The sequence below is a fragment of the Nocardioides lentus genome (assembly GCF_039529515.1).
GTDB classification, from domain to species: Bacteria; Actinomycetota; Actinomycetes; order Propionibacteriales; family Nocardioidaceae; genus Nocardioides; species Nocardioides lentus.
Map to the genome: position 1 here is coordinate 46,853 of NZ_BAAAMY010000006.1, position 57,108 is coordinate 103,960.

Consider the following 57,108-nt stretch of genomic DNA (forward strand, 5'->3'; position numbering starts at 1 on the left):
CCCGCCGGCGCCGCAAGGGCGGCGGTCAGGACGGCGACGACGCCGGGTCGGACTCCCGTGACGACACCCGTGACGACACCTCGGCGCGCGGCGCCGACGGGTCCGCCGACCCCGGCGCCCCCGGCGGCGAGGACGACACCGCGGACGAGCCCGCCGCCGGAGGCCGCCGGTCCGGCGGGCGGGGCCGCCGGTCGGGGGCGGCCTCGAGCGAGGCGCAGGCGTCCGCCGAGCCCGCCGACGGCACCGACGGCACCGACGACGCGGGCGACGAGGGGTCGTCCGGGTCCCGCGGCCAGGGCGACGACGCCGCCGACGGCGTCACCTCCAAGCGCCGCCGACGTCGGCGCCGTGCCGGCGACGGCGAGTCCGGCGGCGGGGAGGACGACGGCCAGACCGTCACCCGCGTCCGCCGGCCGCGCTCGGCCGAGGACGAGATCACCGCGGTGGCCGGTTCCACGCGCCTCGAGGCCAAGAAGCAGCGACGCCGCGAGGGCCGGGAGGCCGGCCGGCGACGGGCGCCGATCCTCAGCGAGGCCGAGTTCCTGGCCCGCCGCGAGGCGGTCGAGCGGTCGATGGTCGTCCGCCAGCGCGACGACCTGACCCAGATCGCCGTGCTCGAGGACGGCGTCCTGGTCGAGCACTACGTGGCGCGGGAGTCCCAGACCTCCCTCATCGGCAACGTCTACCTCGGCCGCGTCCAGAACGTGCTGCCCTCCATGGAGGCGGCGTTCGTCGACATCGGCAAGGGCCGCAACGCCGTGCTCTACGCCGGCGAGGTCAACTGGGCCTCGCTCGGCCACGTCGAGGGCCAGCCCCGCAAGATCGAGTCCGTGCTCTCGAGCGGCCAGTCGGTCCTCGTGCAGGTCACCAAGGACCCGATCGGCCACAAGGGCGCCCGCCTGACCAGCCAGATCAGCCTCGCCGGCCGGTTCGTCGTCTACGTCCCCGACGGCACGACCAGCGGCATCTCCCGCAAGCTGCCCGACACCGAGCGGGCGCGCCTGAAGTCCGAGCTCAAGGAGATCGTCCCGGACGGCGCCTCCGTCATCGTGCGGACCGCGGCCGAGGGCGCCACGGAGGAGCAGCTGACGCGCGACGTCGAGCGGCTCACGGCCCGGTGGGCCGCCATCGAGTCCCAGGCGAAGGGCAGCGCCCCGCAGCTGCTCTACGGCGAGCCGGACCTCACCCTGAAGGTCGTCCGCGACCTCTTCACCGAGGACTTCGCCGAGCTCCTCGTCGAGGGCGACGGCGCGTGGGACACCGTGCGCGACTACGTCGCCCACGTCGCCCCGGACCTCGAGGAGCGGCTGGTCCGCTTCACGCCGGGCGAGAACGGCAAGGACTGCTTCGCGATCAAGCGGATCGACGAGCAGATCGCCAAGGGCCTCGACCGCAAGGTGTGGCTGCCCTCGGGCGGATCGCTCATCTTCGACCGCACCGAGGCGATGACGGTCGTCGACGTCAACACCGGCAAGTTCACCGGCTCCGGGGGCAACCTCGAGGAGACCGTCACCAAGAACAACCTCGAGGCCGCCGAGGAGCTGGTCCGCCAGCTGCGGCTGCGGGACATCGGCGGCATCGTCGTCGTCGACTTCATCGACATGGTGCTGGAGTCCAACCGTGACCTGGTCCTGCGCCGCCTCGTCGAGTGCCTCGGCCGTGACCGCACCCGGCACCAGGTGGCCGAGGTGACCTCGCTGGGCCTGGTCCAGATGACGCGCAAGCGCATCGGCACGGGTCTGCTCGAGGCCTTCAGCGAGACCTGCACCCACTGCGGCGGCCGCGGACTGCACCTGTCGGACGTCCCGGTCGAGCCCTCCGGCTCCGGGTCGGGCGCGGGCGACGGCGACGGTCGTGGTGGCAAGGGCCGCCGACGTGGTGGCAAGGGCGGCAACGGCTCCGGTGACGGCCGCTCGGGCCCGGCCCGCGGCGACGACGCGTCCGACGGGCCCACCCCGCCGCGGCCGACCCCGTCCCCGAGCTACGTCGCCGCGGTGGCCAAGCCGGAGAACGCCGACCGGCCCCCGGTCGACGAGCCGGCCACCGAGCCCGAGCCCTCGCGACAGCCGGCTGCGGCGACCCGGCCCGAGGCCGGCACCGCGGCCCCCGCCGAGTCGCCCGCCGAGTCGCCCGCCGAGGACCGGGTCGCCGAGGCCGGGACCCCGGCCGCGACCCCGGCCGCCGAGGCCGTGGAGACCACCCCCACGGTGACGCGGTCGACCCGGAGGCGCGGGGGGTCCCGCTCGACGCGCACGCCCGCCGCCGAGCAGCCGACCGAGCAGCCGACCGAGCAGCCGACCGAGCAGCCGACCGTGACGCCGACCGGGCAGTCGGCCGGGCAGCCGGACGAGCAGCCTGCGCCGGAGCCTGCCGCGTCCGTCCCCGAGCCCGCGGTCGAGCCGGCGGCGACGCCGACCGTCACCCGGTCGACGCGCCGCCGCGGCGGGTCGCGGTCCGCGGCCCGGACCGAGCCGGTCGCCGCGCCGGCGGACGACGCCCCGGTCCCGGCGGCCGACCCCGCTCCGGAGCCGGCCCCCGAGTCCAGCCCCGAGCCTGGCCCCGAGCCCGGCCCCGAGCCCGGACCGGAGCCGACGGCGACGACGCCGACGGTCACGCGCACCACCCGCCGTCGCCGTGCGGCCCGCCCGGCCGGCAGCCCCGAGGGGTCGACCCCGGCCGTGGTGGTCGCCGAGCCGACGCCGGACCCGTCCGCGGGCGCGGCGCCGGCCGAGGTCGTCCAGGCCCCGCCGCCGCCCCGGGTGGTGACCCGCACGCGCGGCTCCCGTCGTACGACGGGCGCCGGCGGCGACCAGGACTGACCCGCGGGCCGGTCCGACGACCGGCCCACGAGGTGCCCCCGGTGTCCGCCGGGGGCACCGAGTTGGTCGTCGGGGCCGGACCTCGGTACGATCTACCTTCGGCGCGCGCGAGCGCGCCGTGCGTCTGCAGTGATCCGGGTGTCCCGTGTGGCCCCGTCCGAGGCGCCGCAGACCACACAGAAGACTCAGACGTTGGAGGAGACCGCGGTGTACGCGATCGTGCGCGCAGGCGCCAAGCAGCAGAAGGTCGCTGTCGGCGACGTCATCGAGATCGACACGGTGCCCACCGCCGTGGGGGAGACCCTGACGCTCCCGGTCGTGCTCGCCGTCGACGGTGACGACGTGACGTCCGGCGGCCTCGACAAGGCCGCGGTGACCGTCGAGGTCCTCGGCGCCACCAAGGGCCCGAAGATCGTCATCCAGAAGTACAAGAACAAGACCGGCTACAAGAAGCGCCAGGGTCACCGCCAGAAGTACACCCAGGTCAAGGTCACCGACATCAGCCTCTGAGTCCGCGGGCCCCGGCCCCGACGACTCACCCGCGACTCACCCTCTGCGAAGGACAACGAGATGGCACACAAGAAGGGCGCGGCGTCCACCAAGAACGGGCGCGACTCCAACTCCCAGCGCCTCGGCGTCAAGCGCTTCGGCGGCCAGGCCGTCAACGCCGGCGAGATCATCGTCCGCCAGCGCGGCACCCACTTCCACCCGGGGTCCGGCGTGGGTCGTGGCGGCGACGACACCCTGTTCGCGCTGCAGGCCGGTGCCGTCGAGTTCGGCACCCGGCGCGGCCGCAAGGTCGTCAACATCGTCCCGGGCGAGTGACCACCACCCTCGTCTAGGCACCAGCACCGACCAAGGGCGTCCCGGGACCGGGGCGCCCTTCGTCGTCCCCACGGCGACACCCCCACAGCGACACCCCCACGGCGACACCGCCACGGCGACACCGCCGACCGCACCACCCGCTCCACCTACGAGAAGAGGCTCCACCGATGGCCGTGCCCAGCTTCGTCGACCGGGTCAGGCTGCACGTGGCCGCCGGGCGCGGCGGCAACGGTGTCGCCTCCGTGCACCGTGAGAAGTTCAAGCCCCTCGGTGGCCCCGACGGCGGCAACGGCGGCCCCGGTGGCTCCGTCATCCTGCGCGTCGACCCCGACGTGACCACCCTGGTCGACTACCACCACAGCCCCCGTCGCACGGCGACCCACGGCGGCCACGGCGCGGGCGGGCACCGCAACGGCGCCCACGGGGCCGACCTCGTGCTCGGCGTCCCCGACGGCACGGTCGTCAAGGCCGAGTCCGGCGAGGTCCTCGGCGACCTCGTGGGCAGCGGCAGCGAGATGGTGGTCGCCGAGGGCGGCCGCGGCGGTCTCGGCAACGCCGCGCTCGCGTCCAAGAACCGCAAGGCCCCCGGGTTCGCCCTGCTCGGAGAGCCCGGCGACGAGCTGGTCCTCACCCTCGAGCTGAAGGTCGTCGCCGACGTCGGGCTGGTGGGCTTCCCGAGCGCGGGCAAGTCCAGCCTGATCGCCGCGATGTCGCGGGCCCGACCCAAGATCGCCGACTACCCGTTCACCACGCTGGTGCCCAACCTGGGCGTCGTGACGGCCGGCGAGACGACGTTCACCGTCGCCGACGTGCCCGGCCTGATCGAGGGCGCGAGCGAGGGCCGCGGCCTGGGTCACCAGTTCCTGCGTCACGTGGAGCGCTGCGCCGCGCTGGTCCACGTGGTCGACACCGCGACCATCGAGCCGGGCCGCAACCCGGTCGACGACCTCGACGTCATCGAGCGCGAGCTGGAGCGGTACGGCGGTCTCGAGGACCGGCCGCGCCTGGTCGCGCTCAACAAGACCGACGTCCCCGACGGTCACGAGATCGCGGAGATGACCGTCGAGGAGCTCCGCGACCGCGGCCTGAGGGTCTTCGAGGTCTCCGCGGCGTCCGGCGCCGGTCTGCGCGAGCTCGGCTTCGCGATGGCGGAGATCGTCACCGCCGCCCGAGCCGCCCGTCCCTCCGTCGGGGCCACCCGGATCGTGCTGCGCCCCCAGGGCCCCGCCGACGCCGGCGGCGCCGAGTTCAGCGTGGTCGAGACCGACCAGGGCTGGCGGGTCCGGGGCACGAAGCCCGAGCGCTGGGTGCGTCAGACCGACTTCTCCAACGAGGAGGCCGTCGGGTTCCTCGCCGACCGCTTCGAGCGGCTCGGTGTCGAGGCGCGGCTCCTCGAGCTCGGTGCCGAGGAGGGCGACGCCGTCCTCATCGGCCCCGAGAGCGACAGCGTCGTCTTCGACTTCCAGCCCGGCATCGCCGCCGGCGCGGAGATGCTCGGGCGACGCGGGGAGGACCAGCGCTTCGACACCGAGCGCCCGGCCGCCGCCCGTCGCAAGCGGATCCAGGAGGAGCTCGCCGAGCGCAGCGAGGAGGAGACCCGCGCCGACGTGGCCCGTCGCATCGACGCCGAGCGGGCCGAGCGCTCCGAGCGGCGCAAGGGCCGCGACCTCGGCGACTCCGCCCCCCATCGTGGCCCGACGTCCTACGAGATCGGCTCCGAGGAGGACCCCGACCGCGACCCGGACGCCCCGGGGCGCCCGTGAGGGAGCAGGTCACCGCCGCCCGGCGGGTGGTGGTGAAGGTCGGGTCGTCCTCGCTGACGACCGCCGCGGGTGGGCTCGACCCGGTCCGGCTGGACGCGCTGGTCGACGCCCTCGCCGCCGCGCGGGCCCGTGGCGCCGAGGTGGTGCTGGTGTCCTCGGGCGCCATCGCCGCCGGCCTGGCGCCCCTGGGCCTGCGCCGCCGCCCCCACCAGCTGGCCCTGCAGCAGGCGGCGGCCTCGGTCGGCCAGGGCCTGCTCGTGCGCCACTACACCGAGGCCCTGGCGCGTCACGGCGTCGTGGCGGGGCAGGTGCTGCTCACCGTGGACGACGTCGTCCGCCGCGCCCACTACCGCAACGCCCACCAGGCGCTCGACCAGCTGCTCTCGCTCGGCGTGCTCCCGGTCGTCAACGAGAACGACACGGTCGCGACCTCCGAGATCCGCTTCGGCGACAACGACCGTCTCGCGGCCCTCACCGCCCACCTGGTCCACGCCGACCTGCTCGTCCTGCTCTCCGACGTCGACGGCCTCTACGACGGCGACCCGGCGCGTGAGGGGACCCGCCTGGTGCCCCGCGTGGGCGGTCCGGCGGAGCTGGAGGCGCTCGACATCGGCACGACCGGCTCCGCCGGGGTCGGGACCGGCGGCATGACGACGAAGGTGGAGGCCGCCCGCATCGCGACCGGCGCGGGGATCCCCGTCGTCCTCACCTCCGCGGCCCGCGCCGCGGAGGCCCTGGCGGGGGAGGAGGTCGGCACGGTGTTCGACCCGACCGGCCGCCGCCGTCCCACCCGGCTGCTGTGGCTGCGCCACGCGACCGAGCCGCTCGGGGTGCTCCACCTCGACGCCGGCGCGGTGCGGGCCGTCGTGGAGCGCCGCGCCTCGCTGCTGCCCGCGGGCGTCACCGGCGCCTCGGGCAGCTTCGAGGCCGGCGACCCCGTCGACCTGGCGGGGCCCGACGGCGTCCCGGTCGCCCGCGGCCTGGTCGCCTACGACGCCGCCGACCTGCCGGACCTGCTCGGGCGCTCGACCGGTGACATCGCCGCCGAGCGCGGCGCGGGCTGGGAGCGCGAGCTCGTCCACCGCGACGACCTGGCGCTCCTGCGCGACCACTGAGCTCCTGCCCGCGTCGCCCGGGACGCATCGCCCACGCCCGACCTGGGCACCCGGCGGTCATGTCCGAGACCAGGATCACCGTCCAGCGCACGATCGACGCCGCGAGCCCGCAGGTGTTCGACGTCCTCTCCCTCCCGCAGCGCCACCCCGAGCTCGACACCTCCGGCACCGTCGTCTCCGTCGACCACGGTGACCGGATCACCGCCGTCGGCCAGACGTTCCGGATGAACATGCACGCCGAGATGATGGGTGGCGACTACCAGACCGACAACCACGTCACCGGCTACCAGGAGAACCACCTGCTGGCCTGGGAGACCGCGCCCGCCGGCACCGAGCCGCCCGGCTGGGAATGGGTGTGGCAGCTCGAGGCCCAGGGTCCCGACGCGACCCGGGTGACCCTGACCTACGACTGGGAGAAGGTCACCGACCCGGAGCTGCTGAAGAAGATCTCGTTCCCGCTGATCCCGGCGGCGGACCTCGAGGGCTCCCTCGAGGCCCTCGCGGCCGCGGTCAGCGGCTGAGCGGGCCCGCCCCACGACGCACGACGGGCCGGCCGGGGGAGCAGTCCCCCGGCCGGCCCGTCGTGCGTGGAGCGTGTCGTGCGTGGCGCCCGTCGGCTCAGCGGGTGCCGGGGGCCAGGCGGATCGCCAGGTCGGCGACGTCGGTCGGGAAGCGGCCGACGCGGGTGGCCTCACCGGTGGTGAGGTTGACCTGGTGCAGGATGCGGTTGCCGTTCTGCATGAGGATCGCGTAGCCGGCGTTGTCGGAGGTCACGCCCTCGCCGTCGACCGCGGAGTAGATGTCGAACGACGCGTCGGGGCCCACGCCCTTGCGCAGGCTGCCGACCGAGCTCAGCGTGCCGGCGTTGGCCGGGGCCTGCACGACGACGCCGTTGGTGGCGGTGTTGATGTCGAGCAGCGTGGTGCCGGTGACGGTCGAGTTGTCGTTGTTGGTGTACGCCGCGGCGGTCACGCCGCTGGTGGTGCCCGCGGTGGGCGGGCTCGTCAGCGGGGTGTCGACGTTGGTGGTGACGCCGGAGTCGGTGAACGCGAGGCGCAGGTTCTGCCCGGCGTCCGACACGATCCGCAGCGCGTCGGCGGCGGGGTTGAAGTCGACGCCGAACCGCTGGCCGTCCAGGGGCACCGAGATCTGGCCGACCTGGGTCAGCGCGCCGGTGCGCAGCGCCACGGTGTAGACGCCGCCGCCGTCGCCCACGACGTAGAGGCGGCCGTTGGAGGGACGCACGTCGGCGCCGATGGACTCCGTGTCGCCCTCGGCCCAGCCCGTGAGCGCGCCGTAGCTGTTGACGGACTGCGGGTTGGCGAGACGGAACGCGACGAGCTCGCCGTCGCTGGTGATGCCGAAGGCCCGCGCGGAGGCGGGGGCCTGCGAGGAGGCGCTGGTCTCGAAGTCCGCGCCGCGGGCCGCGCTCGCGCCCGGCGCGAACGAGACGGCGGTCAGGGCGGCGGCCGCGAGGCCGACGGTGAGGGTGGTCAGTCGCTGCATGATCTGCGGATCCCTTCGACGAGGTCGGTCACCCGGCTGGGTGCCCCATGTCGGGCCGGCCGCCGCACGTGCGTCGGCGACGTGACCCACGGGGGATACGGGCCACCGGGTGTTCGCGTTCACGGCGTCGCGTGATTTCTTCGCGGTCGTCGTCCGTCCGGGTGCCTTGGCTACCGTCGGCGCCATGGTGCGGCGTGGTGTGGTGGTGGCGGTCCTCCTCGTGCTGCTGGTGCCGGCCGCGGCCCTGACGGTGCTGCGCCTCGGCGACCCCGGGTGGGTGCTGGCCGTGCAGGCCGTCACCTTCGCGCCCGCCGCCCTCGTGCTCTACGCGCTGGCGCTGCTGGTCCTGGTCGTCGCGGCGCTGCGCTCGGCCGGCGGCGCCCGCCTGCTTGCGGGCGTCGTGGCGGTGCTGGTGGTGGTGCCGCTCGCGCTGCACGCGAGCTGGTTCGCGCCTCAGGTGGCGGGCGCGGAGCCCGCCGCCGCGCCCGACGCGGTGCCGCTGCGGGTCATGACGTCGAACCTGCTGCGCGGCGACGGCGACCCCGCCGACGTGGTGGCGGCCGCCCGCGAGGCGCGTGCCGACCTGGTGGTCCTCCCGGAGGCGACGGCGCGGACCACCCGGGCGCTGGGGCGCCTCGGCGCCGACGAGGCCTGGCCCCACCGCGCCGGTCGGGCCGGCGCCGACATCGAGGGCACCCTGGTGCTCTCGGCCGACCCGGTCCGCGACGTGCGGGTGCTGCCGACGCAGCTCGACTCGGTGGCCTTCACCGTCGAGCGCGGGGACCGCGACCTGCGGGTGCTGGCGGTCCACCCGATCGCGCCGTACGACGGGGCCGCGGGGTGGCGGCGCGACCACGCGGCGATCCTCGCCGCGGTCCGCCGCGAGCGGCCCGACGTGGTGCTGGGCGACTTCAACGCGACCATGGACCACCGGCCGATGCGGCGCCTGGCGGCCGAGGGCTACCGGACCGCGACCGAGGTGGCCAACGAGGGCTGGCGGCCGACCTGGCCGGTCAACGGCCTGTTCTCGCTCGGCCCGCTGCCGCTGCCGCGCTCGGCGGAGATCGACCACGTGCTCGTCCGCGACGGCACCGCCGTCCTCGGCACCGAGCGCCACCTCGTCGCCGGCACGGACCACCTCGCGCTGTCGGCGGACCTGCGGCTGCGCTGACCCGCCGCCCGGAGCGTACGCTGGGCGGTGCCATGAGTGTCCGTGCGTCCGTCCCCGTCGACCGCACCGTGGGGACCGCGGCCGAGCCGCGCACCGTCTACCTCGACCACGCCGCCACCACCCCGATGGTGCCGGCGGCGGTCGAGGCGATGACCGGTCTGCTGGGCTCCGTGGGCAACCCCTCGTCGCTCCACGCGTCGGGTCGGCGCGCCCGCCGGGTGGTCGAGGAGTCGCGCGAGCAGGTCGCCGCCGCGGTCGGCTGCCGACCCGGTGACGTCGTCTTCACCTCCGGTGGCACCGAGGCCGACAACCTCGCCGTCAAGGGCCTCTTCTGGGCCCGCCGCGGCGCCGACCCCGCGCGGCGACGGGTCCTCACCACCGCCGTCGAGCACCACGCGGTGCTCGACCCGGCCCACTGGCTCGCCGAGCACCACGGCGCCGAGGTCGAGCACCTCCCCGTCGACTCCCGGGGCCGGCTCGAGACCGCCGCGCTCGCCGCGGCCCTCGAGCGCGACCCCGGCTCGGTGGCGCTGGTCTCGGTGATGTGGGGCAACAACGAGGTCGGCACCCTCCAGCCCCTCGACGAGGTCGTCGCTCTCGCCTCGGCCCACGGCGTGCCGGTCCACACCGACGGCGTCCAGGCCGTCGGTGCCGTCGAGGTCGACGTCGCGGCGCTCGGCGTCGACGCGCTCACGGTCAGCGCCCACAAGCTCGGCGGCCCCTACGGCGTCGGCGCGCTCGTGTGTCGTCGGGAGGTCGGCCTGGTCCCCATGGTCCACGGCGGCGGCCAGGAGCAGGACCTGCGCAGCGGCACCGTCGACGCCCCCTCGATCGCCGGGTTCGCCACCGCGGTGACGGCCGCCGCCGAGCAGCAGGCCGAGCACGCCGCCCACCTCGCCGCGCTCCGCCGGCGCCTGGTCGCCGGCGTCCGGGGCGTCGTCGGCGACGTCGTCGAGAACGGCGACCCCACGCACCGTCTGCCGGGCATCGCCCACCTGACCTTCCCCGGCTGCGAGGGCGACTCGCTGCTGATGCTCCTCGACGCCCGCGGCATCGAGTGCTCGACCGGCTCGGCCTGCTCCTCGGGGGTCCCGCAGGCCTCGCACGTCCTGCTGGCCATGGGCTGCGACGACGCGGCGGCCCGCGGGTCGCTGCGGTTCTCGCTCGGACGGGGCTCCACGGAGGCCGACGTCGACGCCGTCGTCGCCGAGATCGGCCCGGTGGTCGAGCGCGCCCGCGCCGCCGGCCGGCGGTCCTGGTGACGCGCGGCCCGGAGCCGTCGCCGTGAGGGTCGTGGCGGCCATGTCCGGCGGGGTGGACTCCGCCGTCGCCGCGGCGCGCGCCGTGGACGCCGGCCACGAGGTCACCGGCGTGCACCTGGCGCTCTCGCGCAACCCCGCGTCCTACCGGTCGGGGGCGCGGGGCTGCTGCACGGTCGAGGACAGCAACGACGCCCGGCGTGCCGCCGACGTCATCGGGATCCCCTTCTACGTGTGGGACATGAGCGAGGAGTTCCACGACGACGTGGTGACGGACTTCCTCGACGAGTACGCCGCGGGCCGCACCCCCAACCCGTGCCTGCGCTGCAACGAGCGCATCAAGTTCGCGGCCGTGCTCGACCGTGCGGTGGCCCTGGGCTTCGACGCGGTCGCCACCGGTCACTACGCCACGTTGGTCGACGGCGCCGCCGGGCGGGAGATGCACCGCGCCGTCGACCCCGCCAAGGACCAGTCCTACGTGCTGGGCGTGCTGACGGCCGGGCAGCTGGAGCACGCCCTGTTCCCGCTCGGCGGCTCCCTCAAGACCGACGTGCGCGCCGAGGCGGGGCGCCGGGGGCTGCTCGTGGCCGACAAGCCCGACAGCCACGACATCTGCTTCGTCGCCGACGGCGACACCGCCGGCTGGCTCTCGGAGAAGCTCGGCGACGACGCACCGAACCGCGGGGGCGAGGTGGTCGACGACGTCACCGGCGAGGTGCTCGGCACCCACGGGGGCTCGTGGGCCTACACGATCGGCCAGCGTCGCGGGCTGCGCGTCGGACGCCCCGCCGCCGACGGGAGGCCCCGCTACGTGCTCGACATCGAGCCGGTCTCCGGCACGGTCCGGGTGGGGGGCCGCGAGCGGCTCGCCGTGACCCGGCTGCGCGCCGACCGGCCGCGCTGGTGCGGACCCGCGCCGGACGGGCCCCTGCGGGGGACCGTCCAGCTGCGAGCCCACGGTCGCGAGCACGCCGCGACCGTCCGCGTCGTCGACGACCACGTCGACGTCGAGCTGCACGAGGCCGCCGAGGGCGTCGCGCCGGGCCAGGCCGTCGTCGTCTACGACGGCAGTCGGGTCGTCGGGTCGGCCACCATCGTGGCCACCGACCGGGCCGAGCACGCCGCCCGTGCCGACGCCCGGCCCGCCGACGAGCGGGCCCGCGCGTGACCCGCGCCTCGGGCGTCGGGTCGTGGCCGGGCGACGACGCGACCGACTTCGCCGAGGCCCAGCGGGTCGTGCTGGGCGAGCTCGACCTGCCGCACCTCGTCGAGCTGCCCGGGCGCGGGGCCCCGGCCACGACGACCGGCCGCGGGCTCGCGCTGGTCGCGGAGCTCGGCGCCGACCTGCAGCCCGCCGGGTGGCGGCTGACCGGCGGGGGAGCGGGCGTCGACCACCGCCGCGCCCGCAGCCTGCTCGCGCAGGACCTCGACGCCCTCGAGGAGCAGGGCCAGGGCCTGACCGGCCCGGTCAAGGTGCAGGTCGCCGGGCCCTGGACGCTCGCGGCGACCGTCGAGCGCCCCCGCGGCGACAAGGTGCTGGCCGACCACGGCGCCCGCCGCGACCTGGCCCAGGCCCTCGCCGAGGGCGTCCGCGACCACGTCGCGGACCTGCGGCGCCGTCTGCCCGACGCCACGTCGTACGTGGTGCAGGTCGACGAGCCCGCCCTGCCCGGCGTGATGGCCGGGCGGGTGCCGACGGCCTCGGGCTTCGGGCGGCACCGCACCGTGCACCCGCCGGAGGCCTCGGCGCTGCTGGAGGAGGTGCTCGGGGCGGTCGTGGCGGCCGGCGCCGAGCCCTGGGCGCACTGCTGCGCGCCGTCCGAGGACGGGGCCGTCCTGCGGCTCCTGCGCGGCGCGGGGGCGCGGGGCCTGCTCGTCGACGCCGACCTGCTCACCGCCGCCGACCACGACCAGCTCGCCGAGTCGCTCGAGGCGGGCGGCACCGTCGGCCTGGGACTCGTCGCCCACGGCGCCCCCGTGCCCACCGACACGACCCTCGTCGAGCGCGTCGAGCGCTGGTGCGACCTCGTGGGGCTCGACCTCGAGGCCCACGCCGGGGGGATCGTCCTCACCCCCGCCTGCGGCCTCGCCGGCGCGGCGGCCGGGGCCGCCCGTCGTACGTGCACCACGCTGGCCTCCGCCGCCCGCGCCCTCACCCCCTGACCGCCGAGTCGGCGCCAGTTCCCGCCCCGGTGCCGCCGAGTCGGCGGCAGTTCCCGGCCCGGAGCCGCCGAGTCGGCGCCAGTTCCCGCCCCGGAGCCGCCGAGTCGGTCGTACGGCGGGATCTCGTGACGGCTGGGCGGTCGTACGGCGGGAGGTCGTGACGGCTGGGCGGTCGTACGGCGGGATCTCGTGACGAGTCGACACCGGCCCGCCGTCCTGGTGGACGACGGGCCGGCGGGTGCTGCGGGTGGGGCGGTGCCGCCGCCCCGGTGGGGAGTGGGTCAGCCCTCCTCGGCGAACCCGGCCTCGACCAGGTAGTCGGAGGCGATCTGCTCCGGGGACTGGCCCTCGGCCGAGATCCGGGTGTTGAGGTCCTGCATCACCTCGGTGGTCAGCGACTCGGCGAGCGGCGTCAGTGCCTCGAGGACCTCGGGGTTCTGCTCGTCGTAGTCGACGGAGGTCACCGGCACGCCGTTGTAGAGCGGGAAGAACGCCTCGTCGTCCTCGAGCACCACGAGGTTGTTGGCGGCGATGCGGCCGTCGGTGGTGAAGATCTCGCCGAAGTCGCAGTTGCCGTTGCCGGTCTGCGTGTAGACGACGCCGGTGCCGAGGCTCTGCTCGTCGCCGCCGGTGATCCCGTAGGCCTGCTTGAAGCCGGGGTAGCCGTCGGGGCGGTTGGCGAACTCGGACTCCACGCAGACGGTCGAGTCGGGGTTCTCGTCGATGTAGGCCGCCATGTCCGAGTGGGTGGCCACGTCGTTCTCGTTGGCGAAGTCCTCGGTCACCGCGAAGGCGTAGGTGTTGTTGAAGGGCGACAGCGGGCCCCACACGACACCGTTCTCGACGTCGGCCTCCTTGACGGCGTCGTACTGCTCCTGCGGGTCGAAGATCGGCTCCTCGTTGCCCAGGTAGTTGATCCACCCGGTGCCGGTGTACTCCCACATGATGTCGTTCTCGCCGCGGATGATCTTGTCGCGCGCCTGGGTCGACCCCTGGGTGTTGAGGTCGGTGCTGTTGTCGGCGCCCCACAGGCACAGGTACTGCGAGGTGAGCTCGCCGAGCACCAGCTGCTCGTCGAAGTCCTTCGAGCCGACGACCACGGGGACGTCGGTGAGGCCCTCGGGGTCGATGGCGTCGCCGGTGGCCACGAGGCCGCCGCACTCGCCGCCGCCGGCGACGTCGTTGCCGACCGAGGAGCTCTCGTCGAGGCCGCAGCCGGCGAGGGAGACGGCGAGGGCGGTGGCGCCGACGCCGGCGAGGACACGGCGCGTACGACGCGTGATGGGCTGGGTGGTCATGTGGGTCCCTTCGAGGATGGTCGAGCGTTGCGGTCGAGCGAGTCGGGGTCGGGTCACCGGACGCCGCGCGGGGTGGCCCAGCGCTGCAGGATCCCGGCGGCCCAGTCGAGGAACAGCGCGAGGACGGCGATGATCACGGCGATGCTGAGCGTCGCGATCGGACGGTTGGTCTTGATGCCGCCGATGAGGTTGGTCCCGAGACCGCCGGCGTTGAGGAACTGGCCCAGCGGCACGGTCGCGACCGCCAGGATCAGGGCCGTGCGGGCGCCCGCCCCGATGATCGGGACGGCCAGCGGCAGCTCCACCTTGAGCAGCACCGCGGCCGGGGACATGCCCATGCCCTTGGCGGCGTCGAGGACGCCGCGGTCGACCTGCTGCAGACCGGCGATGGTGTTGCGCAGCACGGAGAGGATCGCGTAGGCGGTCAGGATGATGACCACCGCCCAGAAGCCCGTGTAGTAGATCCCGACGAGGGCGAGCAGTCCCAGGCTCGGGGCCGCCTGCCCGAAGTTGGCCACCGCCAGCACGATCGGGGCCAGCTTCTTGGTGCGCTGGCGGGTGACGAGGATCCCGAGGGGCACCGCGATCAGGACCACGAGGACCGCGATGGTGAACGCGATCTGGACGTGCTGGATCGTGGCGTCGACGAGGGCCTGGGTGTCGAGGAGGTTGACCTCGATGTTGTCGAGCTCGCGGCCGTCCACGTAGAAGTAGAGCGCCACCAGCACCGCGGCGAGCACGATCGGCAGCACGGCGTCGCGCGGCGTGATGATCCGCGTGGCCGCGACGGGCGGGGGCCCGCCGCCGGCCCCGACGTGCGGGTCGGCGGGCTCCCCGGGGACGGGGGCGTCGACGCGCTCGGTGGTGCCCGCGCTCACGAGGGGCTCCCCGCGTGGCTCCCGCCGTGGGTGCGGCCGACACGGGCCAGGATCGACTGCACCGACACCGACCCCTTCGTGGTGCCGTTCTCGACGACGGGGATCGTGGTGCTGCCCTTGCCGACCATGAGGTCGAGCGCCTGGTGGAGGCTGTCGGTCGGGGTGACCGAGATGTCGCCCGCCGCGGTGCCCGTCGCCTGCTCCAGCGGGATGCTCGAGACGGGCTCGAAGTGCAGGCGCTTGAGCGCCGCGCCCTCGCCGATGAAGCCGGCCACGAAGTCGTCGGCCGGGGCGGCGAGGATGTTCTCGGGGGTGTCGTACTGGGCGATCTGCGAGCCCTCGCGCAGCACCGCGATGCGGTCGCCGAGCTTGAGGGCCTCGTCGAAGTCGTGGGTGACGAAGACGATCGTCTTCTTCATCGTCAGCTGGAGGCTGCGGAACTCCTCCTGGAGCCGACCGCGGGTGATGGGGTCGACGGCGCCGAAGGGCTCGTCCATCAGCATGATCGGCGGGTCGGCCGCGAGCGCCCGGGCCACGCCGACGCGCTGCTGCTGGCCACCGGAGAGCTGGCGGGGGTAGCGGTCGCGGTACTGGGCCGGGTCGAGACCGACGACGGTGAGCATCTCGTCGACGCGCGTCTTGATGCGCTTCTTGTCCCAGCCGAGCAGCTTGGGCACCAGGGCGACGTTGGAGGCGATCGTCAGGTGCGGGATCAGGCCGATCTGCTGGATCACGTAGCCGATCTGGCGGCGCAGCGTCGTGTCGTTGAGGGACGCGACGTCCTTGCCGTCGATCTCCACGACCCCGTCGCTGGGCGTGATCATCCGGTTGATCATCCGCATGGTGGTCGTCTTGCCGCAGCCCGACGGGCCGACGAAGACGACGATCTCACCGGCGGGGATCTCCATGTCGACGGCGTCGACGGCGGCGCGCTTGGTGCCGGGGTAGCGCTTGGTCAGCTTCTTCAGCGAGATCGGGACGCCGTACGTCGGCTCGGAGGTCGACGTGCCGACGGCGGGCTCGGCGATGGTCTGCTCAGACACGGGCACCTCTCGGGGTGGTGAGTCGGCGGATCACGACGAAGATGCCGTCGAACACGAGGGCGACGGCGGCCACGAAGATCACGCACGCGAGGGCCTGGTTGCCGGTGTTGACCGACCCCAGGTTGTTGAGGGCGTTGAAGCCGAAGATCCCCAGCCCGAAGTCGCCGATGAAGGCGCCGATGGCGAGGATGCCGACGGTGAGCTGGGTCGAGACGCGCAGGCCGGCGAGGATGACGGGCCACGCGATGGGGAAGCGGATCTGCCACAGCATGCGGAAGGACCCCACGCCCATGCCGCGGGCGGCGTCGATGACCCCGGGATCCGCGGACTGCAGGCCGACGATCGCGTTGCGGGTGATGGGCAGCAGCCCGTACATCGACACGACCGGGATGAAGGTCAGCAGCGCGTTGCCGGTGATCGAGTAGACGAAGCCGAACAGGGCCACCGACGGGATCGTGAAGGCGACGGCGATCACGGCGATCGAGGCGTTCGGCAGGGTGACCGAGCGGTAGGTCAGCAGCGCCAGCGTGAGGCCGACGGCGGCCGCCAGGGCCACGCAGTAGATGGACAGCAGGAAGTGCTGCTGGGTCCGGAAGATGACGTCGGCGAGGTTCTGCGACAACCACTCCGGGAAGGGGAGACCGGTCACGAGGTCCCCCCGCGGTGGTCGGGGATCGGTGTCGGGTGGGGCCTGGGGGTCAGGCGACGGGTGGGGCTCACGGTCCTCCAGGTGACTCGACAGCAGGGGCTGGACGGTCCGACCGTCTCCGAGTCGATCCCGGGGGCCGACCAGGGCGAAAGATACGTGAGGAACGGCCGTGCACCCGGGAAGCAAAGCGAGTCGTGACGCGTTCGTGACACTGCGGTCTAGACAGATCCGCATGCACCCGACGTGAAGGGGAACGGAAATCCCATGGCTGACCTGACCGGCAAGAAGATCGCAATCATCGCCACGAGCCACTTCGAGGAGGCCGAGCTCGTGCAGCCCCGCGACGAGCTGGCGAAGGCCGGCGCGGAGGTGAAGGTCTACTCGACCTCGACCGACCCGATCCAGGCCGTCGAGGGCGACACCACGCCCACCCAGAAGGTGGACGTGGACGGCACCTTCGCCGACCTGGACGTCTCGACGGTCGACGCCGTGGTCGTCCCGGGCGGGACCGTCAACGCCGACACCATCCGCACCGACGAGACCGCGCAGAAGATCGTGCAGGACGCCACCGCCCAGGGGAAGGTCCTCGCCGTCATCTGCCACGCGCCGTGGCTGCTGATCTCGGCCGGCCTCGCGAAGGGCCGCCGCCTCACCTCCTTCTCGAGCCTGGTCGACGACGTGCGCAACGCCGGCGGCGAGTGGGTCGACGAGGAGGTCGTCGTCGACGGCACCCTCATCACCAGCCGCAACCCCGACGACCTGCCGGCCTTCGTCGACGCGATCTCGCGCTCGCTGACCGCCTGAGCCGACGTCGTACGACGGACCCGGCTCGCAGCGGCCCGGCCCCCGCACCGGGGGTCGGGCCGCTGTCGGTCCTGACCGGCAGGATGGACCCATGACCAGCCTTGAGGGCGCGGGCGCGGAGGCGCGCGCGGAGCACCGGGAGATCGCGGAGCGGGTCGAGGACGCGCGGTGGCGCTACTACGTGCTCGACGACCCGTCGCTGGACGACGGGGAGTTCGACCGGCTGATGCGCCGGCTCGAGGAGCTGGAGGAGACCCACCCCGACCTGCGCACGCCCGACTCGCCGACCCAGAAGGTCGGCGGCGCGGTGTCGACGGAGTTCACCGCCGTCGACCACCTCGAGCCGATGATGAGCCTCGACAACGCGTTCACCGCCGACGAGCTGCTCTCCTGGCACGACCGGCTCGCCCGCGAGGGAGTCGCGGACCCGGCCCTGCTCTGCGAGCTGAAGGTCGACGGGCTCGCGATCAACCTGCTCTACGAGGGTGGGCGCCTGGTGCGGGCGCTGACCCGCGGCGACGGGCGCACCGGCGAGGACGTCACGCCCAACGTCCGCACGCTGGGCTCCGTGCCGGACCGTCTCGCCGGGACCGAGGAGTTCCCCGTGCCTGCGCTGGTCGAGGTGCGCGGCGAGATCTTCCTGCCCGTGGCCGCCTTCGAGCGGCTCAACGCGACGATGGTCGACGCCGGCAAGCCGCCGTTCGCCAACCCCCGCAACGCCGCGGCGGGCTCGCTGCGGCAGAAGGACCCGCGGGTGACCGCGACCCGTCCGCTGGAGATGGTCTGCCACGGTCTGGGGGCCCGCGAGGGCTTCGGGCCGCTGTCGCAGTCCACGGCGTACGACGCGCTCGCGGCCTGGGGCCTGCCGGTCTCGGACCGGACCCGTGTCGTCGCGTCGCTCGACGGTGCCCGCGAGATGATCGACCACTACCGCGAGCACCGTCACGACGTCGAGCACGAGATCGACGGCGTCGTGATCAAGGTCGACGACGTCGCGGCGCAGCGCCGGCTCGGCTCGACGAGCCGGGCGCCGCGGTGGGCGATCGCGTTCAAGTACCCGCCGGAGGAGGTCAACGCCGAGCTGCTCGCCATCGACGTCAACGTCGGGCGCACCGGCCGCGTGACGCCGTTCGGGCGGATGGTCCCGACGCGGGTCGCGGGCTCGACGGTGGAGATGGCGACGCTCCACAACGCGCACGAGGTGCGGCGCAAGGACGTGCGGCCCGGCGACACGGTCGTGCTGCGCAAGGCCGGCGACGTCATCCCGGAGATCGTCAAGCCGGTGCTCGAGCTGCGACCCGAGGGGCTCGCGGAGTGGGTCATGCCCACCCACTGCCCCGAGTGCGGCACCGGGCTGGCGCAGCAGAAGGAGGGCGACAAGGACCTCCGCTGCCCCAACCACCGGCACTGCCCGGCCCAGGTGCGCGAGCGCGTGTTCCACGTCGCCGGCCGGGGCGCCTTCGACATCGAGGGCCTGGGCTACGAGGCGGCGGTCGCCCTGCTCGACGCCGGGGTGATCGCGGACGAGGGCGACGTCTTCGACCTCGACGAGGCCGCGCTGCTGCGCACCGGGCTGTTCACCCGCGCCGCCAGGAAGGCGGAGGCCGACGACGCCGTCGACGGTCGCGTGGTGTCCGCCAACGGTCGGCGCCTGCTGGCCAACCTCGACCGGGCCACGCAGGTGCCGCTGTGGCGGGTGCTGGTCGCGCTGTCGATCCGCCACGTCGGGCCCACCGCCGCCCGGGCGCTGGCGCAGGAGTTCGGCTCGATGGACGCGATCCGCGACGCGGGTGAGCAGCAGCTCGCCGACGCCGAGGGCGTCGGACCGACCATCGCCGAGGCCGTCATCGAGTGGTTCGCCGTCGACTGGCACCGCGCGATCGTCGACGCGTGGGCGGCCGCGGGGGTGTCGATGGCCGACGAGCGCGACGAGTCCGTGGCGCGCACCCTCGAGGGGCTCACGGTGGTCGTCACCGGGTCGCTCGAGGGCTTCAGCCGCGACTCCGCCAAGGAGGCGATCCTCGCCCGCGGCGGCAAGGCGGCGGGGTCGGTGTCCAAGAAGACCGACTTCGTCGTCGTCGGTGACAACGCCGGCTCCAAGGCCGACAAGGCCGAGCAGCTCGGCGTGCCCGTCCTCGACGAGGCGGGCTTCGTCGCCCTGCTCGAGCAGGGCCCGCCCCCGGTCGCCGGGCCGGACGACGACACGGACGACGACACGGGAACGGCGGCCACCGGGGCCTGAGCCGGGCCCGGGTGAGAGGTGCCGACGACCACGGCCCGCCGCGGCCCCCGGAGGGGCGGCGGCGGGCCGTCGGGTGCTGCGGGTCGTGCGGGCGCTGCGGTGCCGTGGCTCAGGAGGCGAGCTTGTCGGCGACGCCGACCGCACGCGTGACCAGGTGGTCGAGCGCGTTGGTGGTGTCGTCGTCGAGGCCGCCGTCGCCCGCGACCGTGCTGACGCCGTAGGGGTTGCCGTCGGCGAACTTCAGCTGGTCGGTGTAGCCCGGGGGCACGATGATGCCGCCGAAGTGGGCGAACGAGGTCATGAGCGACAGCAGCGTCGTCTCGTGCCCGCCGTGGCGGGTCGAGGCGGAGGTGAAGCCGGCGTAGACCTTGTCGGCCAGCGCGCCCCGGCCCCAGAGCGGGCCGAGGGTGTCGATGAAGGACTGGAGCTGGCTGGTGACGTGGCCGTAGCGGGTGCCGGAGCCGAAGATCACGACGTCGGCCCACTCGATGTCGTCGGGGGAGGCGACGGGCTCGGAGGCGACGGCGTCGCGGTGCGCCTTCCAGCCGTCCTGCGACTCGACGGCGGAGTCCGGAGCGGTCTCCGCGACGTGGCGGCGGCGGACCTCGGCGCCCAGGCCCTGGGCGGTCTGCTCGAGACGCTCGGCCATCGCCTGGCCGGTGCCGTAGGAGGAGTAGTAGATGATCGCGACCTTGACGGCCATGGGGTCGTCCTTTCGTTGAAGGGTTAACCAGTCTGCGCAGACGCAACGTCGCACGACCCGGGATTCATCCCGGGCGCGGCCGTGGGCCGCGCTGCTCCTAGGCTGGTACCCATGGCCGCGACTCCTCCCTCGATCACCCGGGAGCAGGTGGCGCACCTCGCCGACCTGGCCCGCATCGACCTCTCCGACGCCGAGCTCGACCACCTCGCGCCCCAGCTCGGCGTGATCCTGGAGTCGGTGGCCTCGATCCAGGGGCTGTCGCTCGACGACGTGCCGCCGACGTCGCACCCGCTGCCGCTGACCAACGTGTTCCGCGAGGACGTCGTGACCCCCGGCCTGACCCCCGACGAGGCCCTGGCCGGTGCGCCCGACGCCCAGGAGCAGCGCTTCGCCGTGCCGCGGATCCTGGGGGAGGACCAGTGAGCGACCTCGTCCGGCGCAGCGCCGCCGACCTCGCCGACGCCCTCGCCGACGGCTCGACCACCAGCGTGGAGCTGACCCGCGCCCACCTGGACCGGATCGCGGCCGTGGACGGCCCGGTCCACGCCTTCCTGCACGTCGACCCCGAGGGGGCGCTGGCGCAGGCCGAGGCCTCCGACGCCCGTCGTGCCGCCGGCACGTCCACCTCCGCGCTCGACGGCGTGCCCGTCGCCGTCAAGGACGTGCTCGCCACGAAGGGCCTGCCCACCACCTGCGGCTCGAAGATCCTCGAGGGCTGGGTCCCGCCGTACGACGCGACGGTGGTCACGCGACTGCGCGAGGCCGGCCTGCCGATCCTGGGCAAGACCAACATGGACGAGTTCGCGATGGGCTCCTCCACCGAGCACTCGGCCTACGGCCCGACCCGCAACCCGTGGGACCTGGACCGCATCCCCGGCGGCTCGGGCGGCGGCTCCGCGGCCGCGGTGGCCGCCTTCGAGGCCCCGCTGGCCATCGGCACCGACACCGGTGGCTCGATCCGGCAGCCCGGCGCGGTGACCGGCACCGTCGGCGTGAAGCCGACCTACGGCGCGGTCTCGCGCTACGGGCTCGTGGCGCTGGCGAACTCCCTCGACCAGGCCGGTCCCGTCACCCGCACCGTCCTCGACGCGGCCCTGCTGCAGCAGGTCATCGGCGGCCACGACCCCCGTGACTCCACCAGCACCACCGAGGTGCTCGCGGACCCGGTGGCGGCCGCGCGACGTGGTGCCTCCGGCGACCTGAGCGGCGTCCGCGTCGGCGTCGTCACCGAGCTGGGCGGCGAGGGCTACCAGGCCGGCGTGCGCCAGCGGTTCTCCGAGTCCGTCGACCTGCTGGTCGGCGCGGGCGCGGAGGTCGTGGAGGTCTCCTGCCCGAGCTTCGAGCACGCGCTGGCGGCCTACTACCTGATCCTCCCGGCCGAGGCGTCGAGCAACCTCGCGCGCTTCGACGCGATGCGCTACGGCCTGCGGGTGACCCCGGCCGACACCGCGACGGGCGGCGCGCCCAGCGCCGAGGACGTCATGCGGGCCACCCGCGACGCCGGCTTCGGCGACGAGGTGAAGCGCCGCATCGTCCTCGGCACCTACGCGCTGTCGTCGGGCTACTACGACGCCTACTACGGCCAGGCGCAGAAGGTGCGCACGCTGATCGCGCGCGACTTCGCCGCGGCGTTCGAGCAGGTCGACGTGCTCGTCAGCCCCACCGCGCCGACCACGGCCTTCCGGCTGGGCGAGAAGCTCGACGACCCGCTGGCGATGTACCTCAACGACCTCGCCACCATCCCCGCCAACCTCGCGGGCCTGCCGGGCGTCTCGGTGCCGGCCGGTCTCGCGCCGGAGGACGGGCTGCCCGTGGGCTTCCAGATCCTGGCCCCCGCGCTCGCCGACGACCGCTGCTACCGGGTCGGCGCCGCCCTCGAGGCCCTCCTGCAGCAGCAGTGGGGCGGGCCGCAGGCCCCGCCGGACCTCGTCACCTCCTGATCCCGCCCGACCTCGCCACGTAGGGGAACCATGACCGTAGAGCTCGTGTCCTTCGACGACGTGCTGACCGACTTCGACCCCGCCCTCGGGCTGGAGGTCCACGTCGAGCTCGGCACGGCGACCAAGATGTTCTGCGGGTGCCCGACCGGGTTCGGCGCGGCCCCCAACACCCAGGTCTGCCCGACCTGCCTGGGCCTGCCGGGCTCGATGCCGGCGGTCAACCGCACCGCGGTCGAGTCCGCGATCCGGATCGGGCTCGCGCTCAACTGCGAGATCGCCGAGTGGTGCCGCTTCGCGCGGAAGAACTACTTCTACCCGGACATGCCGAAGAACTTCCAGACCTCCCAGTACGACGAGCCCATCTGCTTCGAGGGCCACATGGACGTCGAGGTCGACGGCGAGGTCGTGCGGGTCGAGATCGAGCGCGCCCACATGGAGGAGGACACCGGCAAGTCCACCCACGTCGGCACCTCGGGCCGCATCCACGGCGCCGACTACTCGCTGGTCGACTACAACCGTGCCGGGATCCCGCTGATCGAGATCGTCACCAAGCCGATCGTCGGCGCGGGCGCGAAGGCCCCGGCGGTGGCGCGCGCCTACGTGCAGCAGCTGCGCGAGCTGATCGTCGCGCTCGGGGTCTCCGAGGCGCGCATGGACCAGGGCAACCTGCGCGCCGACGTCAACCTCTCCCTCGCCCCGCGGGGCAGCGGGCGGCTCGGCACCCGTACCGAGACCAAGAACGTCAACTCGTTCCGCTCCATCGAGCGCGCCGTGCGCTACGAGATGCAGCGGCACGCGGCGGTGCTCGCCGACGGCGGCTCCATCACCCAGGAGACCCGCCACTGGCACGAGGACACGGGCATCACCACCTCGGGCCGGGAGAAGTCCGACGCCGAGGACTACCGCTACTTCCCGGAGCCGGACCTGGTCCCCGTCGCCCCCTCGCGCGAGTGGGTCGAGGAGCTGCGCGGGACGCTGCCGGAGAACCCGACCGTGAAGCGCGGCCGGCTGCAGGCCGACTGGGGCTTCTCGGACGCGGAGATGCGCGACACCGTCAACGGCGGCGCGCTGCTGCTGGTGGAGCGGACCGTCGACGCCGGCGCCTCGCCGCAGTCCGCCCGCAAGTGGTGGCTCACCGAGCTCGCCCGCCGGGCCAACGACCTCGGCGTCGACCTGGTCGACCTGGAGGTCACCCCGGCCCAGGTGGCCGGGGTCCAGGCCCTGGTCGAGGCCGGCACGATCAACGACAAGCTCGCCCGTCAGGTCTTCGACGGCCTGCTCGCCGGTGAGGGCGATCCCGCCGAGATCGTCGAGGCCCGCGGCCTCGCGGTGGTCTCGGACGACGGCGCCCTCGGCGCGGCCGTCGACACCGCGATCGCGGCGAACCCCGACGTGGCGCAGAAGATCCGCGACGGCAAGCACGCCGCCGCGGGAGCGCTGATCGGCGCCGTGATGAAGGAGATGCGCGGCCAGGCGGACGCTGCCCGGGTGCGCGAGCTCGTCCTCGAACGCCTGACGTGAGGCGCACGGCGTACGCCCTGGGGGGTGCGACGGCGGTGGTCGTGGCCGGCGCCGTCGTGGTCGCGGTCAGCCCGACGGGCGGGGAGCAGCCCAGCGCCCGGCCCGCGGCCTCGGTCGCGCCGGGCGGCGAGGCCGACCTCGCGGCGAACTGGCTGGTCCGCCAGCTGACCCGCGGCACGGTGCGCGACCAGGAGCGCGACGTGGAGGACCTCGGGCAGGCCATCGACATCGCGCTCGCCGTCGACGAGCTCGGCGACCGGCGGGCCGCGGTGGCCGCGGTGGCCGGGGCCGTCGCCGCCGAGCGGCGCGAGTTCACCCGCGACGACGGCGAGCTGCTGCCGGGCCCGGCCGCCCAGGCGCTGTACCTGCTGCAGTCCCAGGGCGAGGACGCCGGCGGCCTGCGCGGCGACCTCGAGGCCGCGGCCTCCACCGACCCCCTCTTCCCCGGTCGGCTGCGCGGCTCGACCCGCGACACGCTCCCGGAGGTCGTGGGGCAGGCGTACGCCGCCCGCTCGCTCGTCGACTCCGCGAGCCCGCGCGCCGCCGACGTCGCGTCGTTCCTGCTCGACCAGCAGTGCACCGCAGGCTGGTTCCGGGTCGGCTTCGCCGCGCTCGACGCCCCCGACCAGACCTGCGACGGCGGGGCCGGGTCGCGCCCGGACGCCGACGTGACCGCGCTCGTGCTGCTGCTCCTGGGGCCCGTCGCCGACGAGGTCGAGGGCGGCGAGGGGGCCATGGAGCGGGCCGCTCGCTGGCTCGTCACCGAGCAGACCGACTCGGGCCTGGTGCCGGGCGGCGAGTCGGGACGGCCGAACGCGGTCACCACCGGTCTCGCCGCGCGCGCCCTCGGCGCGTGGGGCAGCACCGCCGCGGCCGCCCGGGCCGCGGAGGCCCTGGTGCCGCTGCAGCTCACCACCGGGATCGACGCCGGCGCCGTCGCCTACGACGAGCCGGACCTCGCGGTCGGGCGCGCGAGCGGCCTCGGGGTGCCGCCGCCGGACCGGTGGCGTCGGGCCACCACCCAGGCGGCCCCCGCCCTGCGCTGGCTCGACCCGGGCTCCGCCGGGCAGGACGGGTGACGCCCGCGCGGACCGCCGCGTCCGGCCTCGCGGCGGGTCTGCTCGCCCTCACCGCCGCCTGCTCGGGCGGCACGGCGGACGACGGTGGTGCCGACGACCCCTCGGCCTCGGCCGGCTCCGAGGGCGCCGCACCCGCCCCCGGAGTCGTCCCCGACGCCACGCCGGGAGCGCGCGCCGCGGCCGGCTGGCTCGCCGGTGCGCCCGACGACGGCGTCGTGCGCACCGGCGGTTTCGACGACTACGGCCTCAGCATCGACGTCGGCCTCGCGCTCGACGAGGTCGGCGGCCACGAGGACACCGTCGCCGCGATCACCGACGCGGTGCGCACCGACGCCGCGGTGTACACGACCTTCCGCGGTGACGTGTACGCCGGCGCCACGGCCAAGGCCCTCGCGTTCCTGCAGGGCCAGGGCGCCGACACCGGCGACCTCCTCGCCCAGCTGGAGGGTCTCGTGGTCGCCGACGGCCCCTCGGAGGGGCGCCTCGCCGACGACGCCGACGACGACTTCTCGACCGTGATCGGCCAGGCATTCGGCGCCCGGGCGCTCGTCGTCGCCGGGAGCGACGAGGCCGACCGGGTCGCGTCGTTCCTGCTCGACCAGCAGTGCGCCGACGGGTTCTTCCGGGCCTCGTTCGCGAGCCCCAACGCCGCCGACGAGACCTGCGACGGAGCCCCGGACGCGACGCCGGACGCGGACACCACCGCGCTGGCGCTGCTCGTGGTCGGGCCGGTGGCCGCCGAGGTCGACGGGGGCGAGGCGGCCATGGCCGCAGCCGCCGACTGGCTGCTCGCGGCCCAGCGGCCGGACGGCGGGTTCGTCGGGTCGGAGGGACCGGGCGTCAACGCGAACACGACGGGCGCGGCCGGCTGGGCGCTCGGCCGGTGGGGCGAGACCGACGCCGCCGCGGCCGCGGCCGCCGTGGTCGCCGACCTCCAGGTCGCGGAGGGACCCGACGCCGGAGCGGTGGCCTACGACGCCGCCGCGCTCGACGCCCTGGGCCGCCGGGTCGGCCCCGACGCGGCCGACCAGTTCCGTCGGGCCACCGCCCAGGCCGCACCCGCGCTGCTCTGGTCGGGGGGCTGACGCCGGGCGTACGGTGCGCTCGGAGAGGAACCACCGTGACCCGTACCGCTGCGCGTGTCGGTCCCGCCCTGGCCGCCACGCTGGCGCTCGCCGTCCTCCACGGGCCACCCGGGGCCGACGCCACCGCGACCCCGCGGGACGCGCGGGCGCCGTCGGACTTCGAGGCCGCCCGCGCCGCCCGCGCCGCCGGCGACTGGCTCGCCGGCCGGCTGGAGGACGGGGCCGTCCCGACCCCCTCGGGGACCGACCTCGGGCTCACGGTCGAGGTCGGACTCGCGCTGGCGGAGCTGGACCCCGTCCGCTACGCGCCGCAGCTGGCGGCCGTCGACGAGACCGTGGCCGCCGGGGCGGAGGACCACACGACCGGGTCGGGCGACACGGCCGGGGCGACCGCGAGGCTCCTGACGTACGTGCTGGTGCGCGGGGACGACCCACGCGACACCGGGGGTGTCGACCTGCAGCAGCGGCTCGAGTCCGCCGTCTCGGAGGCCCCCCTCAGCCGGGGGCGGCTCGGGGGGAGCGACGTGGCCGGTCAGGCCTACGCCGTCCGTGCCCTGCTGACGCTGGGCAGCGACCGCGCGGAGGACGTGACGGACTACCTGCTGGCCCAGAGCTGCGAGGGGCTCTTCCGCGCCGACCTCCCCGCCGCGACCGCGCCCGACCAGGGCTGTGCGGGCAGCGAGCCGCGGGCCGGCAGCTCCGACGCCACCGCCACCGCCGTGCTCCAGCTCCTGGCGGCCGGGGCGACGGACGACCCCGACGTCGACGAGGCGGTCGCGGACGCGGTGGACGCGCTGCCGCGGTTCGTGGTCCATCGGGACGACGACGGCGTGCCCAACACGGCCAGCGCGGGCCTGGCCCTCCGCGCCCTCGAGGCCGCCGGTGCCGCCGTCGGTGCCCTCGGCACCGACCTCGTCCGCACGGTGGCCGCCCAGCAGGTCACGGGCCTCGTGCCGTGCGACGGTCGGCTGGTGCCCGACGCGGTGGGGGCGGTGGCATTCGACCGTGCGGAGTACGACGCCGGGGTCGACGAGGGCGTCACCGCGGACCGGGCCGCGCGGTGGACGCGGACGACCGCCGTGGTCGCGCCCGCCCTGGTGGGCCTGCCCACCCCGCGCGACGACGTCCGCGTTCGCTCGGCGGGCAGCGCTCCCTTCCAGGCCGCCGGCCGGCCGGCCGGGGTGCGGGTCGTCGGGCTCGCGCTCGGCCAGAAGGTGTGCCTCGCCGGCCCCGGGGCCCGGGTGCGGGTGACCGGCCCGGGCGAGGTCGCGGCCCTCGACCTGGTCATGCCCGCGGGCACCGCGTCGCGCACGTACCGGCTGGCGGGCGTGGACACCGCGGTGACCTTCCGCGTGCTCGACCGGGCGCGGCTCCGGGTCGCCGTCGCGCGCGCGTCGGTGCCGCGCGGTGGGCGCCAGACGATCACCGTCAGGGGCCTGGAGGCGGGTGAGCGGGTCACGGTCCGCCTCGCGGGGCGGGTCGCGGACCGGGGCTCGGCCGGCCCCCGCGGGTGGTTCCGGACCCGCGTGGCCGCCGAGGTGCCCCGAGGTCGGGTGCCGGTGAGGGCGACCGGTGTGTTCCCGGGCCTCCGATCCGGCACGGCGTCGTTCCGGGTCACCTGAGGCGGCGTCCCGTCGGTGCCCTGGTCGGTGCCCTGGTCGGTGCCCTGGTCGGTGGCGTCGGCGATGCCGGGCCCGGGCGCGCCGGTGTTAGATTGCGCGTGCTCCCGCTGGGGGAGCACCCATCATCACGCCCGTCGCGGGGGAAGCCGGTCCGAGTCCGGCGCTGACCCGCAGCCGTAGGTCCTCCACGCACCACGAGATCCACCCGGGGGACGAGCCGGAATGCCTGCGTCGGGGCGTCCTGACCCGCCGCTGTCGTGGACCACAGCCGGGGATCGAGAGTCCTCGTCTGTCGCAGCGTGGAGGACCTCATGACCCCCTCTCGCCCCGGGTGCCGTGCCGCGGCCCTCACCGTCGGGCTCGGCCTCGTCGCCGGCTCCCTCCTCGTCGCCCCCGCGGCTCCCGCCTCGGCCGCGCCGCAGAACGACTCCGCCGCCGCCGTCGCCGGCGGCGACTGGCTGGTGGGCCAGCTCGACGGCGGTCGCGCCGTCTACAACGACCAGTTCGACTTCGACGACTACGGGCTGACCGTGGACTTCGGGCTCGCGCTCGACTCCTTCGACGGTGCGCGGTACGACGCGACGCTGGGCGACGTGACCGACGAGCTCACCAGCCCCCGCACGGTCGCCGCCTACACCTCGGGCGACGGGTTCGGCGACCCCGGGTCGCGCTACGCCGGCGCGACGGCGAAGCTCGCCTCCTTCGTGCAGCAGCGCGGGGGCGACGCCTCCGCCGTCGGCGGGGTCGACCTCGTCGCCGAGCTCTCCGGGCTGATCGCGGACGACGCCCCGATCGAGGGTCGGGTCGAGGACCGCAGCACGTTCGGCGACTCCGCCAACGCGGTGAGCCAGGGCTTCGCCGCCCGGGCGCTGACAGTGGCCGGGGACGCCGAGGCCGGCTCCGCGATGGACTTCTTCCTCGACCAGCAGTGCGACGCGGGCTTCTTCCGCACCTTCCTCACCGAGGACAAGACCGCCACCGACCAGACCTGCCAGGGCGGCGTCGCGGACGGCGACAGCGCCGCGGCACCGGACGCGACGGCGCTCGCGGTCCTCAACATCCTCGCGACCACACCCGCCGCCGGCAGCCCCGAGGCCGTCGCGGTCGACGACGCGGTGGACTGGCTCCTGGCCGCGCAGGCCGCCGACGGCTCCTTCACCGGGGGCGACGGCCCGACCGACGTCCCCAACGCCAACAGCACCGGCGTCGCGGGCTGGGCGCTCGCCGAGGCCGGCGAGCCGGGTGCCGCCACCGCGGCCGCCGCCTGGGTCGCGGGCCGTCAGGTCGCGGGCCTCGGTCCGTGCGAGGGCGTCCTGACGCCCGGGCAGGAGGGTGCCGTGGCCTACGACGACGCCGCCTTCGCCGCCGGGACGGACGCGGGCATCGTGGCCGACACCCGCGACCAGTGGCGCCGTACGTCCGCCCAGGCCGTGCCCGCCCTCCGCTCGCTGCCCGCTCCGGGCACGCCGTCCCTCGACGCGTCCTCCGGCGTGCGGTTCGTGCGCGCCGGGTCGACCGTCAGCCTCCCCACCTCGGGGGTCGCCGTCGGCCAGAAGACCTGCGTCACCGGCCCCGGCGGACCGTTCTCGTCGGCTCGCCCGGCCGGGAGCGAGGCCACCGTCGCGGTCAACGTGCCCCGCGGGACGGCCCTGCGCCAGTACACCCTGGGTCAGAGCTCGGTGACGGTCTCGGCCCTCGCCGCGAAGCGACTCGACGTGCGCCGCAGCAGGGCCGCCGTCGCGCGCGGCGCGACCCAGACCGTCACCGTCCGCGACCTGGCGGCCCGCGAGAAGGTCACCGTCCGGCTGCGGGGGCGGGTCGTCGACACCGGCGTCGCCACCCGCGACGGCTTCTTCCGGAGCCGCTTCGTGGTGCGCGGGGCGACGGGTCCGGCGCAGGTCAGGGTCACCGGCCGGTTCGCCGACATCCGGTCGGGCAGCACCACCTTCCGGGTCCGATGAGGGCGGCCCGCCTCCTCGGCGCGCTGGGGCTCGCGCTCGGCGCGAGCCTCGCGGCCCCCGCGCTGCCGACCGCGCTGTCGTCGTCCCTGCCGGTCGTCGGCACGACCCCCGCCTCGGCGGAATCCTGCTCGGGCGCCGGCGGCGTGACCGTGGTCGTCGACTACCGGGGACAGGGCGGCCGCGGCCTCGTCGAGGGCTGCGCCACCGGTGGCGGCGGCGGCGCCGACGGGCTGTTCGCGGCGGTCGGCACCCAGATGACGTTCGCGAGGCGGGAGCCCGGCTTCGTGTGCCGGGTCAACGCGGTCCCGTCGAGCGACCCCTGCGTCAACGCCTCCCCGGCCAACGCCTACTGGGGCCTGTTCTGGTCGACCGGGAAGCCCGGGGCCGGCTGGACCTACGCCTCCAGCGGCGTCCGCAGCCTGCAGGTGCCCGACGGTGGCCTGGTCGCCTGGTCGTGGCAGAGCGGTGGCGGTCAGCAGCCGCCGAGCACCTCACCCGTCCGCGCGGCGGCCCCGGCCCCGGCCCCCGCCCCGGGCGGCTCGGGCTCCGGCGGCTCGGGCTCCGGTGGATCGGGTGCGTCCGGGGGCGGGACCGTCACCCGTGACGGCTCCGGCGGCGGCCCGTCCACGCCGACGCCCGACGCCGACCCGTCCACGACGCCCGACGCCGACGACAGCGGCACCCGTGGCACGGACGGCGCCGACGGTGGTGCCGACGGGGGAGCGCGCCGCGACGGTGCGGGCCGCGGCCGCGACGGTCGCGGCGCCGACCGGAAGGGTCGGGCCGGCGGGCGCGACGCGGAGCGCCGGAAGGGCGACGGGGCCCGCACGGGCGCCGACGACGAGCGCGCCGAGCGGTCCGCCTCCTCGCCGCTGACCGACGCGGACGGCGACACCGAGCAGGTCTCGTCGGCGTCCGAGGAGGACCCCGCCGGCCTGCCCGCGTGGGTGCCGGCCGCCGTGATCGGCGTCCTCGGGCTCGGCGCCGCCGGCGCGGTGCTCCAGCGCCGGCGCACCCGCGGGAGCGCATGAGCGCGCCATGAGCACGACGACGCGGCTGCCGCGGGACCTCCACCCCGTGGCCTGGTGGGTGTGGGCCCTCGGGCTCGCGGCCGCCGCGTCGCTCACCGCCAACCCGCTGCTGCTCGTGGTGGTCGTGCTGGTCACGGCCACCACGGTCGCGCTCCGGCGCGGCGACCACCCGTGGTCACGGGCCTACCGCGTCTACGTCTGGCTGGCCGTGGTCGTGGTGGTCGTGCGGGTGGTCCTGCGCGTCCTGCTGGGCGGCGGGTACGACGGCACGGTGCTGCTGCGCCTGCCCGAGGTCCCGCTCCCCGACGTGGTGCTCGGCATCAGCCTGCTCGGCGACGTCACCGCCGAGAACGTCCTCGGCGGCCTGTACGACGGGCTGCGCCTGGCCGCCCTGCTGCTCTGCGTCGGCGCGGCCAACGCCCTCGCCAACCCCAAGCGGCTGCTGAAGTCCGTGCCGCCCGCGCTCTACGAGGTCGGTGCGGTCCTGGTCGTCGCGATCACCGTCGTGCCGCAGCTCGCCGACAGCGCCCGCCGCGTGCACGCCGCGCAGCGGCTCCGCCCCGGGCCACGGGGACGCGTGCGCTCCCTGCGGCGGCTCCTGGTGCCGGTCCTGGAGGACGCCCTGGAGCGCTCGCTGGCGCTCGCCGCCGGCATGGACGTGCGCGGCTACGGGCGCCGCGGCGACGCATCGGCCGCGCAGCGCCGGCGGACCGGGGCCCTGATGGTGCTCGGCCTGCTGGGGGTCGTCGTCGGCACCTACGCGGTCCTCGACGCCACCGCCCCCCGCTGGCTCGCGCTGCCCATGCTCCTCGGGGGGCTCGCCGTGGCCGTGCTCGGACTGCTCAGCGCCGGCAGCCGGGTCGGACGCAGCCGCTACCGGCCCGACCGGTGGCGTGCGGCGGAGGTCGTCGTCGCCCTCTCGGGCCTCGCGGCGGCGGTGCTGGCCTGGCTCGTCTCGCGCGAGCAGCCGCTGATCGCCTACCCCGAGCTGGTGGCGGTGCCCCAGCTGTCGCTGCTCGCGCTGGCCGCGGGCCTGGTCGGGCTGGTCGCCGCCGTCGCCGCGCCGCCGCCGGTGCTGGGCGCCACCCCTGCGCCGTTCCTCGTCGGTCGCCGTGACCGCGAGGAGGTGGCGGCGTGATCGAGCTGCGCGGCGTGACCGTCGGCTACGACCCCCGGGCCGCCGGGGCCGCTCGCGCCGGGCGCCCGGCGGCGCCGCCGGTGCTCGACGCCGTCGACCTCGTCCTCGAGGAGGGCGAGCTGGTGCTGGTCGCCGGACGCACCGGGGTCGGCAAGTCGACGCTGCTCGGGGTGCTGTCCGGTCTGGTGCCGCGCTTCACCGGGGGGCGGCTGTCCGGGTCGGTCCTGGCCGACGGCGTCGACGTCACCGCGACCCCTCCGCGCGAGCGCACCCACCTGGTCGGCTACGTCGGGCAGGACCCTGCGGCCGGCTTCGTCACGGACACCGTCGAGGAGGAGCTGGCCTACGGCATGGAGCAGCTGGGGCTGCCGCCGACCACGATGCGGCGCCGGGTCGAGGAGACGCTCGACCTGCTCGGCGTCGCGGACCTGCGCGACCGGGACCTGCGCACCCTGTCGGGCGGGCAGCAGCAGCGCGTGGCGATCGGGTCGGTGCTCGCGATGCACCCGCGCTTCCTCGTCCTCGACGAGCCGACGTCCGCGCTCGACCCCACCGCGGCCGAGGAGGTGCTGGCCACCCTCACGCGGTTGGTCCACGACGTGGGCCTCGGGGTCGTGGTCGCCGAGCACCGCCTCGAGCGCGTCGTGCCCTTCGCCGACCGGATGGTGCTCGTCGCCGGCGGTGGCGCGGTCCGGGTCGGCGAGCCGGCCGCCGTGCTGCGCGACGCCGGCGACGACCAGCCCGCCCCGCCCATCGTCGAGCTCGGCCGGGCCCTCGGCTGGAGCCCGCTGCCCCTCACCGTGCGCGAAGCACGCCGCCGCGCCCGCGGTCTCGACCTCACCCCGCCGGCGGAGGTGCCCGCGCCCCCGGCCGCCGCCCGCGCGGAGGTCCGGCGCCTGGTGGTGGCCCGCGGCGCCCGCACCGTGCTCGACGAGGTGTCCCTGACGCTGGGCGCCGGTCGCACCACCGCGCTGATGGGCCGCAACGGCGCCGGCAAGTCCACCCTGCTGTGGACCCTGCAGGGCGCGTCGCCCGGGACCCGCCACGGCGGCACGGTGAGGGTCGCCGGCGCCGACGGCGGCCTGGTCGACCCGGAGGACCTGCCCCGGGACGAGCGCTGGCGACGGGTCGGGATGGTCCCGCAGACCGCCGCCGACCTGCTCTACCTCGAGACCGTCGCCGAGGAGTGCGCCGCCGCCGACGAGGGGGCCGGGACGACGCCCGGCGCCTGCCGCGACCTGCTCGACGCGATGGTCCCCGGCGTCCCCGACGACCGTCACCCTCGCGACCTCTCCGAGGGCCAGCGCCTGGCGCTGGTGCTGGCGATCGTGCTCGTCGCCGAGCCCGACCTGCTGCTGCTCGACGAGCCCACCCGGGGCCTGGACTACCCCGCCAAGCGGGTCCTGGCGCGCGTCCTCGCGCAGCAGACCGCCGCCGGGCGGGCCGTGCTCGTCGCGACCCACGACGTCGAGTTCACCGCCCTGGCCGCCGACACGGTCGTCGTGCTCGGCGACGGCGAGGTGGTCTCCGACGGCCCGGTACGCCGGGTGGTCGCGGAGTCTCCGTCGTTCGCGCCCCAGGTCACCAAGGTCCTCGGCGCCGGGTGGCTGGGCGTCGACGAGGTCGTCGCCGCGCGGGCGGGGGCGGCCCGGTGAGCACCCGCACCGCCGGGGTGGGGCCGGTGGCCGCCGTGCGACTGACGCCCCGGTCCGCGCTCGTGATGGGCCTGGCGTCGCTGGCCGGCCTCGCGATGCTGACCTGGCCCCTGCTGCTGGTCCCCGAGGCGGGGGCCGAGCGGGTCGACCCGCCGTTCCTGTTCCTCGCCCTGCTGCCGGTGATCCTGGCGGTCGTCCTCGCCGAGGTCACCGAGGGCGGGATGGACTCCCGGGTGCTGGCGGTGCTCGGGGTGCTGGTCGCGGTCAACGCGGTGCTCCGCGGGCTCGGGGCGGGCACGGCCGGCGTCGAGCTCGTCTTCTTCCTGCTGATCCTCGCGGGGCGCGTCTTCGGGCCCGGCTTCGGGTTCGTCCTCGGCAGCGTGTCGCTGTTCGCCTCCGCGCTGCTGACCGCGGGGGTGGGGCCCTGGCTGCCGTTCCAGATGCTCGTCGCCGCGTGGGTCGGGCTCGGCGCCGGCCTGCTGCCGCGCCGGGTGTCGGGACGGTGGGAGATCGCGATGCTGGTCGCCTACGCCGTCGTGGCGGCGTACCTCTACGGGCTGTTCATGAACCTGTCCGGCTGGCCGTTCCTGCTCGGCATCGAGCTGCCGGGGGTCTCGGAGTCGCTGGCGTTCGTGCCCGGCGACCCGCTGGCCGACAACCTGCGACGGTTCGGGATCTACACCCTGCTGACGTCGACGACGAGCTTCGACACCGGACGGGCGATCACGACGTCGCTGTGCGTGGTGCTCCTGGGGCCCGCGATCCTGACCACGCTGCGCCGGGCGGCCCGGCGGGCCGTGATCACGGCCGGCTGAGATCCGGGTCCCGGCGCCCGGGTCAGGGGGCCAGGCGCAGGATCCGGTCGTCGCCCTCGCGGGGCTCGCCGCGGGTGTCGGTGTTGTTGGTGACCACCCACAGCTCGCCGTCCGGGGACTCCTGGATCTCGCGGATCCGGCCGTACTCGCCGTCGAGCAGGTCCTGGGGCTGTCCGGCGCGGTCGCCACGCACCGGGACCCGCCAGACCCGCTCACCGCCGAGGGCCGCGACCCACAGGTCGCCGCCGGCGTACGCGAGACCGGAGGGCGAGGCCTCGTCGGTGCTCCACACCACCTGGGGGTTGGTGAGCTCGCCGCCGCGCACGTCTCCCTGCCCCTCGTTGATCGGCCAGCCGTAGTTGGCGCCCGGCTCGATGAGGTTCAGCTCGTCGAAGGTCTGGTCGCCGAACTCGCTGGCCCACAGCCGGTCGGCGTCGTCGAAGGCGAGACCCTGCACGTTGCGGTGGCCGAGGGAGTACACGTAGGACCCGCCGGTCGGGTTGTCGTCGGGGACCTCGCCGTCCGGGGTCATCCGCAGGATCTTGCCCGCGAGGGAGTCGGGGTCCTGGGCGAGGTCCGGCTCGCCGGCGTCGCCGGTCGAGACGTAGAGCATGCCGTCCGGACCGAACAGCAGGCGGCCGCCGTCGTGGTAGGTGTTCAGCGGGATGCCGTCGAGCAGCACCTCCGGCTCGCCGAGCCGGCCGCCCTCGAGGGTGGCCCGCGCGACGCGGTTGTCCTCGCCGGTCGTGTAGTAGAGGAACAGCGTCGAGTCGCGGGCGAAGTCGGGGGAGACCGCGACGCCGAGCAGCCCCGCCTCGCTGTTGGGCACGGCGGCCTCGACGACGCCGACCTCGGTCTGCTCACCGGACCCGGGGTCCACGGTCAGCACGCGGCGGGTGTCGCGCTCGGTGACGACGGCGCGTCCGTCGGGGAGGAAGTCGAGGCCCCACGGCGCCTCGAGGCCCTCGGTGACCTCGCCGACCACCCGCGGGGGACCGCCGGCCGACCCGCCCGCGCCCTCCTCCGCGGAGGTCTCGCCCGACCCGGGGTCGGCCTCGGACTCGGAGTCGGTCTCGGGGGAGGGAGACGCGGTGACGGTCGGCTCGGAGCCGGTGTCGACGTCCTCACCGCAGGAGACCAGCACCCCCGAGGCCAGCACGGCGGCGACCGACAGGGGGACCAGGCGGCGCAGCGGCGTCATTCCTCCACTGTGGCAAGGAAGTCCAAGAGCAGCGCGTGGACCTCCTCGGGGTGCTCCATCTGCACGAAGTGCGACGCGGGCAGCTCGACGTAGGTCGCCCCGGGGATGCGCGCGGCGGCCGAGGCCATGTCGCGGGCGCCGGCCAGGACGTCGTAGCGCCCGGCCACGAAGGTCGTCGGCACCCGGATCGTGCCGAGCGGCACGCGGCGGTGCTTGGAGGTCGCGAGCGCGACGTGGCCGTACCAGTCGATCGGCGTGGTGAGGAAGTCCCGGACCGCGCGCCCGGTGCCCTCGGGGTCCGGGGTGGGCAGCATGAACCCGGAGTGCGTCAGCACCGTCACCCCGAGCCGCCCCATCCGCAGCCGTTGCGCGACCGGGGTGATCGCGGGCCCGCCGTACTTGAGGACGCGGGCGGCACCCACCGTCAGCGCCTGCGCCACCGGACGCGGCAGGTGGAGCGGGCCGAGCATGCTCGCGAACGTCGAGCCGGGCACGCCCGCGACGGCGAACAGGCCCGCGACCCGGTCGGGGTGGGTGACGGCCAGCTCGAAGGCGGTGTTGACGCCCATCGACCAGCCGAGGACGGGCACCCGGTCGAGGCCGGCGTCGTCCATGACCGCGAGGGCGTCGGCGACGAAGGTGTCGATGCCCACGTCACGGCGGTGGCGCGGCCGCTCGGAGCCGCCCGTGCCGCGGTGGTACCAGGAGACGACCCGGACCCCGCAGTCCCGCCGCAGCAGGGCGGGCCAGGTGTAGGGGTTGGTGCCGAGACCGTTGCACAGCAGCACGACGGGGGCGTCGTCCGCCACGACGGGGGCGTTGCTCCAGGCCCGCAGGCGGGTGCCGTCCGCGCTCGTCACGTCGTGGAACGACAGGCCCGCGGGCTCGGGGTCGGGTGACGGGCCGACTGCGGGCACGGGCTCACGGGTCGCCGACATGGCGACGATCATGCCTCAGCGGCGGCCCACGGTGGACAGGTGTGCCGCGGCGCCGGCCGGTGCGGCCGACGGACCTCAGAGGGCGTCGCGGACCCGGTTCGCGTCCTCGCCCCGGGCGCGCTCGACGGACGCGGCGCCGCGGGGCGCGCGCGAGGCCAGGAAGTCCTCGACCTCGGCGTGCTCCCGGCGACGCGAGGCCAGGGCGGTCGAGGCCAGCATCGCGTTGCGACGCGCGCCCTGCTGCGACTCCACGGCCCAGCGGGAGACCGCGTCCCCGACGACGGTGCCGACGGTGCCGACCGCCGATCGGAGGGTGCGGGTGTGGGACATGGGGTGACTCCGGGCGGTGGGGGGTACCGGGCTCGGCTCACCCTAACCCGGCCCGTGCGTCCGGTGAGTCAACGTCTCGTGACACCCGTGTGAACCCCGGCCTGCCACGCGCGGTCGGCCCGCCGGTAGCGTCGCCGCCCGTGAACCGCGCCGTGCTGCTCGTCGTCGCGGGCGTGGTCTCGGTGCAGGTCGGCGCCGCCTTCGCGAAGGGCCTGTTCGACGAGGTCTCGCCGAGCACGCTGGTGTGGCTGCGGCTGGCGTTCAGCACCGTGGTGCTCCTGCTGGTCGCGCGGCCCCGGCTCCGGGGCCGCTCCCGTCGCGACTGGCTGGTGGTGCTCGGCTTCGGCCTGGCGCTCGGGACCATGAACTGGGCGATCTACCAGTCGTTCGCGCGCATCCCGCTCGGGATCGCGGTGACGATCGAGTTCGTCGGTCCGCTCGGGGTGGCCCTCGCCGGCTCGCGCCGCGCCCGCGACCTGCTGTGGGTCGGGCTCGCCGGGCTGGGCGTCGTGCTGCTGGGCGTGGAGCGCGCCGACCTGGACCCGCTCGGCGTCGGCTTCGCCCTGCTCGCCGGCGCGGCCTGGGCGGCGTACATCCTGCTGAGCCAGGCGACCGGGGCGCGGTGGCAGGGCGTCGACGGGCTGGCCCTCGCCAGCCTGGTCGCGGTGCTCCCGCTCACGCCGTACGTGCTGCTGACGGGGGGCGAGGCGCTGGTCGACCCGCGCATCCTCGCCCTCGGCCTCGCGATCGGGCTGCTGTCCTCGGTCGTGCCCTACACCTGCGAGCTGGTCGCGCTGCGCACGCTGCCGTCCTCGACGTTCGGCATCCTGATGAGCCTCGAGCCCGCGGCCGCCGCGCTGGCCGCGATCGTCGTGCTCGGCGAGCTGCTCGAGCCCACCCAGTGGGCCGCCGTCGCCTGCGTGGTCGTGGCCGTCGCCGGCGCCACCGCGAGCTCCGCCCGCGCCGCACGCCCCCTGCCCGCCGCGCCGGCCCCGGACTGAGGGCGGTCGAGCAGGGGGCCGGTGCGGTCAGATCAGGTCGGCGGGGCTCTCGGCCTCGTCGGCGGGGACGCTGGGGGAGGGCACGCCCGCGGTGATGCGGGAGCCGTCGGCCCGGCGGCCGCCGATCAGCGGCCGGGTGCCGAGCCGGCCCTCGCGACGAGGACCCTGGCCGTCGAGGGCGACCTCCACGACCGCGCCGGGCGCCACGTCGTACGACGTGCCGCGCACGCCGACCGGGACCGTGCCGTCGCCCTCCTCGTGGGTGAACGTCATCGCGTCCGCGGTCACCCGGATCCGGACCCGCGAGCCGCGCCACCGCAGCCGGAAGGTGAGGCTCGGCCACTCCGCGGGCAGGCGGGGGTCGAAGGTGAGGGTGCCGCCGTGGTCGCGCATGCCGCCGAACCCGGAGACCAGGGCGCTCCACACGCCGCCCGCCGACGCGACGTGCATGCCGTCGACCGCGTTGTGGTGCAGGTCGAGGAGGTCGACGTGCAGGGCCTTGCGGAAGTAGTCGAGGGCGACCTCGTGGTAGCCGACCTCGGCCGCCATGACCGACTGCACGACCGCCGACAGCGTCGAGTCACCGGTGGTGATCGGGTCGTAGTACTCGAAGTCGGCGCGCTTCTCCTCCGCGGTGAACCGGTCGCCCTGCAGGAACAGCGCCAGCACGACGTCGGCCTGCTTGAGCACCTGGAAGCGGTAGATCACCAGCGGGTGGTAGTGCAGCAGCAGCGGCCGGAGCTCGGCCGGGGTCCGCGACAGGTCCCACACCTCGCGGTCGAGGAAGTGCTCGTCCTGCGGATGGATCCCGAGGGTCTCGTCGTAGGGGATGCACATGGCCTCGGCGGCCTCGCGCCACTCCTGGACCTCCTCGCAGCGCAGGTCCAGCCGCTTGACCATCCGCTCGTGCTGGACCGGGTCGGCCTGCCTGACCTCGTCGACGGCGCGCACCGCGCGCTCGAGGTTGAAGCGGGCCATGACGTTGGTGAAGAGGTTGTTGTTGACGACCGTCGTGTACTCGTCCGGCCCGGTGACGCCGTGGATGTGGAACGTCGGTGCGCCGTTGTGGCGCCAGAAGCCCAGGTCGGCCCACATCCGCGCGGTCTCGACGAGCATGTCGACGCCGTCGCGGGTGAGGAAGCCCGTGTCGCCGGTGGCGTCGACGTACTTGCTCAGCGCGTAGGCGATGTCGGCGTCGATGTGGACCTGCGCGGTGCCCGCCGCGTAGTAGGCCGACGCCTCCTCGCCGTTGATCGTCCGCCACGGGTACAGCGCGCCGAGCTGGGCCAGCTCGCGGGCGCGGTCGCGGGCGGCCGGCAGCATCCGCGACCGGAAGTGCAGGGTGTTCCGGGCGACGTCGGGCATCGTGTAGACGAGGAACGGGACGACGTAGACCTCGGTGTCCCAGAAGTAGTGGCCCTCGTAGCCGCTGCCCGTGACGCCCTTCGCGGGCACGCCCTGCTGGTCGGAGCGGGCGGCGGCCTGGGCGAGGTGGAACAGGTTGAAGCGGATCGCCTGCTGCAGCGCGGGCTGGCCCTCGACCACGACGTCCGAGGCGGCCCAGAACGACTCCAGCCAGGCGCGCTGGTCGGCGCGGTAGGCCGCGGCGCCGTGGGCGACGGCCCGGTCGAGGGTGCGGTCGCAGCGGTCGGAGAGCTCCTCGACCGGGACGCCGCGGGAGGTGTGGTAGGTGACCAGCTTGGTCAGGCGGGTCGGCTCGCCCTGCCTGGCGTCGACCCGGTAGGCGAGCTTGCCGACGTCCTCGGAGGAGCGCACGATCGTCTCGACCTCGTTGGTCGTGTCGAGCTCGTGGTGCGCGCACACGGCGAGGGTCATGGCCGAGTTGCGGCAGCGGTAGCCCAGGAACAGCCGGTCGTGGGTGCCGTAGTGGGCCTGCGGGAGCAGGACCCGGTGGTCGAAGCGCTGCGCCTTGCGCGGGTCGTCGCCCTCGCCCATCGCGGCGTCGACGACGTGGTACTCGTCCTCGCCGTCCTGGCGGTTCAGCAGCTGCGAGGAGATGACGATCGGAGCGTCGCCCTCGAGCATCGTCACCTCGAGCTCGAGCACCGCGAGGTGTCGCTCGGTCATCGAGACCATCCGGGTCGAGGTCACCTCGACGCGCTTGCCGGCCGGGGTGCGCCACACGAGGCGCCGCCGCAGCAGACCCTCGGTGAAGTCGAGGGTGCGCTCGTACTCCTCGAGGTCGGCGGTGCCGAGGATCAGGGGCTCGTCGTCGACGTAGATCTTCATGACCTTCGCGTCCGGCACGTTGACGACCGTCTGGCCGGTGCGCGCGAAGCCGAAGGCCTGCTCGGCGTGGTGGATGTCCCAGGTCTCGTGGAAGCCGTTGACGAACGTGCCGTGCACGTGCGCGTCGCGGCCCTCCTCGGGGTTGCCGCGCATCCCGAGGTAGCCGTTGCCGACCGCGAAGAGCGTCTCGGTCGTGCCGAGGTCGCCGGAGCGGTGGCTGGTCTCGCGCAGCGCCCACTCGTCGACCGGGAACCGGGAGCGGTCCAGGGAGTCCTCGTCGATCTCGGGAAGGATCACGGCACGAGCTCCTGCAGGTCGCCGACGACGACGTCGGCGCCGGCGGCGCGCAGGGCGTCGGCGCCCGCACCCCGGTCGACGCCCACCACGAGCCCGAAGGCGCCGGCGCGCCCGGCGCGGACACCGGAGGTCGCGTCCTCCAGCACGACGGCGCGGGAGTCCGGCACCTCGAGCACGGCGGCGGCGTGGGCGAAGGTGTCCGGCGCGGGCTTGCCGGGCAGGCCCAGCTCCTTCGCGACGCGGCCGTCGACGACGGTCGCGAAGCGGTCGAGAAGGCCGGCGGTGCGCAGCACGGACGGGGCGTTCGCGGACGAGGAGACCACCGCGAGCGGCATCCCGAGGTCGCGCAGGTGGTCCAGCAGCGCCACCGAGCCGGGGAACGCCTCGACCCCGTCGCGCTCGAGGACCTCGTTGAACGCGTCGTTCTTGCGGTTGCCGAGGCCCCTCACGCTCACCTCGCCGGCGGGCGCGTCGTCGTCGCCCTCGGGCAGCTCGATGCCGCGCGCGGCCAGGAAGTCGCGGACGCCGTCGAAGCGCGGCTTGCCGTCGACGTGGTCGAAGTAGTCCTGGTCGGTGTACGGCGAGGTGTCGCCGTCGCCGTCCCAGGAGGCCAGGAAGTCGGAGAACATCTCCGCCCAGGCGCGCATGTGGACCTCGGCGGTCGGCGTGACGACGCCGTCGAGGTCGAAGAGGGCAGCGTCGTAGTCGCTCCAGTCCACGCCCACGAGGGTAGGGCCGGGGTCGGTCGTGCGCGGCATCCGGCGTGCGGTCGTCCGGCGCGCTGTGCCGGGCGTCACCGCGTCGGCCACGGCGTCGGCCACGGGGATATCGTCTGCCCCATGGCCGACCGCACCCCGGACCCCGCTGGCACGCACGACCTGAAGCCCCGCTCGCGCGACGTCACCGACGGCCTCGAGCGGGCCGCGGCCCGCGGGATGCTGCGGGCCGTCGGGATGGGTGACGACGACTGGGAGAAGCCCCAGATCGGCGTCGCGTCGAGCTGGAACGAGATCACCCCCTGCAACCTGTCGCTGCAGCGCCTCGCGCAGTCGGTCAAGAGCGGCGTGCACGCCGCCGGCGGCTTCCCGATGGAGTTCGGCACCATCTCGGTCTCCGACGGCATCTCGATGGGCCACGAGGGGATGCACTTCTCCCTGGTCTCCCGCGAGGTCATCGCCGACTCGGTCGAGACCGTGATGATGGCCGAGCGCCTCGACGGCTCGGTGCTGCTCGCCGGCTGCGACAAGTCGCTCCCGGGAATGCTCATGGCCGCGGCCCGCCTCGACCTCGCGGCGGTGTTCCTCTACGCCGGCACGATCATGCCCGGCAAGGTCGACGGCGAGGACGTCACCATCATCGACGCCTTCGAGGCGGTCGGCGCCTGCCTGGCGGGCAAGATCAGCCGCGAGCAGGTCGACAAGGTCGAGCGGGCGATCTGCCCCGGCGAGGGGGCCTGCGGCGGTGCCTACACCGCCAACACGATGGCCGCGGTCGCCGAGGCCCTCGGGATGGCGCTGCCGGGGTCGGCGGCCCCGCCGGCCGTGGACCGGCGCCGCGACAAGATCGCCCACCGCTCCGGCGAGGCGGTCGTCAACATGCTCCGCCACGGCATCACCGCCCGCCAGGTCATCACCCGCAAGTCGCTCGAGAACGCCGTCGCGGTCGCGATGGCGCTCGGCGGCTCCACCAACGCCGTCCTCCACCTGCTCGCCATCGCCCGCGAGGCCGAGGTCGAGCTGACCCTCGACGACTTCACCCGCATCGGCGACAAGGTCCCGCACCTCGCCGACATGAAGCCCTTCGGGCGCTACGTGTGGACCGACTTCGACCGCGTCGGCGGCATCCCCGTGATGATGAAGGCGCTGCTCGACGCCGGTCTCATGCACGGCGACGCGCTGACCGTCACCGGCAAGACCCTCGCCGAGAACCTCGCCGACATCGAGCCCCCGGCCCTCGACGGCACCATCGTGCGCGCGATGGACCGCCCGATCCACGCCACCGGCGGCCTGACGATCCTCCAGGGCACCCTCGCCCCCGAGGGCGCGGTCGTGAAGTCCGCGGGCTTCGACGAGTCCGTGTTCACCGGCACCGCCCGCGTCTTCGACGGGGAGCGGGCCGCGATGGACGCCCTCACCGACGGCGGGATCGTCGCCGGCGACGTCGTCGTCATCCGCTACGAGGGCCCCAAGGGCGGCCCCGGCATGCGCGAGATGCTCGCCATCACCGGCGCCATCAAGGGCGCCGGCCTCGGCAAGGACGTCCTGCTGCTCACCGACGGCCGCTTCTCCGGCGGCACGACCGGCCTGTGCGTCGGCCACGTCGCCCCGGAGGCCGTGGACGCCGGGCCGATCGCGTTCCTGCGCGACGGCGACCGGATCACCCTCGACGTCGCCAACAAGCGGCTCGACGTGGACGTCCCGGCCGAGGAGCTCGAGGCCCGCGCCGAGGGCTGGGAGCCCAAGCCCCCCAAGTACACCCGCGGGGTGCTCGGCAAGTACGCCCGCGTGGTGCAGTCGGCGGCGCACGGCGCCGTGACGAGCTGAGGTCGCTGCGGCGGGACCGAGCCTCCCGCGAGGAGCGCGCGCCGAAGGTCCCGATCCCGGCCGAGATCAGGGTCCTGGTCGCGTCGGCGTTCGTCATCGCCATCGGCTTCGGGATCGTCGCGCCGGTGCTCCCGGCGTACGCCCGCAGCTTCGACGTCGGCGTCGCCGCCGCGTCGACCGTGGTCTCGGCGTTCGCCTTCTTCCGGCTGCTGTTCGCCCCCGCGGGGGGTGCCCTGGTCTCGCGGCTGGGGGAGCGGCCGGTCTACCTGACCGGCCTGCTGGTGGTGGCTGCGTCGTCGCTGGCGACGGCGTTCGCGCAGTCCTACGTGCAGCTGCTGGTGCTGCGCGGGCTGGGCGGCATCGGCTCGACGATGTTCACCGTCTCCGCCATGGCCCTGCTGGTGCGGCTCGCGCCGCCGACGATCCGCGGCCGGGTCTCGGGGGCCTACGCCAGCTCGTTCCTGCTCGGCGGGATGCTCGGACCGGTGCTGGGCGGTGCGCTCGCGGGCTTCGGCCTGCGTGTCCCCTTCGTCGTGTACGCCGTGGCCCTGGTCGCGGCCGCCGGCGTGGTGGCCGTCCGGCTCTCCAGCGCCCGGCTCCGGCCGGTCACCGACCCCGACGTGCCCCCGGCGCCGCCGATGCGGGTCGGCGAGGCCCTGGCCGACCCGGCGTACCGGGCGGCGCTCGCCTCCGCCTTCGCCAACGGCTGGTGCAACTTCGGCGTCCGGGTCGCGGTGCTGCCGCAGTTCGCGGTGGCCGTCCACGACGCCACCTGGGTCGCCGGGGTGTCGCTGGCCCTGGCGGCCGCCGGCACCGCCGCCGCGCTGCAGGTCGCGGGTCGGGTGGCGGACTCGGTCGGGCGCAAGCCGCTGGTGCTCGTCGGGCTCGTCGTGACCGCCGCCGGGCTCGGGCTGATCGGGCTGTCGGGCGACCTGCTCGTGCTGCTGGTGCTCTCGGCGCTGTCCGGCCTCGGCTCCGGGCTGCTCAACCCCGGCCAGCAGGCCACCGTCGCCGACGTGATCGGCAACGGCCGCTCCGGCGGCACGGTGCTCAGCACCTTCCAGATGGCGCAGGACGCCGGCGCCATCCTCGGCCCGATCCTGGTCGGGGTGGTCGCGGACCGCCTCGGCTTCGGGTGGGCCTTCGGCGTGACGGCGCTCGTGAGCCTGCTCGCGGTGCTGCCGTGGCTCGTGGCGCCCGAGACGCTGCACCGCGCCCGGGCCGAGGAGCCGGCCCCGCCGACGGCCTGACGCCCGGCCAGGCCCCCTCAGCTTCCGCGCACGACGCGGTCCGCCCGGTCCCGCGACGCCGCGACGAGCGCGGCGTTGGGCTCGTCGACCGCCGCGACCCACGCCGCGGCGGCCGCGGGGGACTTGCCGAACGCGACGTGCCGCGCGACCAGGCGCTCGGTGCGCAGGGCGTCGTCGACGTCGAGGTAGGCGCACTCGTCGAGCTCGGCGCGCACCGCCCGCCACGCCGGGGTGTCGAGGAGCAGGTAGTTGCCCTCGGTGACGACCACGCGGACCTCCGGGCCGATCCCGATCGCCCCGGCGAGCGGCTGCTCGAGGTCACGCTCGAACGCCGGGGCCCACACCGTGTGGTCGGGGTCCGTGCGCAGCCGCCGCAGCAGCGCCGCGTAACCGTGGGCGTCGAAGGTCTCCGGCGCGCCCTTGCGGTCGCGCAGCCCCAGCGCGTCGAGGGCGACGTCGGCGAGGTGGAAGCCGTCCATCGGCAGGTACGCCGCGCCGAGCTCGTCGGCCCACGCGCGGGCGAAGGTCGTCTTGCCGGCGCCGGGCGCACCGGCGAGACCGAGGATCTGGCGCACGGCGCCAGGGTAGGAGGCGATAGACAGGAGCCATGGACGAGCGCGCCGAGGCCCTGGACCGCGACGACCCGCTGGCGGCGTACCGCAGCCGCTTCGTGGGCGCCGACACCGACCTGGTCTACCTCGACGGCAACTCGCTGGGCCGTCCGCTGGCGGCCACCGGGGACCGGATGCGGACCTTCGTCGAGCACGAGTGGGGCGGGCGACTGATCCGCGGCTGGGACGAGAGCTGGATGGAGCTGCCGCTCGTCGTCGGCGACGAGCTCGGGCTGACCTGCCTGGGCGCGGCCCCGGGCCAGGTGGCGGTCGCCGACTCCACGACCGTCCTGCTCTACAAGCTGCTGCGCGCCGCCGTGGCCGCCCGGCCCGGCCGCGACGAGGTCGTCGTCGACACCGACAACTTCCCGACCGACCGCTACGTCGCCGAGGGGGTCGCGGCCGAGCGGGGCCTGAGGCTGCGCTGGGTCGAGACCGACCCGACGGCCGGCCTGACGACCGAGCAGGTCGCGGGCGTGCTGTCCGACCGGACCGCGGTCGTGCTCGCCAGCCACGTCGCCTACCGCTCGGCCTGGGTCGCCGACGTCCCGGCCGTCACCCGCCTCGCGCACGACGCCGGGGCGCTGGTGCTGTGGGACCTGTCGCACTCGGTCGGCTCCGTGCCGGCCGAGCTGGACGCCTGGGGCGTCGACTACGCGGTGGGCTGCACCTACAAGTACCTCAACGGCGGTCCCGGGTCCCCGGCGTTCGGCTACGTCGCCGCGCGTCACCTCGCCGACCTCGCCCAGCCGGTCACCGGCTGGATGGGCCACGCCGACCCCTTCGCGATGGGCCCGGGGCACACCCCGGACCCCGGCGTGCGGCGGCTGCTGTCCGGCACGCCGCCGATCCTCGCGATGCAACCGCTGCGCGACATGCTCCCGCTGATCGGCGCCGCCGGGATCGAGGCGGTGCGCGCCAAGTCCGTCGGGCTCACCTCCTACGCGATCGAGCTGGCCGACGAGCTGCTCGCCCCCCACGGCGTCGTCGTGTCCTCGCCGCGCGACGCGGAGCGTCGCGGTGGCCACGTGACGCTGGGCCACCCCCGGATGCGGGAGGTCGTGGCGGCACTGTGGCGGCGCGACGTGGTCCCCGACTACCGCGACCCCGACGGCCTGCGGATCGGGCTGTCGCCGCTCTCGACGTCCTACGGGGAGGTGCGGCGGGGGATCGAGGAGGTCGCCGCGCTGCTGGCAGGGTGAGGCCGGTGGAGATCCGCCGCCCCGCCCCGCTGCGCCCCGGCGACACGATCGGCGTCACCGCGCCCTCGTCCGGCGTGCCGGCCGACCTGCGGCCCCGGCTCGACCACGCCGTGGCGCTGCTGCGCCGACGGGGCTTCGAGGTGGCCCTCGGCGCCTGCCTCGACGGGTCGGGGATCGTGTCCGCGCCGGCCGCCGAGCGCGCGGCGGAGCTGACCGCGATGCTCGCCGACCCGGCGGTGCGCGCGGTCGTCCCGCCGTGGGGCGGCGAGCTCGCGATCGACCTCGTCGGGCTCGTGGACTGGGACGCCCTGCGCGACGCGACGCCGACCTGGTTCGTCGGCTACTCCGACTGCTGCAGCGTCTCGATGCCGCTGCTGACCCGCGCCGGGTGGGCGGGCGTCCACGGCGCCAACCTCATGGACACGCCGTACGACGCGCCGGCCGGCCTCGCGCACTGGCTCGACGTCGTCACCGCCGAGGGGCCCCTGGTTCAGCGGGCCCACGGCCGGCACCGCTCGTCGGGCTTCGACGACTGGACCGCGGACCCGACCGCCTCGACCTGGCGGCTCGACGCGGCGGGGGACTGGCGCGTCGTCAACGCGCCCGCCGACGGGGTCGACGTCTCGGGGCTGCTCGTCGGCGGCTGCGTCGAGGTGCTCGGCCCGCTCGCGGGCACGCCGTACGGCGACGTCGAGGGGTTCGGCCGCGCCCACGCCGACGAGGGGCTCGTGGTGCTGCTCGAGGTCGCCGAGGACGGGGCCCTCGACGTGGCCCGCGCCCTGCACGGGATGCGGCTCGCGGGCTGGTTCGCGCACGCCCGCGCCGTCGTGGTCGGCCGCACCGCCGCCCCCGACGCGCCGGGCTTGACCCAGCACGAGGCCGTGCTCGACACCCTCGGCGGGCTCGGCGTGCCCCTGCTCCTCGACGTCGAGGTCGGCCACGTGCCCCCGCAGATGCCCCTGGTCCTCGGCGCGCCCACCCGCCTCGTCGCCGACGCCGCGCGCCGCGAGATCCACCAGTCCCCCCGCTGACCCCCGACCCCTCGGGACGCTCCGAGGTGGTCGGGACGGCTGGGGGTGTCGTGAGGTGGTCGGGGCCGCCGGGGGTGCCGTGAGGTGGTCGGGGCCGCCGGGGGTGCCGTGAGGTGGTCGAGCAGCCGACGAGCGCCAGCGAGTCCGCGGTGTCGAGACCGCCGGGTGTGCTGTGAGGTGGTCGACGCCGCCGGGGGTGCCGTGAGGTGGTCGAGCAGCCGACGAGCGCCAGCGAGTCCGCGGTGTCGAGACCGCCGGGGTGGTTGACGGTGGTCGACCAGCAGACGAGCACCAGCGCGGACGTCCGGTGTCACCTGGTGGCACGGCAGGTCCGCTGTGGGCCCCGCGGAGCCGGGCGGCGGTCTCGACGCCTCGCGCTCGCCGGGGCTCGCGTGCTGCTCGACCACCTCGGGGCGGCGGTCTCGACGCCGCGCGCTCGCCGGGGCTCGCGTGCTGCTCGACCACCTCGGGGTGGCGGTCTCGACGCCGCGCGCTCGCCGGGGCTCGCGTGCTGCTCGACCACCTCGGGGTGGCGGCCTCGACGCCGCGCGCTCGCCGGGGCTCGCGTGCTGCTCGACCACCTCGGGGCGGCGGTCTCGACGCCGCGCGCTCGCCGGGGCTCGCGTGCTGCTCGACCACCTCGGGCGCCGGCGGGCTGGGGCGGGACCGGATGGGGCACCGGTCGCGCATGCCCGTGCTGCCCAGCCCCCCGTCCACCGCCGACGGCGCCGAGGTCGCGGACGTCGAGGCCTGGGTCGGCCAGCACCTCGGCGACCTCGCGCGCGAGGGCGCGGACGGCGTGCGCTCCGGCGGCTTCCGCGGCGGTCAGTCGGCGGCCGACGCCTCGCTGGCCACCCTCGACGTGTCCGGCTACGCCCGCGACCGCTCCACCGTGCTGCCGCTCGAGCGGCGCGGCGCGAGCCGGATGTCGCCGTACATCCGCCACGGGCTGCTCAGCCTCACCGAGGTCTGGGACGCGGTCGCCGACGCCCCCGGCCGGGACCGGCACAAGTACCGCGACGAGCTGCTGTGGCAGGAGTACGCCCGCCACCTCTACGCCCGTGTCGGCACCGACCTGGGCTCCTCGCTGCGGCGCGAGCAGCCCTGGGGCGAGCCGTGGGACGAGCCGTGGCCGACGGAGATGGCGTGCATGGAGGCGGTGGTCGGCGAGCTCGAGACCGACGGCTGGGTCGTCAACCAGACCCGCATGTGGCTCGCCTCCCAGTGGGCGGTGCGGGCCGGCGCGACCTGGCAGGCGGGCGAGGACGCGATGTTCGTGCACCTCCTCGACGGCTCCCGCGCCGCCAACCGGCTCGGCTGGCAGTGGACCGTCGGCACCGGGAGCGGCAAGCCGTACGGGTTCAGCCGGTGGCAGGTCGAGAAGCGCGCGCCCGAGCTGTGCCGTCGCTGCGCGCTGAAGAAGGACTGCCCGGTCCAGGGGTGGCCGGACGCCGACGTGGGACCCGAGGTCGACGGACCCGACCTGCGCAAGGCCGACATCCCGGCCGGTCCCGCCGAGGTCGAGGGCGCCGGGGGAGCGGAGCGGGTCTGGCTCACGGCCGAGTCGCTGTCCGAGCGCGACCCGGCGCTGGCCGCCACCGACGACCGGCCGGCGGTCTTCGTCTTCGACGAGCCGCTGCTGCGCCGACTGCGGCTGTCGGGCAAGCGGCTGGTCTTCCTCGCCGAGACCCTCGGCGAGCTCGCCGTCACCCGTGAGCTGGAGGTACGACGGGGCGCGGTCGCCGCGGAGCTCGACGGCGTGCCCCTCGCCGCGACCTACGCCCCGGTGCCGGGGTGGGCGCGCCGCGCGGCCCGCCTGGACCTGCGCGAGGTGCACCCTTGGCCGTGGCTGGTGCGGCCCCGCGCGGCGCCGCTGCGCTCGTTCACGGGATGGCGGAAGTCGTTGGGCCGCTGACGCCGCCGGGTCCTAGGCTCGCCCGGTGCTCGACTGGACCCCGCCCGACCCGCTGCGTGCGGTCCCGCTGACCGGACGCCACGTCGTCCTCGAGCCCCTGCGGGTCGACCACGCCGAGGACCTGCACGCCGCGGTGGCCGGGCCCGGCACGTCGTGGGAGTTCCTCCCCGTCGCGGCGCCCGCCGACGTCGCGGCGACCCGGGCGCTCGTCGAGACCCACCTCGCCGATCCCGGGATGGAGACCGTGGTGGTCCGCCCCGGGGGCGGCGCGGTCGCCGGCCGGATCAGCTGGATCCGCCAGGTCCCGGCCGACGGCTGCGCCGAGGTGGCCTGGGTCGTCCTCGGTCCGTCGGTGCGGCGCACGACCGCCGCGACCGAGGCGGTGCACCTGCTGCTGCGCCAGGCCTTCGGCGCCGGCTACCGGCGCGTGGAGTGGAAGTGCGACGCCGCCAACGCGCCCTCGCGGCGCGCCGCGCTCCGGCTCGGCTTCACCGCGGAGGGCGTGTTCCGCCAGCACAAGGTCGTCAAGGGCCGCAACCGCGACACGGCGGGGTTCGCCGTCACCGACGCCGACTGGCGCGTCGTCCGCCCGGCGCACGAGGCCTGGCTCGACCCCGCCAACCACGACGCCGACGGGCGCCAGCGCACCCCGCTGCGCGTCGACCGGTAGCCGCCGTCGGCGCACGGTGCGAGGGTGGGGTCGTGGAGCAGCGCCTCAGCCTCGTGACCCTCGCGGTGGCCGACCGCGCCCGCACGCGGTCCTTCTACGTCCGGGGGCTGGGCTGGACGCCGGTGGTCGACGAGCAGGACGTGCTGATGTTCGCCGTGGCCGACCGACTGCTGCTGTCGTGGTGGGAGGAGGCGTCCTTCGAGGCCGAGGTGGGCCCGGTGCGGCGCGGTCCGGGCCTGGCGCCCGTCACGCTGGCCCACAACTGCGTCGACCGGGCCACCGTGGACGGCGTGCTGGCCGACGCCCGCGCCGCCGGCGCGGACCCGGTCGAGGACGCCCGCGACCGCGAGTGGGGCGGCTACTCGGGCTACTTCGCCGACCCCGACGGCTACCGCTGGGAGGTCGCCTGGGCGCCCGGCGACGTCGCGCGACTGATGGTCCCCGACTCGAAGGAGCACGGATGAGCGACACGAGGACACCCCTGAGCGTGGCCGAGGTCGACGCGGCGGGCCTGCGGGGCTGGGTGCGCCTGCCCGGCCGGATCCGCGCGGTGTTCGCCACCGGCGACTTCGCGACCGGGCTCGCCCTGGTCGACCGGATCGGCGCCGCGGCCGAGGAGGCCGACCACCACCCCGACGTCGTGCTCACCTACCCGACGGTGACGGTCACCCTCGCCAGCCACGACGTGGGTGCCGTGACCACCCGCGACGTCGACCTGGCGCGCCGGATCGACGGGTTCGCCGCCGAGGCGGGGGTCGTGGCGGACCCGGCCCGGGTCACGCTCGTCGAGCTCGGCCTGGACTCCCCGGCGGCCGCCGAGGTCTCCCCGTTCCTCGCCGCGCTGCTCGGCGGGGCGGAGCGGACCGACGACGACGGCGACGTCGAGGTCGTCGATCCCGCCGGTGGCTGGCCGACGGTGTGGTTCCAGACCGCCGGGGCCGGCGACGCCGACCCCCCGCAGCGCTGGCACCTCGACGTCTGGGTCGACCGCACGGAGGCGCGGAGCCGGATCGACGCCGCGGTGGCGGCCGGCGGCGAGCTCGTCGACGACTCCGCGGCGCCGTCGTTCTGGGTGCTGGCGGACGCCCAGGGCAACCGCGCCTGCGTCTGCACCTGCGACGACCGCGGGTGGTGACCGACATCCGAGACAGCCGTCCCGCGATGCGAGACGGCTGTCACACTCGGTTGACGGCGCGTGAGGGCGAGGTGGACCGTAGCGTCATGCGACGGATCCTCCTCGTACCCACAGACGCGTGAGCTGAGCACCGCCTCACCCACGCGTCCGCCCCTCGCCGCCGTCAGGCCGAGGGGTTTTTTGTTGGGCGGACGATGGACCCGACGGACACCACTACCCGAAGGACGGACGAGATGAGCCAGGCCGAGCCGATCACCGGCGCCCAGAGCCTGATCCGGTCGCTGGAGCACGCGGGGGCCGACAACGTGTTCGGCATCCCGGGCGGCGCCATCCTCCCGGCGTACGACCCCCTCATGGACTCGCCCACGATCCGGCACATCCTCGTCCGCCACGAGCAGGGCGCGGGCCACGCCGCCCAGGGCTACGCCGCGGCGACCGGTCGGGTCGGCGTGTGCATGGCGACCTCCGGTCCCGGCGCGACCAACCTCGTCACCCCGCTCGCGGACGCCCACATGGACTCCGTCCCGATGGTCGCCGTCACCGGCCAGGTCGGCGCGGCGATGATCGGCACGGACGCGTTCCAGGAGGCCGACATCCGGGGCATCACGATGCCCATCACCAAGCACAACTTCCTGGTGACCGACCCGGCCGAGATCCCGCAGAAGATCGCCGAGGCGTTCCACATCGCCAGCACCGGCCGCCCCGGTCCCGTCCTCGTCGACATCGCGAAGTCCGCGCTGCAGGCCGAGACGACGTTCCGGTGGCCCACCGAGCTGCACCTGCCCGGCTACCGGCCCGTGACCCGGCCCCACGCCAAGCAGATCCGCGAGGCGACCCGGCTGATCCTCGAGTCCCGCCGCCCCGTCCTGTACGTCGGGGGCGGCACGATCCGGGCCCGCGCGAGCAAGGAGCTGGCCGAGCTGGCCGCGCTCACCGGCATGCCGGTCGTCACCACCCTGATGGCGCGCGGCGCCTTCCCCGACAGCCACCCCCAGCACCTGGGCATGCCCGGCATGCACGGCACCGTGGCCGCGGTCGCGGGCCTGCAGCGCAGCGACCTGATCATCAGCCTCGGCGCCCGCTTCGACGACCGCGTCACCGGCAACCTGGACTCCTTCGCCCCGCAGGCGAAGGTCATCCACGCCGACATCGACCCCGCCGAGATCGGCAAGAATCGCACGGCCGACGTGCCGATCGTGGGCGACTGCCGCGAGGTCATCTCCGACCTGCTCGCGGCGCTGCGCGCCGAGGCCGACGCCGGGCACACCGGCGACTACGAGGCCTGGGTGGAGTTCCTCGCCGGCGTGAAGCAGAAGTACCCGCTCGGCTACGACGAGCCGACCGACGGCAGCCTCGCCCCGCAGTACGTGATCGAGCGCCTGGGCGCGATCGCCGGCCCCGACGCGATCTACGCCTCCGGGGTGGGCCAGCACCAGATGTGGGCGGCGCACTTCATCGACTACGAGAAGCCCAACACCTGGATCAACTCCGGCGGCCTCGGGACGATGGGCTACTCCGTGCCCGCCGCGATGGGCGCCAAGGTCGGCTGCCCCGACACGACCGTGTGGAGCATCGACGGCGACGGCTGCTTCCAGATGACCAACCAGGAGCTCGCGACCTGCGCGATCGAGGGCATCCCGATCAAGGTCGCGATCATCAACAACGAGTCGCTCGGCATGGTCCGGCAGTGGCAGACGCTGTTCTACAACGAGCGCTACTCCAACACCGACCTGCAGAAGGCCGGCCCGCGCGTGCAGCCCGGCACCCGGGTCCCGGTGCCCAACTTCCCGATGCTCGCCGAGGCCTACGGCTGCGTGGGCCTGTCGTGCGACTCCGCGGGCGACGTCGACGCGACGATCACCAAGGCGATGGAGATCGACGACGTGCCCGTGGTGGTCGACTTCCGCGTCCACCGCGACGCGATGGTGTGGCCGATGGTGGCCGCGGGCCACAGCAACGACGACATCAAGTACGCCCGCGACCTGGCCCCCGACTTCGACGAGGACGACCTGTGAGCACCCACACCCTGTCCGTCCTGGTCGAGGACAAGCCCGGCGTCCTGGCCCGCATCGCGGGCCTGTTCAGCCGTCGCGGGTTCAACATCGACAGCCTCGCCGTGGGCCCGACCGAGCACCCGGACGTGTCGCGGATGACCATCGTCGTCAGCGTCGAGTCGTTCCCGCTGGAGCAGGTGACCAAGCAGCTCAACAAGCTCGTCGAGGTCATCAAGATCGTCGAGCTCGAGCCCGGTCACGCGGTCAACCGCGAGCTGCTGATGGTCAAGGTCCGCGCCGACGCCGCCACCCGCGGCCAGGTGATCGACACCGTCCAGCTGTTCCGGGCGAAGGTGGTCGACGTGGCCCCCGACGCCGTCACCATCCAGGCCGTCGGCAACGCCGACAAGCTGGCCGACTTCCTGCGCGTGCTGGAGCCCTTCGGGATCCGCGAGCTCGTGCAGTCCGGCATGGTCGCCATCGGGCGCGGCTCCCGCTCCATCTCGGAGCGGACCGTGCGCCCGGTGCCGGCCCCCGCCCCGCCGCCCCGCGCGGTCTGAGCGGCCCCCCGACGTACCACCCACCCACCCGACGCACCACCGACGAAGGAGCCCGATACCCCGTGGCGCAGATGTTCTACGACGACGACGCCGACCTCTCGCTGATCCAGAACAAGTCCGTGGCCGTGATCGGCTACGGCAGCCAGGGTCACGCCCACGCGCTCTCCCTGCGCGACTCCGGGGTCGACGTCCGGATCGGTCTCCAGCCGGGCTCGAAGAGCACGGCGAAGGCCGAGGCCGAGGGGCTGCGCGTCGTCACGCCGGCCGAGGCGGTCGAGGAGTCCGACGTCGTCGTGATCCTGGCCCCCGACCAGCACCAGCGGAAGCTGTACGCCGAGGAGATCGAGCCCCACCTGGCCGAGGGCGACACCCTCGTGTTCGGCCACGGGTTCAACATCCGCTTCGGCTACATCACCCCGCCCGAAGGCGTCGACGTCTTCATGGTCGCCCCCAAGGGCCCCGGCCACCTCGTGCGCCGCGAGTACGTCGACGGCCGCGGCGTGCCCGTGCTCGTCGCCGTCGAGAAGGACGAGACCGGCAACGCCTGGCCCCTCGCGCTGTCCTACGCGAAGGCCATCGGCGGCCTGCGCGCCGGCGGCATCAGGACCACCTTCACCGAGGAGACCGAGACCGACCTGTTCGGTGAGCAGGCCGTGCTCTGCGGCGGCGCCTCCCAGCTGGTCCAGTACGGCTTCGAGACCCTGATCGAGGCCGGCTACCAGCCGGAGGTCGCCTACTTCGAGTGCCTCCACGAGCTGAAGCTGATCGTCGACCTCATGTACGAGGGCGGCATCGCCAAGCAGCGCTGGTCCATCTCCGACACCGCCGAGTACGGCGACTACGTCTCCGGCCCCCGCGTGATCACGCCGCAGGTCAAGGAGAACATGCAGGCCGTGCTCGCCGACATCACCAACGGCTCCTTCGCCCAGCGCTTCATCGACGACCAGGACGCGGGCTCCCCGGAGTTCAACGCCCTGCGCGAGAAGGGCGCCCAGCACCCCATCGAGAGCACCGGCAAGGAGCTCCGCAAGCTGATGGCCTGGGTCAAGAGCCACGACTCGGACTACGTCGAGGGCTCCGCCGGCCGCGGCTGACCCCCGACCTCCGCGGCCCCGGCCGCCCCGTTCGACGGGGCAGCCGGGGCCGCAGCCGTGTGCGTCCCGCGGCAGCCCCGGCCCGACCGATGAGTCTCGGGGTCGGGGAGGGTCGGACCAGGCACCCACCCCCAGCGCGAGGAGCAGCCATGGCCCGGATCGTCGTCACCACCTTCCTGTCGCTCGACGGGGTCATGGACTCGCCCGGCGGGGGTGAGCACCCTCGGGCGGGGTGGACCTTCCAGGAGGTCGCGTTCGACGAGGCGGCGTACGCCATCAAGGGTCGCGAGACCGAGGAGGCGACGGCACTGCTGCTGGGGCGGGTGAGCTACGACGAGTTCGCGCCGGTGTGGCCGTCGATGGAGGAGTTCGCGCACTACAACGCGATCCCCAAGTTCGTCGTCTCCTCCACCCTGAGCGACCCCGGGTGGCACAACACCTCGGTGCTGCGCTCGCTCGACGAGGTGGCCGCCCTGAAGCAGGAGCACGACGGGCAGATCCAGGTGCACGGCAGCGCCCGGCTCGCCCAGGGGCTCGCCGCCGCCGGTCTCGTGGACGCCTATCACCTGCTCACGTTCCCGGTGGTGCTCGGCTCGGGCAAGCGGCTGTTCGACGACGGCGCGGAGCAGCCGAGGCTGCGACCGGTCGAGCAGGCGACGTACGGCAACGGCGTCACCCTCGGCGTGTACGACGTCGTCCGCTGACGGGGGCGGCCGTCCCGTCCGCTCGGCCATCGGCAGCCTCGACGGCTCCCTGGCCGACGCCGAGGGTGGTCCGACCGGGCCGTGCCCACCGCCCGCACGCTGCTGGACCCCCGGCGCTTCGGCGACGGGATGGTCCGGGTGCGCCACGACGTGCTCGGCCCGTCGTCCGGCCGAGGGACCCCGAGGGGCCCACCGACGGTCGCCACCGGGTCTCTCAGCGGCGGTCGGCGGCCCGGCCGAACCGGTCCAGCAGGCGGGCGTTGTCGCGCGCCTCCGCCTCGACCCTGCGGACGACCCGCTCGGTCCCGCGCCCCGCCAGCGGCAGGTCGTCCGCGCCGGGCCGGGCCGACAGCTCCATCACCTGCGACCACAGGACGACCTCGCCGCGACGGGACACGACGTCGACCAGGAGCACCGGGTCCGTGGCGCCGTCCGTGCGCAGCACCTGGCTGCGCAGCAGCGTGCCCGCGGGGAGGCGGGGACCGACCCGCGGGTCGGGGGCGAGGGCGGTCAGCTCGGAGGTCGAGACCCGCAGGCCGTCGATGCGCACGCAGGGACCCTCCACCCGCAGCCGCCGGACCCAGGCGCGCGCCGCGTCGGCGTCGGCGTACAGGGTCAGCTCGCGCCTGACGGTCGACCCGCCCACCAGGCGGAGGTCGGCGGCGCGGTCGTCCACCCGGGTGCCGGACGGCGGGCTGGGCCGCCCCTGCGGTCCCGTGCAGAGCGTGCCGGACGCCCCCCGGAACCGCGCCACGACGCCGCTCGGGATCTCCGCTCCCGCGGCGCCCCCGGTCGGGCGGGGGAGCACCGGCAGGGACGAGGTGGGTGCCCCCGGCCGGTCGGCGCTGCCGGGACCCGGGGCGTCCACGTCCCCGGAGCACCCGGGGAGCAGGGCCAGCAGCAGGGCCGCGGTGGCTGTGCTGGCCGTGGTGGCCGTGGTCGTGCGGTGTGCTCCCACGTCGCCCCCGTCCGGTCGTGGGTCGAGCCTAGGCGGGCGCGCCGCCGAACCTGTGAGGATTCACAGGAAGTTTGGTGAGGCAAACCTAACTTCCGGCACTAGGTTGAGGTCTCGTGCTCGCCAACTTCCTCATCGGCCTCCGCGAGGGCCTCGAGGCGGGGCTGGTCGTCTCGATCCTGATGGCCTACCTCGCTCGCTCCGGCCGCAGCCACCTCGTGCCGCGCGTGTGGGCCGGCATCGCGCTCGCCGTCGGCGTCTCGCTGGCCTTCGGCGCCCTGCTGACCTACGGGCCGCGCGGCCTGACGTTCGAGGCGCAGGAGGCCATCGGCGGGACCCTGTCGATCGTCGCCGTCGGCTTCGTGACCTGGATGGTCTTCTGGATGGCGCACGCCGCCCGGTCGCTGTCGGGCCGGCTGCGCGACCGCGTGGACGTCGCCGCCGAGGGTGGCTGGTTCTCGTTGGCCCTCATCGCCGCCCTCGCCGTGGGCCGGGAGGGGCTCGAGACCGCGCTGTTCCTGTGGTCGGCCAGCCAGGCGGTCGCCGGCGGTCCCGGCGGCACGGGGTCCACCTGGCAGCCGCTGCTCGCCGCGCTCGCGGGCATCGTGGTCGCCGTCGCGCTCGCCTACCTGCTCTACCGCGGGGCGATCCGCCTGGACCTGACCCGGTTCTTCACGTGGACCGGCGCCTTCCTCATCGTCGTCGCCGGCGGCGTGCTGTCGTACGGCGTCCACGACCTGCAGGAGGCCGGGATCCTGCCCGGGCTCAACTCCTACCTGTTCGACGTCTCCGCGCAGGTGCCCGCCGGGTCCTGGTACGGCGTGCTGCTCAAGGGCACCGTCAACTTCTCCCCGGCCACGACCCACCTCGAGGCCCTCGCCTGGGTCGCGTACGTCGTGCCGACGATGACGCTCTTCCTCCTCGCCGCCCGGCGACGCCGCACCGCCGGCCGCCCCGCCGCGACCACCCCCGTCCCCACGCCCAGCTGAGGTCCCGCCATGCCCCGCGCCCTGCCGTCCGCCCCGTCCCGCCACCGCCTGGCGCTCCTCGCGCTCACGGTGCTCGCGGTGCCCGCCCTGGCCTCCTGCACCGAGAACGGCGCCGGCGGTGCCGGTGACCCCGGCGGCCCCGGCGGCGACGAGCGCACGGTCAGCGTCGCGTCGACCGCGGACGCCTGCGAGATGTCCGCGGTCGAGGCCCCCGCCGGCACGCTGCGCTTCGACGTCACCAACGAGGGCTCGGAGGTCACCGAGTTCTACCTGCTCGCCGAGGACGGCCTGCGCATCGTCGCCGAGGTCGAGAACGTCGGGCCGCAGCTCTCCCGCCAGCTCGTCGTCGACGC

Annotated in this window: 51 protein-coding genes and 1 riboswitch (1 of these 52 running past the window's edge); of the genes, 38 read left to right on the forward strand and 13 right to left on the reverse strand. The window is 75.1% G+C overall.

The features are described 5' to 3' along the window. From ABD158_RS13570 to ABD158_RS13595, 6 genes are all read left to right on the forward strand, one after another. The coding region (locus ABD158_RS13570; protein WP_344008054.1) for an Rne/Rng family ribonuclease at positions 1–2,819 on the forward strand (2,819 nt) is incomplete at its 5' end. A gap of 207 nt (positions 2,820–3,026) precedes the next feature. Then, a complete protein-coding gene (rplU, locus tag ABD158_RS13575; RefSeq protein WP_344008055.1) occupies positions 3,027–3,329 on the forward strand; it encodes a 50S ribosomal protein L21 in 303 nt (100 codons plus the stop codon). A gap of 60 nt (positions 3,330–3,389) precedes the next feature. Beyond that, positions 3,390–3,644 carry a 50S ribosomal protein L27 gene (rpmA, locus tag ABD158_RS13580; protein WP_344008056.1) on the forward strand — a complete coding sequence of 85 codons (255 nt, stop codon included), beginning with the start codon at positions 3,390–3,392 and terminating at the stop codon, positions 3,642–3,644. A gap of 167 nt (positions 3,645–3,811) precedes the next feature. Then, positions 3,812–5,407, forward strand: a complete 1,596-nt coding sequence (gene obgE, locus ABD158_RS13585) for a GTPase ObgE (protein WP_344008057.1) — start codon at positions 3,812–3,814, stop codon at positions 5,405–5,407. Next, entirely contained in the window at positions 5,404–6,522 is a 1,119-nt protein-coding gene (proB, locus tag ABD158_RS13590; RefSeq protein ID WP_344008058.1) for a glutamate 5-kinase, read from the forward strand. Before obgE ends, proB begins: the two co-directional genes overlap by 4 nt. Positions 6,523–6,581: 59 nt before the next feature. Beyond that, on the forward strand, positions 6,582–7,043 hold the full coding sequence (locus tag ABD158_RS13595; protein WP_344008059.1) for an SRPBCC family protein: 462 nt from the start codon (positions 6,582–6,584) through the stop codon (positions 7,041–7,043). A gap of 97 nt (positions 7,044–7,140) precedes the next feature. Here the strand turns inward: ABD158_RS13595 and ABD158_RS13600 are convergent, their stop codons facing one another. Further along, a complete protein-coding gene (locus ABD158_RS13600) occupies positions 7,141–8,028 on the reverse strand; it encodes a DUF4394 domain-containing protein (protein ID WP_344008060.1) in 888 nt (295 codons plus the stop codon). A gap of 184 nt (positions 8,029–8,212) precedes the next feature. Here ABD158_RS13600 and ABD158_RS13605 point away from each other — a divergent pair, with 184 nt between their 5' ends. From ABD158_RS13605 to ABD158_RS13620, 4 genes are read left to right on the forward strand one after another with little or no spacing between them, the layout of a single operon-like run. Beyond that, a complete protein-coding gene (locus tag ABD158_RS13605) occupies positions 8,213–9,199 on the forward strand; it encodes an endonuclease/exonuclease/phosphatase family protein (RefSeq protein WP_344008061.1) in 987 nt (328 codons plus the stop codon). Positions 9,200–9,231: 32 nt separating this feature from the next. Continuing rightward, positions 9,232–10,461, forward strand: a complete 1,230-nt coding sequence (locus ABD158_RS13610; protein WP_344008063.1) for a cysteine desulfurase family protein — start codon at positions 9,232–9,234, stop codon at positions 10,459–10,461. A gap of 22 nt (positions 10,462–10,483) precedes the next feature. Further along, positions 10,484–11,626 carry a tRNA 2-thiouridine(34) synthase MnmA gene (gene mnmA / locus ABD158_RS13615; protein ID WP_344008065.1) on the forward strand — a complete coding sequence of 381 codons (1,143 nt, stop codon included), beginning with the start codon at positions 10,484–10,486 and terminating at the stop codon, positions 11,624–11,626. Further along, positions 11,623–12,621: a uroporphyrinogen decarboxylase/cobalamine-independent methonine synthase family protein gene (locus tag ABD158_RS13620; protein WP_344008066.1), complete on the forward strand. Its 999-nt coding sequence runs from the start codon at positions 11,623–11,625 to the stop codon at positions 12,619–12,621. The genes mnmA and ABD158_RS13620 overlap by 4 nt, the downstream gene beginning before the upstream one ends. Positions 12,622–12,902: 281 nt before the next feature. On the opposite strand, the gene ABD158_RS13625 is transcribed toward ABD158_RS13620, so the two are convergent. From ABD158_RS13625 to ABD158_RS13640, 4 genes are read right to left on the reverse strand one after another with little or no spacing between them, the layout of a single operon-like run. Next, positions 12,903–13,919, reverse strand: a complete 1,017-nt coding sequence (locus tag ABD158_RS13625; protein ID WP_344008067.1) for a glycine betaine ABC transporter substrate-binding protein — start codon at positions 13,917–13,919, stop codon at positions 12,903–12,905. Positions 13,920–13,972: 53 nt separating this feature from the next. Then, positions 13,973–14,797 (reverse strand): ABC transporter permease, encoded by an 825-nt coding sequence (locus ABD158_RS13630; RefSeq protein WP_344008068.1) that lies wholly within the window; start codon positions 14,795–14,797, stop codon positions 13,973–13,975. Continuing rightward, positions 14,794–15,840, reverse strand: coding sequence for an ABC transporter ATP-binding protein (locus ABD158_RS13635; protein ID WP_425573205.1), 1,047 nt, complete (start codon positions 15,838–15,840; stop codon positions 14,794–14,796). Before ABD158_RS13635 ends, ABD158_RS13630 begins: the two co-directional genes overlap by 4 nt. After that, on the reverse strand, positions 15,833–16,489 hold the full coding sequence (locus ABD158_RS13640; RefSeq protein WP_344008069.1) for an ABC transporter permease: 657 nt from the start codon (positions 16,487–16,489) through the stop codon (positions 15,833–15,835). The genes ABD158_RS13635 and ABD158_RS13640 overlap by 8 nt, the downstream gene beginning before the upstream one ends. Positions 16,490–16,753: 264 nt before the next feature. Here ABD158_RS13640 and ABD158_RS13645 point away from each other — a divergent pair, with 264 nt between their 5' ends. Next, the gene (locus ABD158_RS13645) at positions 16,754–17,293 is read left to right on the forward strand and encodes a type 1 glutamine amidotransferase domain-containing protein (RefSeq protein ID WP_344008070.1); all 540 of its coding nucleotides are present in this window, start codon (positions 16,754–16,756) and stop codon (positions 17,291–17,293) included. A 91-nt stretch (positions 17,294–17,384) separates the two neighbouring features. Then, a complete protein-coding gene (gene ligA / locus ABD158_RS13650) occupies positions 17,385–19,535 on the forward strand; it encodes an NAD-dependent DNA ligase LigA (RefSeq protein ID WP_344008071.1) in 2,151 nt (716 codons plus the stop codon). Positions 19,536–19,644: 109 nt separating this feature from the next. On the opposite strand, the gene wrbA is transcribed toward ligA, so the two are convergent. Further along, on the reverse strand, positions 19,645–20,238 hold the full coding sequence (gene wrbA, locus ABD158_RS13655) for an NAD(P)H:quinone oxidoreductase (protein WP_344008072.1): 594 nt from the start codon (positions 20,236–20,238) through the stop codon (positions 19,645–19,647). Between the two features lie 111 nt (positions 20,239–20,349). Between wrbA and gatC the strand changes: the two genes are divergently transcribed. The 11 genes from gatC to ABD158_RS13710 all read left to right on the forward strand — a co-directional run bounded on the left by gatC (position 20,350) and on the right by ABD158_RS13710 (position 34,085). Continuing rightward, positions 20,350–20,661, forward strand: a complete 312-nt coding sequence (gene gatC, locus ABD158_RS13660) for an Asp-tRNA(Asn)/Glu-tRNA(Gln) amidotransferase subunit GatC (RefSeq protein WP_344008073.1) — start codon at positions 20,350–20,352, stop codon at positions 20,659–20,661. Then, the gene (gene gatA / locus ABD158_RS13665) at positions 20,658–22,178 is read left to right on the forward strand and encodes an Asp-tRNA(Asn)/Glu-tRNA(Gln) amidotransferase subunit GatA (protein ID WP_344008074.1); all 1,521 of its coding nucleotides are present in this window, start codon (positions 20,658–20,660) and stop codon (positions 22,176–22,178) included. Before gatC ends, gatA begins: the two co-directional genes overlap by 4 nt. A 30-nt stretch (positions 22,179–22,208) precedes the next feature. Further along, complete coding sequence (gene gatB, locus ABD158_RS13670) at positions 22,209–23,699, forward strand: Asp-tRNA(Asn)/Glu-tRNA(Gln) amidotransferase subunit GatB (protein WP_344008075.1); 1,491 nt, start codon at positions 22,209–22,211, stop codon at positions 23,697–23,699. After that, positions 23,696–24,778: a prenyltransferase/squalene oxidase repeat-containing protein gene (locus tag ABD158_RS13675; protein ID WP_344008076.1), complete on the forward strand. Its 1,083-nt coding sequence runs from the start codon at positions 23,696–23,698 to the stop codon at positions 24,776–24,778. The genes gatB and ABD158_RS13675 overlap by 4 nt, the downstream gene beginning before the upstream one ends. Then, complete coding sequence (locus tag ABD158_RS13680) at positions 24,775–25,863, forward strand: hypothetical protein (RefSeq protein ID WP_344008077.1); 1,089 nt, start codon at positions 24,775–24,777, stop codon at positions 25,861–25,863. Before ABD158_RS13675 ends, ABD158_RS13680 begins: the two co-directional genes overlap by 4 nt. Positions 25,864–25,898: 35 nt before the next feature. After that, a complete protein-coding gene (locus tag ABD158_RS13685) occupies positions 25,899–27,485 on the forward strand; it encodes a hypothetical protein (RefSeq protein WP_344008078.1) in 1,587 nt (528 codons plus the stop codon). Between the two features lie 140 nt (positions 27,486–27,625). Then, positions 27,626–27,712, forward strand: a riboswitch (cobalamin riboswitch). Between the two features lie 84 nt (positions 27,713–27,796). Continuing rightward, complete coding sequence (locus tag ABD158_RS13690) at positions 27,797–29,446, forward strand: hypothetical protein (RefSeq protein ID WP_344008080.1); 1,650 nt, start codon at positions 27,797–27,799, stop codon at positions 29,444–29,446. Next, positions 29,443–30,477: a hypothetical protein gene (locus ABD158_RS13695; RefSeq protein WP_344008081.1), complete on the forward strand. Its 1,035-nt coding sequence runs from the start codon at positions 29,443–29,445 to the stop codon at positions 30,475–30,477. The genes ABD158_RS13690 and ABD158_RS13695 overlap by 4 nt, the downstream gene beginning before the upstream one ends. Positions 30,478–30,484: 7 nt before the next feature. After that, on the forward strand, positions 30,485–31,615 hold the full coding sequence (locus ABD158_RS13700; RefSeq protein ID WP_344008082.1) for an energy-coupling factor transporter transmembrane component T: 1,131 nt from the start codon (positions 30,485–30,487) through the stop codon (positions 31,613–31,615). Continuing rightward, entirely contained in the window at positions 31,612–33,270 is a 1,659-nt protein-coding gene (locus ABD158_RS13705) for an ABC transporter ATP-binding protein (protein ID WP_344008084.1), read from the forward strand. Before ABD158_RS13700 ends, ABD158_RS13705 begins: the two co-directional genes overlap by 4 nt. Next, complete coding sequence (locus tag ABD158_RS13710) at positions 33,267–34,085, forward strand: ECF transporter S component (protein ID WP_344008085.1); 819 nt, start codon at positions 33,267–33,269, stop codon at positions 34,083–34,085. Before ABD158_RS13705 ends, ABD158_RS13710 begins: the two co-directional genes overlap by 4 nt. A gap of 22 nt (positions 34,086–34,107) precedes the next feature. Here ABD158_RS13710 and ABD158_RS13715 read toward each other — a convergent pair whose 3' ends face one another. The 3 genes from ABD158_RS13715 to ABD158_RS13725 form a co-directional block, all read right to left on the reverse strand. Beyond that, positions 34,108–35,286: a PQQ-dependent sugar dehydrogenase gene (locus tag ABD158_RS13715; protein ID WP_344008086.1), complete on the reverse strand. Its 1,179-nt coding sequence runs from the start codon at positions 35,284–35,286 to the stop codon at positions 34,108–34,110. Next, positions 35,283–36,224, reverse strand: coding sequence for an alpha/beta fold hydrolase (locus ABD158_RS13720; RefSeq protein WP_344008087.1), 942 nt, complete (start codon positions 36,222–36,224; stop codon positions 35,283–35,285). Before ABD158_RS13720 ends, ABD158_RS13715 begins: the two co-directional genes overlap by 4 nt. Before the next feature lie 75 nt (positions 36,225–36,299). Continuing rightward, positions 36,300–36,554: a hypothetical protein gene (locus ABD158_RS13725; RefSeq protein ID WP_344008089.1), complete on the reverse strand. Its 255-nt coding sequence runs from the start codon at positions 36,552–36,554 to the stop codon at positions 36,300–36,302. Between the two features lie 140 nt (positions 36,555–36,694). On the opposite strand from ABD158_RS13725, the gene ABD158_RS13730 reads away from it, so the two are divergent. Continuing rightward, positions 36,695–37,555 carry an EamA family transporter gene (locus tag ABD158_RS13730; protein ID WP_344008090.1) on the forward strand — a complete coding sequence of 287 codons (861 nt, stop codon included), beginning with the start codon at positions 36,695–36,697 and terminating at the stop codon, positions 37,553–37,555. Positions 37,556–37,582: 27 nt separating this feature from the next. Here ABD158_RS13730 and ABD158_RS13735 read toward each other — a convergent pair whose 3' ends face one another. Further along, positions 37,583–40,099: a glycoside hydrolase family 65 protein gene (locus ABD158_RS13735; protein ID WP_425573206.1), complete on the reverse strand. Its 2,517-nt coding sequence runs from the start codon at positions 40,097–40,099 to the stop codon at positions 37,583–37,585. Then, a complete protein-coding gene (locus ABD158_RS13740) occupies positions 40,099–40,860 on the reverse strand; it encodes an HAD family hydrolase (RefSeq protein ID WP_425573207.1) in 762 nt (253 codons plus the stop codon). The genes ABD158_RS13735 and ABD158_RS13740 overlap by 1 nt, the downstream gene beginning before the upstream one ends. A gap of 81 nt (positions 40,861–40,941) precedes the next feature. Between ABD158_RS13740 and ilvD the strand changes: the two genes are divergently transcribed. Together ilvD and ABD158_RS13750 are read left to right on the forward strand one after the other, a co-directional pair. Beyond that, positions 40,942–42,645 carry a dihydroxy-acid dehydratase gene (ilvD, locus tag ABD158_RS13745; protein WP_344008093.1) on the forward strand — a complete coding sequence of 568 codons (1,704 nt, stop codon included), beginning with the start codon at positions 40,942–40,944 and terminating at the stop codon, positions 42,643–42,645. 74 nt (positions 42,646–42,719) lie between these two features. Then, positions 42,720–43,895, forward strand: coding sequence for an MFS transporter (locus tag ABD158_RS13750; RefSeq protein WP_344008228.1), 1,176 nt, complete (start codon positions 42,720–42,722; stop codon positions 43,893–43,895). A gap of 17 nt (positions 43,896–43,912) precedes the next feature. Here the strand turns inward: ABD158_RS13750 and ABD158_RS13755 are convergent, their stop codons facing one another. Then, positions 43,913–44,470, reverse strand: coding sequence for a nucleoside/nucleotide kinase family protein (locus tag ABD158_RS13755; RefSeq protein WP_344008094.1), 558 nt, complete (start codon positions 44,468–44,470; stop codon positions 43,913–43,915). Positions 44,471–44,502: 32 nt separating this feature from the next. On the opposite strand from ABD158_RS13755, the gene ABD158_RS13760 reads away from it, so the two are divergent. The 10 genes from ABD158_RS13760 to ABD158_RS13805 all read left to right on the forward strand — a co-directional run bounded on the left by ABD158_RS13760 (position 44,503) and on the right by ABD158_RS13805 (position 54,811). Then, positions 44,503–45,708 carry a kynureninase gene (locus ABD158_RS13760; protein ID WP_344008095.1) on the forward strand — a complete coding sequence of 402 codons (1,206 nt, stop codon included), beginning with the start codon at positions 44,503–44,505 and terminating at the stop codon, positions 45,706–45,708. A 5-nt stretch (positions 45,709–45,713) separates the two neighbouring features. Further along, positions 45,714–46,739: a S66 family peptidase gene (locus ABD158_RS13765; protein WP_344008096.1), complete on the forward strand. Its 1,026-nt coding sequence runs from the start codon at positions 45,714–45,716 to the stop codon at positions 46,737–46,739. A 688-nt stretch (positions 46,740–47,427) separates the two neighbouring features. Then, the gene (locus ABD158_RS13770; RefSeq protein WP_344008097.1) at positions 47,428–48,654 is read left to right on the forward strand and encodes an FAD-binding domain-containing protein; all 1,227 of its coding nucleotides are present in this window, start codon (positions 47,428–47,430) and stop codon (positions 48,652–48,654) included. Between the two features lie 25 nt (positions 48,655–48,679). Then, a complete protein-coding gene (locus ABD158_RS13775; RefSeq protein WP_344008098.1) occupies positions 48,680–49,324 on the forward strand; it encodes a GNAT family N-acetyltransferase in 645 nt (214 codons plus the stop codon). A 32-nt stretch (positions 49,325–49,356) separates the two neighbouring features. After that, the gene (locus tag ABD158_RS13780; protein ID WP_344008100.1) at positions 49,357–49,788 is read left to right on the forward strand and encodes a VOC family protein; all 432 of its coding nucleotides are present in this window, start codon (positions 49,357–49,359) and stop codon (positions 49,786–49,788) included. Next, positions 49,785–50,459, forward strand: a complete 675-nt coding sequence (locus ABD158_RS13785) for a 4a-hydroxytetrahydrobiopterin dehydratase (protein ID WP_344008101.1) — start codon at positions 49,785–49,787, stop codon at positions 50,457–50,459. The genes ABD158_RS13780 and ABD158_RS13785 overlap by 4 nt, the downstream gene beginning before the upstream one ends. A 233-nt stretch (positions 50,460–50,692) precedes the next feature. Continuing rightward, on the forward strand, positions 50,693–52,474 hold the full coding sequence (locus ABD158_RS13790) for an acetolactate synthase large subunit (protein ID WP_344008102.1): 1,782 nt from the start codon (positions 50,693–50,695) through the stop codon (positions 52,472–52,474). After that, positions 52,471–53,013, forward strand: a complete 543-nt coding sequence (gene ilvN, locus ABD158_RS13795) for an acetolactate synthase small subunit (RefSeq protein ID WP_344008103.1) — start codon at positions 52,471–52,473, stop codon at positions 53,011–53,013. The genes ABD158_RS13790 and ilvN overlap by 4 nt, the downstream gene beginning before the upstream one ends. 62 nt (positions 53,014–53,075) lie before the next feature. After that, complete coding sequence (gene ilvC / locus ABD158_RS13800; RefSeq protein ID WP_344008104.1) at positions 53,076–54,107, forward strand: ketol-acid reductoisomerase; 1,032 nt, start codon at positions 53,076–53,078, stop codon at positions 54,105–54,107. Between the two features lie 149 nt (positions 54,108–54,256). Next, positions 54,257–54,811, forward strand: a complete 555-nt coding sequence (locus tag ABD158_RS13805) for a dihydrofolate reductase family protein (protein WP_344008105.1) — start codon at positions 54,257–54,259, stop codon at positions 54,809–54,811. 214 nt (positions 54,812–55,025) lie between these two features. Here ABD158_RS13805 and ABD158_RS13810 read toward each other — a convergent pair whose 3' ends face one another. Continuing rightward, entirely contained in the window at positions 55,026–55,769 is a 744-nt protein-coding gene (locus ABD158_RS13810) for a hypothetical protein (RefSeq protein WP_344008106.1), read from the reverse strand. A 113-nt stretch (positions 55,770–55,882) separates the two neighbouring features. On the opposite strand from ABD158_RS13810, the gene efeU reads away from it, so the two are divergent. Both efeU and efeO read left to right on the forward strand, forming a co-directional pair. Then, complete coding sequence (gene efeU, locus ABD158_RS13815; protein WP_344008107.1) at positions 55,883–56,755, forward strand: iron uptake transporter permease EfeU; 873 nt, start codon at positions 55,883–55,885, stop codon at positions 56,753–56,755. Positions 56,756–56,764: 9 nt separating this feature from the next. Beyond that, a protein-coding gene (gene efeO / locus ABD158_RS13820; RefSeq protein WP_344008108.1) for an iron uptake system protein EfeO crosses the window boundary here: on the forward strand, positions 56,765–57,108 show its beginning. The gene runs 865 nt beyond the window's last position; 344 of the gene's 1,209 nt are visible here — the first part of the coding sequence; the start codon lies at positions 56,765–56,767; its stop codon lies off the right edge, out of view.

What these genes read in the sequence shown, in the direction of transcription:
- ABD158_RS13610 (WP_344008063.1), top strand. Translation starts at nt 9,232, where the DNA reads ATGAGTGTCCGTGCGTCCGTCCCCGTCGACCGCACCGTGGGGACCGCG.
- ABD158_RS13760 (WP_344008095.1), top strand. Translation starts at nt 44,503, where the DNA reads ATGGACGAGCGCGCCGAGGCCCTGGACCGCGACGACCCGCTGGCGGCG.
- ABD158_RS13785 (WP_344008101.1), top strand. Translation starts at nt 49,785, where the DNA reads ATGAGCGACACGAGGACACCCCTGAGCGTGGCCGAGGTCGACGCGGCG.
- ABD158_RS13805 (WP_344008105.1), top strand. Translation starts at nt 54,257, where the DNA reads ATGGCCCGGATCGTCGTCACCACCTTCCTGTCGCTCGACGGGGTCATG.
- rpmA (WP_344008056.1), top strand. Translation starts at nt 3,390, where the DNA reads ATGGCACACAAGAAGGGCGCGGCGTCCACCAAGAACGGGCGCGACTCC.
- ABD158_RS13600 (WP_344008060.1), bottom strand. Translation starts at nt 8,028, where the DNA reads ATGCAGCGACTGACCACCCTCACCGTCGGCCTCGCGGCCGCCGCCCTG.
- ABD158_RS13595 (WP_344008059.1), top strand. Translation starts at nt 6,582, where the DNA reads ATGTCCGAGACCAGGATCACCGTCCAGCGCACGATCGACGCCGCGAGC.
- ABD158_RS13605 (WP_344008061.1), top strand. Translation starts at nt 8,213, where the DNA reads ATGGTGCGGCGTGGTGTGGTGGTGGCGGTCCTCCTCGTGCTGCTGGTG.
- ligA (WP_344008071.1), top strand. Translation starts at nt 17,385, where the DNA reads ATGACCAGCCTTGAGGGCGCGGGCGCGGAGGCGCGCGCGGAGCACCGG.
- ABD158_RS13625 (WP_344008067.1), bottom strand. Translation starts at nt 13,919, where the DNA reads ATGACCACCCAGCCCATCACGCGTCGTACGCGCCGTGTCCTCGCCGGC.
- gatC (WP_344008073.1), top strand. Translation starts at nt 20,350, where the DNA reads ATGGCCGCGACTCCTCCCTCGATCACCCGGGAGCAGGTGGCGCACCTC.
- gatB (WP_344008075.1), top strand. Translation starts at nt 22,209, where the DNA reads ATGACCGTAGAGCTCGTGTCCTTCGACGACGTGCTGACCGACTTCGAC.
- ABD158_RS13725 (WP_344008089.1), bottom strand. Translation starts at nt 36,554, where the DNA reads ATGTCCCACACCCGCACCCTCCGATCGGCGGTCGGCACCGTCGGCACC.
- ABD158_RS13695 (WP_344008081.1), top strand. Translation starts at nt 29,443, where the DNA reads ATGAGGGCGGCCCGCCTCCTCGGCGCGCTGGGGCTCGCGCTCGGCGCG.
- ABD158_RS13770 (WP_344008097.1), top strand. Translation starts at nt 47,428, where the DNA reads ATGCCCGTGCTGCCCAGCCCCCCGTCCACCGCCGACGGCGCCGAGGTC.
- ABD158_RS13720 (WP_344008087.1), bottom strand. Translation starts at nt 36,224, where the DNA reads ATGTCGGCGACCCGTGAGCCCGTGCCCGCAGTCGGCCCGTCACCCGAC.
- ABD158_RS13715 (WP_344008086.1), bottom strand. Translation starts at nt 35,286, where the DNA reads ATGACGCCGCTGCGCCGCCTGGTCCCCCTGTCGGTCGCCGCCGTGCTG.
- ABD158_RS13700 (WP_344008082.1), top strand. Translation starts at nt 30,485, where the DNA reads ATGAGCACGACGACGCGGCTGCCGCGGGACCTCCACCCCGTGGCCTGG.
- ABD158_RS13690 (WP_344008080.1), top strand. Translation starts at nt 27,797, where the DNA reads ATGACCCCCTCTCGCCCCGGGTGCCGTGCCGCGGCCCTCACCGTCGGG.
- obgE (WP_344008057.1), top strand. Translation starts at nt 3,812, where the DNA reads ATGGCCGTGCCCAGCTTCGTCGACCGGGTCAGGCTGCACGTGGCCGCC.
- ilvD (WP_344008093.1), top strand. Translation starts at nt 40,942, where the DNA reads ATGGCCGACCGCACCCCGGACCCCGCTGGCACGCACGACCTGAAGCCC.
- ABD158_RS13790 (WP_344008102.1), top strand. Translation starts at nt 50,693, where the DNA reads ATGAGCCAGGCCGAGCCGATCACCGGCGCCCAGAGCCTGATCCGGTCG.
- ABD158_RS13645 (WP_344008070.1), top strand. Translation starts at nt 16,754, where the DNA reads ATGGCTGACCTGACCGGCAAGAAGATCGCAATCATCGCCACGAGCCAC.
- ABD158_RS13740 (WP_425573207.1), bottom strand. Translation starts at nt 40,860, where the DNA reads ATGCCGCGCACGACCGACCCCGGCCCTACCCTCGTGGGCGTGGACTGG.
- wrbA (WP_344008072.1), bottom strand. Translation starts at nt 20,238, where the DNA reads ATGGCCGTCAAGGTCGCGATCATCTACTACTCCTCCTACGGCACCGGC.